Origin of the sequence: Streptosporangium subroseum, assembly GCF_900188345.1 — a bacterium.
GTDB classification, from domain to species: domain Bacteria; phylum Actinomycetota; class Actinomycetes; order Streptosporangiales; family Streptosporangiaceae; genus Streptosporangium; species Streptosporangium subroseum.
In genome coordinates this window covers 1-56,665 of the sequence record NZ_FZOD01000054.1, presented here as the reverse complement: position 1 = coordinate 56,665, position 56,665 = coordinate 1, and the positions used below count along the sequence as shown (strand labels likewise).

53 protein-coding genes (1 of these 53 cut by a window edge) are annotated in these 56,665 nt (G+C 69.9%); 23 read left to right on the top strand and 30 right to left on the bottom strand.

What is annotated here, in order from left to right:
- On the bottom strand, positions 1-327 hold the 5' end (the start) of the coding sequence (locus tag CHC08_RS35995; protein WP_089211874.1) for an HpcH/HpaI aldolase/citrate lyase family protein. Its footprint begins 615 nt before the window's first position; 327 of the gene's 942 nt are visible here — the first part of the coding sequence; the start codon lies at positions 325-327; its stop codon lies off the left edge, out of view.
- Between the two features lie 157 nt (positions 328-484).
- On the opposite strand from CHC08_RS35995, the gene CHC08_RS35990 reads away from it, so the two are divergent.
- Both CHC08_RS35990 and CHC08_RS35985 read left to right on the top strand, forming a co-directional pair.
- Positions 485-1,057, top strand: a complete 573-nt coding sequence (locus CHC08_RS35990) for a biotin transporter BioY (RefSeq protein WP_089211855.1) — start codon at positions 485-487, stop codon at positions 1,055-1,057.
- A gap of 233 nt (positions 1,058-1,290) precedes the next feature.
- Positions 1,291-1,656, top strand: coding sequence for a hypothetical protein (locus tag CHC08_RS35985; protein ID WP_089211854.1), 366 nt, complete (start codon positions 1,291-1,293; stop codon positions 1,654-1,656).
- Positions 1,657-1,768: 112 nt separating this feature from the next.
- Here CHC08_RS35985 and CHC08_RS35980 read toward each other — a convergent pair whose 3' ends face one another.
- Positions 1,769-2,707 carry an EamA family transporter gene (locus tag CHC08_RS35980; RefSeq protein ID WP_089211853.1) on the bottom strand — a complete coding sequence of 313 codons (939 nt, stop codon included), beginning with the start codon at positions 2,705-2,707 and terminating at the stop codon, positions 1,769-1,771.
- A 138-nt stretch (positions 2,708-2,845) separates the two neighbouring features.
- On the opposite strand from CHC08_RS35980, the gene CHC08_RS35975 reads away from it, so the two are divergent.
- Together CHC08_RS35975 and CHC08_RS35970 are read left to right on the top strand one after the other, a co-directional pair.
- Positions 2,846-4,087 (top strand): magnesium transporter MgtE N-terminal domain-containing protein, encoded by a 1,242-nt coding sequence (locus CHC08_RS35975; RefSeq protein WP_245878771.1) that lies wholly within the window; start codon positions 2,846-2,848, stop codon positions 4,085-4,087.
- Complete coding sequence (locus CHC08_RS35970; RefSeq protein WP_089211851.1) at positions 4,080-4,574, top strand: DUF1003 domain-containing protein; 495 nt, start codon at positions 4,080-4,082, stop codon at positions 4,572-4,574. Before CHC08_RS35975 ends, CHC08_RS35970 begins: the two co-directional genes overlap by 8 nt.
- Before the next feature lie 28 nt (positions 4,575-4,602).
- Here the strand turns inward: CHC08_RS35970 and CHC08_RS35965 are convergent, their stop codons facing one another.
- Positions 4,603-5,088 carry a MarR family winged helix-turn-helix transcriptional regulator gene (locus tag CHC08_RS35965; RefSeq protein ID WP_089211850.1) on the bottom strand — a complete coding sequence of 162 codons (486 nt, stop codon included), beginning with the start codon at positions 5,086-5,088 and terminating at the stop codon, positions 4,603-4,605.
- A gap of 276 nt (positions 5,089-5,364) precedes the next feature.
- Between CHC08_RS35965 and CHC08_RS35960 the strand changes: the two genes are divergently transcribed.
- Positions 5,365-6,507: an Mrp/NBP35 family ATP-binding protein gene (locus CHC08_RS35960; RefSeq protein ID WP_089211849.1), complete on the top strand. Its 1,143-nt coding sequence runs from the start codon at positions 5,365-5,367 to the stop codon at positions 6,505-6,507.
- Positions 6,508-6,747: 240 nt separating this feature from the next.
- On the opposite strand, the gene CHC08_RS35955 is transcribed toward CHC08_RS35960, so the two are convergent.
- The 5 genes from CHC08_RS35955 to sigE all read right to left on the bottom strand — a co-directional run bounded on the left by CHC08_RS35955 (position 6,748) and on the right by sigE (position 11,198).
- Positions 6,748-7,104, bottom strand: a complete 357-nt coding sequence (locus CHC08_RS35955; RefSeq protein WP_089211848.1) for a sec-independent translocase — start codon at positions 7,102-7,104, stop codon at positions 6,748-6,750.
- A 147-nt stretch (positions 7,105-7,251) separates the two neighbouring features.
- Positions 7,252-8,877: a S1C family serine protease gene (locus CHC08_RS35950; protein ID WP_089211847.1), complete on the bottom strand. Its 1,626-nt coding sequence runs from the start codon at positions 8,875-8,877 to the stop codon at positions 7,252-7,254.
- Between the two features lie 95 nt (positions 8,878-8,972).
- Positions 8,973-9,986, bottom strand: a complete 1,014-nt coding sequence (locus CHC08_RS35945; RefSeq protein WP_089211846.1) for a sigma-E factor regulatory protein RseB domain-containing protein — start codon at positions 9,984-9,986, stop codon at positions 8,973-8,975.
- Positions 9,983-10,513, bottom strand: a complete 531-nt coding sequence (locus tag CHC08_RS35940) for an anti-sigma factor family protein (protein ID WP_089211845.1) — start codon at positions 10,511-10,513, stop codon at positions 9,983-9,985. Before CHC08_RS35940 ends, CHC08_RS35945 begins: the two co-directional genes overlap by 4 nt.
- 52 nt (positions 10,514-10,565) lie before the next feature.
- Positions 10,566-11,198, bottom strand: a complete 633-nt coding sequence (sigE, locus tag CHC08_RS35935; RefSeq protein ID WP_089211844.1) for an RNA polymerase sigma factor SigE — start codon at positions 11,196-11,198, stop codon at positions 10,566-10,568.
- A 171-nt stretch (positions 11,199-11,369) separates the two neighbouring features.
- Between sigE and CHC08_RS35930 the strand changes: the two genes are divergently transcribed.
- Positions 11,370-12,020 carry an O-methyltransferase gene (locus CHC08_RS35930; protein WP_089211843.1) on the top strand — a complete coding sequence of 217 codons (651 nt, stop codon included), beginning with the start codon at positions 11,370-11,372 and terminating at the stop codon, positions 12,018-12,020.
- 95 nt (positions 12,021-12,115) lie between these two features.
- Here the strand turns inward: CHC08_RS35930 and CHC08_RS35925 are convergent, their stop codons facing one another.
- Complete coding sequence (locus CHC08_RS35925; RefSeq protein WP_089211842.1) at positions 12,116-13,606, bottom strand: leucyl aminopeptidase; 1,491 nt, start codon at positions 13,604-13,606, stop codon at positions 12,116-12,118.
- A 188-nt stretch (positions 13,607-13,794) separates the two neighbouring features.
- On the bottom strand, positions 13,795-13,962 hold the full coding sequence (locus CHC08_RS35920) for a DUF3117 domain-containing protein (RefSeq protein ID WP_089211841.1): 168 nt from the start codon (positions 13,960-13,962) through the stop codon (positions 13,795-13,797).
- Between the two features lie 190 nt (positions 13,963-14,152).
- Between CHC08_RS35920 and CHC08_RS35915 the strand changes: the two genes are divergently transcribed.
- Together CHC08_RS35915 and CHC08_RS35910 are read left to right on the top strand one after the other, a co-directional pair.
- Positions 14,153-14,935, top strand: a complete 783-nt coding sequence (locus CHC08_RS35915; RefSeq protein WP_089211873.1) for a PaaX family transcriptional regulator — start codon at positions 14,153-14,155, stop codon at positions 14,933-14,935.
- A 149-nt stretch (positions 14,936-15,084) separates the two neighbouring features.
- Entirely contained in the window at positions 15,085-15,867 is a 783-nt protein-coding gene (locus tag CHC08_RS35910; protein WP_089211840.1) for an enoyl-CoA hydratase-related protein, read from the top strand.
- 73 nt (positions 15,868-15,940) lie between these two features.
- On the opposite strand, the gene CHC08_RS35905 is transcribed toward CHC08_RS35910, so the two are convergent.
- Positions 15,941-16,501, bottom strand: coding sequence for a DNA-3-methyladenine glycosylase I (locus CHC08_RS35905; protein ID WP_179282404.1), 561 nt, complete (start codon positions 16,499-16,501; stop codon positions 15,941-15,943).
- Positions 16,502-16,569: 68 nt separating this feature from the next.
- The gene (locus tag CHC08_RS35900) at positions 16,570-17,271 is read right to left on the bottom strand and encodes a hypothetical protein (RefSeq protein WP_089211839.1); all 702 of its coding nucleotides are present in this window, start codon (positions 17,269-17,271) and stop codon (positions 16,570-16,572) included.
- 41 nt (positions 17,272-17,312) lie between these two features.
- Between CHC08_RS35900 and CHC08_RS35895 the strand changes: the two genes are divergently transcribed.
- Positions 17,313-17,612, top strand: coding sequence for a hypothetical protein (locus CHC08_RS35895; RefSeq protein WP_143653476.1), 300 nt, complete (start codon positions 17,313-17,315; stop codon positions 17,610-17,612).
- Here CHC08_RS35895 and CHC08_RS35890 read toward each other — a convergent pair.
- The 3 genes from CHC08_RS35890 to dapE form a co-directional block, all read right to left on the bottom strand.
- Positions 17,589-18,176 (bottom strand): LOG family protein, encoded by a 588-nt coding sequence (locus CHC08_RS35890; RefSeq protein ID WP_089211837.1) that lies wholly within the window; start codon positions 18,174-18,176, stop codon positions 17,589-17,591. The two genes, CHC08_RS35895 and CHC08_RS35890, sit on opposite strands and share 24 nt — an antisense overlap.
- Before the next feature lie 9 nt (positions 18,177-18,185).
- Complete coding sequence (locus CHC08_RS35885) at positions 18,186-18,980, bottom strand: LOG family protein (RefSeq protein WP_089211836.1); 795 nt, start codon at positions 18,978-18,980, stop codon at positions 18,186-18,188.
- Between the two features lie 247 nt (positions 18,981-19,227).
- The gene (gene dapE / locus CHC08_RS35880) at positions 19,228-20,289 is read right to left on the bottom strand and encodes a succinyl-diaminopimelate desuccinylase (protein WP_089211835.1); all 1,062 of its coding nucleotides are present in this window, start codon (positions 20,287-20,289) and stop codon (positions 19,228-19,230) included.
- Between the two features lie 240 nt (positions 20,290-20,529).
- On the opposite strand from dapE, the gene CHC08_RS35875 reads away from it, so the two are divergent.
- The gene (locus CHC08_RS35875; protein WP_089211871.1) at positions 20,530-21,414 is read left to right on the top strand and encodes a hypothetical protein; all 885 of its coding nucleotides are present in this window, start codon (positions 20,530-20,532) and stop codon (positions 21,412-21,414) included.
- Positions 21,415-21,603: 189 nt separating this feature from the next.
- Here CHC08_RS35875 and CHC08_RS35870 read toward each other — a convergent pair whose 3' ends face one another.
- From CHC08_RS35870 to fdxA, 3 genes are all read right to left on the bottom strand, one after another.
- On the bottom strand, positions 21,604-22,275 hold the full coding sequence (locus tag CHC08_RS35870; RefSeq protein ID WP_089211834.1) for a DUF4178 domain-containing protein: 672 nt from the start codon (positions 22,273-22,275) through the stop codon (positions 21,604-21,606).
- 11 nt (positions 22,276-22,286) lie between these two features.
- Positions 22,287-23,366, bottom strand: coding sequence for a succinyldiaminopimelate transaminase (dapC, locus tag CHC08_RS35865; RefSeq protein ID WP_089211833.1), 1,080 nt, complete (start codon positions 23,364-23,366; stop codon positions 22,287-22,289).
- A gap of 143 nt (positions 23,367-23,509) precedes the next feature.
- Entirely contained in the window at positions 23,510-23,836 is a 327-nt protein-coding gene (gene fdxA, locus CHC08_RS35860; protein WP_089211832.1) for a ferredoxin, read from the bottom strand.
- A gap of 160 nt (positions 23,837-23,996) precedes the next feature.
- Between fdxA and CHC08_RS35855 the strand changes: the two genes are divergently transcribed.
- From CHC08_RS35855 to CHC08_RS35820, 8 genes are all read left to right on the top strand, one after another.
- Positions 23,997-24,182 carry a putative acetyltransferase gene (locus tag CHC08_RS35855; RefSeq protein ID WP_338055715.1) on the top strand — a complete coding sequence of 62 codons (186 nt, stop codon included), beginning with the start codon at positions 23,997-23,999 and terminating at the stop codon, positions 24,180-24,182.
- 85 nt (positions 24,183-24,267) lie between these two features.
- Positions 24,268-25,338, top strand: a complete 1,071-nt coding sequence (locus tag CHC08_RS35850; RefSeq protein WP_089211830.1) for an ABC transporter substrate-binding protein — start codon at positions 24,268-24,270, stop codon at positions 25,336-25,338.
- 129 nt (positions 25,339-25,467) lie between these two features.
- The gene (locus tag CHC08_RS35845; protein WP_179282402.1) at positions 25,468-26,220 is read left to right on the top strand and encodes a class I SAM-dependent methyltransferase; all 753 of its coding nucleotides are present in this window, start codon (positions 25,468-25,470) and stop codon (positions 26,218-26,220) included.
- A gap of 111 nt (positions 26,221-26,331) precedes the next feature.
- Entirely contained in the window at positions 26,332-28,809 is a 2,478-nt protein-coding gene (locus tag CHC08_RS35840; protein ID WP_089211828.1) for a hypothetical protein, read from the top strand.
- Between the two features lie 4 nt (positions 28,810-28,813).
- Positions 28,814-30,871 carry a UvrD-helicase domain-containing protein gene (locus CHC08_RS35835; protein ID WP_089211827.1) on the top strand — a complete coding sequence of 686 codons (2,058 nt, stop codon included), beginning with the start codon at positions 28,814-28,816 and terminating at the stop codon, positions 30,869-30,871.
- A 49-nt stretch (positions 30,872-30,920) separates the two neighbouring features.
- On the top strand, positions 30,921-32,768 hold the full coding sequence (locus CHC08_RS35830; protein WP_089211826.1) for a sigma factor-like helix-turn-helix DNA-binding protein: 1,848 nt from the start codon (positions 30,921-30,923) through the stop codon (positions 32,766-32,768).
- Positions 32,769-32,882: 114 nt separating this feature from the next.
- On the top strand, positions 32,883-34,274 hold the full coding sequence (gene cysS, locus CHC08_RS35825) for a cysteine--tRNA ligase (protein ID WP_089211825.1): 1,392 nt from the start codon (positions 32,883-32,885) through the stop codon (positions 34,272-34,274).
- A gap of 275 nt (positions 34,275-34,549) precedes the next feature.
- A complete protein-coding gene (locus tag CHC08_RS35820) occupies positions 34,550-35,026 on the top strand; it encodes a GNAT family N-acetyltransferase (RefSeq protein WP_179282398.1) in 477 nt (158 codons plus the stop codon).
- 175 nt (positions 35,027-35,201) lie between these two features.
- Here CHC08_RS35820 and CHC08_RS35815 read toward each other — a convergent pair whose 3' ends face one another.
- Positions 35,202-35,774 carry a peroxiredoxin gene (locus CHC08_RS35815; protein ID WP_089211823.1) on the bottom strand — a complete coding sequence of 191 codons (573 nt, stop codon included), beginning with the start codon at positions 35,772-35,774 and terminating at the stop codon, positions 35,202-35,204.
- A 281-nt stretch (positions 35,775-36,055) separates the two neighbouring features.
- On the opposite strand from CHC08_RS35815, the gene CHC08_RS35810 reads away from it, so the two are divergent.
- A complete protein-coding gene (locus CHC08_RS35810) occupies positions 36,056-36,988 on the top strand; it encodes an aldose 1-epimerase family protein (protein WP_089211822.1) in 933 nt (310 codons plus the stop codon).
- 143 nt (positions 36,989-37,131) lie between these two features.
- Positions 37,132-39,852, top strand: coding sequence for a penicillin acylase family protein (locus tag CHC08_RS35805; RefSeq protein WP_143653475.1), 2,721 nt, complete (start codon positions 37,132-37,134; stop codon positions 39,850-39,852).
- Between the two features lie 143 nt (positions 39,853-39,995).
- Here CHC08_RS35805 and CHC08_RS35800 read toward each other — a convergent pair whose 3' ends face one another.
- The 5 genes from CHC08_RS35800 to CHC08_RS35780 form a co-directional block, all read right to left on the bottom strand.
- Positions 39,996-40,931 (bottom strand): ribonuclease Z, encoded by a 936-nt coding sequence (locus tag CHC08_RS35800; protein WP_089211870.1) that lies wholly within the window; start codon positions 40,929-40,931, stop codon positions 39,996-39,998.
- Between the two features lie 168 nt (positions 40,932-41,099).
- On the bottom strand, positions 41,100-41,531 hold the full coding sequence (locus CHC08_RS35795) for a hypothetical protein (RefSeq protein WP_089211820.1): 432 nt from the start codon (positions 41,529-41,531) through the stop codon (positions 41,100-41,102).
- 165 nt (positions 41,532-41,696) lie between these two features.
- A complete protein-coding gene (locus CHC08_RS35790) occupies positions 41,697-42,146 on the bottom strand; it encodes a DUF6113 family protein (protein WP_089211819.1) in 450 nt (149 codons plus the stop codon).
- 11 nt (positions 42,147-42,157) lie between these two features.
- Positions 42,158-43,063: an N-acetyl-1-D-myo-inositol-2-amino-2-deoxy-alpha-D-glucopyranoside deacetylase gene (gene mshB, locus CHC08_RS35785; protein ID WP_089211818.1), complete on the bottom strand. Its 906-nt coding sequence runs from the start codon at positions 43,061-43,063 to the stop codon at positions 42,158-42,160.
- A gap of 70 nt (positions 43,064-43,133) precedes the next feature.
- The gene (locus CHC08_RS35780; RefSeq protein WP_179282397.1) at positions 43,134-44,666 is read right to left on the bottom strand and encodes a glycosyltransferase family 39 protein; all 1,533 of its coding nucleotides are present in this window, start codon (positions 44,664-44,666) and stop codon (positions 43,134-43,136) included.
- A gap of 86 nt (positions 44,667-44,752) precedes the next feature.
- Between CHC08_RS35780 and CHC08_RS35775 the strand changes: the two genes are divergently transcribed.
- Positions 44,753-46,813 (top strand): S9 family peptidase, encoded by a 2,061-nt coding sequence (locus CHC08_RS35775; protein ID WP_179282396.1) that lies wholly within the window; start codon positions 44,753-44,755, stop codon positions 46,811-46,813.
- 318 nt (positions 46,814-47,131) lie between these two features.
- On the opposite strand, the gene CHC08_RS35770 is transcribed toward CHC08_RS35775, so the two are convergent.
- From CHC08_RS35770 to CHC08_RS35760, 3 genes are all read right to left on the bottom strand, one after another.
- A complete protein-coding gene (locus CHC08_RS35770; RefSeq protein ID WP_143653474.1) occupies positions 47,132-48,031 on the bottom strand; it encodes a hypothetical protein in 900 nt (299 codons plus the stop codon).
- Between the two features lie 316 nt (positions 48,032-48,347).
- Entirely contained in the window at positions 48,348-50,093 is a 1,746-nt protein-coding gene (locus tag CHC08_RS35765) for an ABC transporter ATP-binding protein (protein ID WP_089211814.1), read from the bottom strand.
- A 163-nt stretch (positions 50,094-50,256) separates the two neighbouring features.
- Positions 50,257-51,948 (bottom strand): ABC transporter transmembrane domain-containing protein, encoded by a 1,692-nt coding sequence (locus CHC08_RS35760; protein ID WP_089211813.1) that lies wholly within the window; start codon positions 51,946-51,948, stop codon positions 50,257-50,259.
- Positions 51,949-52,048: 100 nt separating this feature from the next.
- Between CHC08_RS35760 and CHC08_RS35755 the strand changes: the two genes are divergently transcribed.
- Together CHC08_RS35755 and CHC08_RS35750 are read left to right on the top strand one after the other, a co-directional pair.
- Entirely contained in the window at positions 52,049-52,282 is a 234-nt protein-coding gene (locus CHC08_RS35755; protein ID WP_089211812.1) for an RNA polymerase subunit sigma-70, read from the top strand.
- A gap of 2 nt (positions 52,283-52,284) precedes the next feature.
- Positions 52,285-52,842, top strand: a complete 558-nt coding sequence (locus CHC08_RS35750; RefSeq protein ID WP_089211811.1) for a Clp protease N-terminal domain-containing protein — start codon at positions 52,285-52,287, stop codon at positions 52,840-52,842.
- Positions 52,843-53,204: 362 nt separating this feature from the next.
- On the opposite strand, the gene CHC08_RS35745 is transcribed toward CHC08_RS35750, so the two are convergent.
- The 3 genes from CHC08_RS35745 to CHC08_RS35735 form a co-directional block, all read right to left on the bottom strand.
- Positions 53,205-53,684, bottom strand: a complete 480-nt coding sequence (locus CHC08_RS35745) for an OsmC family protein (RefSeq protein WP_089211810.1) — start codon at positions 53,682-53,684, stop codon at positions 53,205-53,207.
- A gap of 140 nt (positions 53,685-53,824) precedes the next feature.
- A complete protein-coding gene (locus tag CHC08_RS35740) occupies positions 53,825-54,562 on the bottom strand; it encodes a succinate dehydrogenase/fumarate reductase iron-sulfur subunit (RefSeq protein ID WP_089211809.1) in 738 nt (245 codons plus the stop codon).
- Positions 54,563-54,646: 84 nt separating this feature from the next.
- The gene (locus tag CHC08_RS35735; RefSeq protein ID WP_089211808.1) at positions 54,647-56,575 is read right to left on the bottom strand and encodes a fumarate reductase/succinate dehydrogenase flavoprotein subunit; all 1,929 of its coding nucleotides are present in this window, start codon (positions 56,573-56,575) and stop codon (positions 54,647-54,649) included.
- Positions 56,576-56,665: the final 90 nt, after the last annotated feature.

Here is a 56,665-nt window from a genome sequence, read left to right as displayed (position 1 = left end):
CGTGTCGAGCCAGACCACCTGGGTCGGATCCTCCACCTTGGGCAGCATCAGGCAGTCGAGAAACTCTCCCGCGCCCTCCACGACCTCGATGACGTCCCGGTAGGTCCACTGGGTGCCCAGGTCGTTGACCCGCACGACCCTGGTCTTGCCCGACCAGTCGCCCTCGCGCAGGGCGGCCACGATGTTCTTGCGCGCACCCTCCTTGGCGAGCGGCGCGACGGAGTCCTCCAGGTCGAGGAAGACCTCGTCGGCACCGATCCCCTGGGCCTTCTCGAGAAAGCGGGGGTTGCTGCCGGGCACCGCGAGACACGAACGTCGGGATCGCATGGACACACGCTAGCGGCCGATCCGGCGCCGACGGCAGCCTGGGCCGCCTATGGCGTCCATACAAAGACGGCGACCCGTTCTTGGCGGCGATCGCGTAGGCCTCTCGCCGGAGATGTCAGAACAATGGGCATCAAGCATCGGCTAAGGGAGACACAAGATGGCAAACGCTTCTTCGGTAGCCGGCAGGCCCGCCGTACTGTCCGATCTCATCCCGGGTTCCCGTGTCCGCGACCTCGCGCTCGTGGTCGGCGGCGCTGGCCTGACCGGTCTGGCCGCGCAGCTCACCTTCCCCATGTGGCCTGTTCCGTTCACCGGTCAGACCTTCGCGGTGGTGCTGGTCAGCGCGGCCCTCGGGATGAACCGTGCGGTGCTGAGCATGGTGCTCTACATGCTTGTCGGCATCGCGGGCGTCCCGTGGTTCGCGGAGGGCGCCTCGGGCTTCGGCGGTGCCACCTTCGGCTACATCATCGGCTTCATCGCCGCGGCCGCCCTGGTCGGCAAGCTCGCCGAGCACGGCGGCGACCGCACCGTCCTGCGCACGACCGGCACGATGATCCTCGGCAACCTGGTCATCTACGCCTTCGGCCTGCCGGTCCTCATCGCCGTCACCGGCCTGGACCTGGGCGGCGCGCTGGCCGCGGGCGTGACTCCCTTCCTCATCGGCGACGCGCTCAAGATCGCGGTTGCGGCCGGCCTGCTCCCGGCGGCGTGGAAGCTCTCCCGCCGTTGACCGTCCGATCCGCCTGACCTCCTTGGGCAGACGTCGCCCGGAGGCTCCCCCCGGAGGAGACGTAAAACGCCCGTGAAGATCGGGTAGGACCGGCGGGCGACCGCCGGCACCGCTCGGTGAACCGGGAACGGGGAAAGAGGATCACCGAGGTTCTCCGGACGGCATCCTCGGAAGAACGCGGCGATACGGCCTGCCCACCCTGGATCGGGAGGCGCAGGCCGTACATTCGTCCTATGGGTGTGATCGAAGAGGGTGCCAAGAAGTCGAGCGTCCTTTGGCTCTCACTGGACCGGCCCCGGCTGGCCTGGCACACGTGGCACGACGGCGCGATCTACCTGGTCACCGGCGGCGGCGAGCAGTCACTGCCGGGGCTGGCCGAGACGGACCAGGTCCAGGTGACGCTGCGCAGCAAGGACAACGGGGGGCAGCTGGTGGCCTTCGACGCCTCCGTCGAGGTGGTGAACCAGGCCGAGGCCGCCGAGGCGGTGGCCGCGCTCGCCAAGGAGCGGCTCAACGCCGCCGACGGCGCGAGGCTGGCGGAGCGCTGGGCCACCCGCTCCCAGGTGGTACGGCTCACGCCCCGCGAGGCGGCCCCCTGACCTCGGGACACGGGCCTCACGCTCCCCGCGTACAGGAACGGGTCCTCACGCCACGCGAGGCGGCTCCCCGCCGAGTGGGGGGCTCATGCCGCCATGACCTCTCCGGTACGGCTCACGCCACGCCGACCGGCTCCCTGACCTCGGGCACGGGCAGGCTCGCCGTCGCCCGCTGGGCCAGGTAGGCGCCGAACAGGACGATGAGGCCGCCCACGATCTGGAAGGGCCCGAGGGCCTCGCCCACCAGGACCCAGGCGATCACCGCTCCGGCGACGACCTCGACCGAGGCGACCGTCGAGCCGATGGCGGCCGACAGGCGGCGGACCGCGGTGACGCCGAGGATGTAGGCGGCGACCGTGGCGATCACGATCATCCAGATCACGGCCGCCAGCGCGGGCAGCAGGTAGCCGCCCTCCGGCGCCACGGTCCGGGTGAACGCCTCCCAGGGGATGTTCCACGGCTGGGAGATCGGCAGGAGCACCAGGGCCGAGCCCAGCAGGCCCCAGCCGATCAGGCCGAGCGGATCGACGTCGTCACCGAAGCCGTCGCTGAGCAGGAAGTATCCGGCGCAGCACAGTGCGGCGCAGAGGGCGAGCAGCAGTCCCACCGGGTCCAGGCTCAACCCCGACCAGATCTCCACCACGATGCCGAGCCCGATCACCGCGACCACGGCGCCGATGAAGGCCGCGCGCGGCAGCCGTACCCGCCGGACGAAACGTACCCAGAGCACGACCAGGACCGGCGAGGTGTACTCGATCAGCAGGGTGACGCCCACGGGCAGCCGGGTGATCGCCGCGAAGAACAGCGCCTGCACCCCGGCCACCGCGATCACCGCGTAGGCCGCGAAGAACAGCAGCCGCGATCGCGGGATGCGCAGGGCCCTGGGCTTGACGAACGCGAGGACGCCGACGAGCAGCAGCCCGGCCCCGGCCATCCGGACCCAGACGGACTCCAGCGGGGCCAGCCCCGCGGCGCCCAGATATTTGGCCATGGGTCCGGAAAAGGCGAAGAACCCGGCTGACGCGAAGGCGATCGGCAATCCGGCACGTCTCATAGCCACCATCCCCGTAATTACCGTCAAATGCATTTGATGCTGTCATGTCGCGATATATACGGGCAAGGGGACGTCCGAAATGTGAGCGTGGGAGCGTGGCTTGGCCGGAGCATCGGACACGCGGCCTACGCTTCGGATGTGCAGATCTTCATTGCCCGCCTCGCCGGCACCCCGGTCTTCGACCCGGCCGGTGACCAGATCGGCCGCGTGCGCGACGTCGTGGTGTCCATCGCCGGCACCACGTCCCCGCGCGTGCACGGCCTGGTCGTCGAGGTGCAGCCCCGGCGGCGGGTCTTCCTGCCGATCACCCGGGTGCGGTCGATCGAGGCCGGGTCGGTCGTCTTCAGCGGCCGGATCAACATGCGCCGGTTCGAGCAGCGGACGACGGAGACCCTGGCCATCGGCGAGATGCTCGACCTCAGCGTGGAGATCGGCGGCAAGCCGATGACGGTCCTGGACCTCGCCATGGAGGAGACCAAGCGCGCCGAGTGGCTGATCACCAAGGTGGCGCTGGTCAAGGGCGCCTCCGGTCTGGGACTGCGACGGCGTGGCACGCCCAGGATCGTGGACTGGGCCGAGGTCCGCGGCTTCGGCGCCGTGCAGCAGGACCAGGGCGCCGCGAACCTGCTGGTCACCTTCGAGGCGATGCGCGCCGCCGACCTGGCCGGCGCCCTGCACGCGCTGCCGGACAAACGGCGGGCCGAGGTGGCCGCGGCCCTCGACGACGTACGGCTCGCCGACGTGCTCGAGGAGCTCCCCGAGCGCGACCAGATCGGCATCCTGAGCTGGCTCGCCCCCGAGCGGGCCGCGGACGTGCTGGAGGAGATGGACCCCGACGACGCGGCCGACCTGCTGCAGGACCTCCCCGCCGAGCAGGCCGAGGCGCTGATGGCGCTGATGGAGCCCGAGGAGGCCGCGCCGATCCGGCGGCTGCTGATCTACCCCGAGAACACCGCGGGCGGCATGATGACCAACGAACCCGTGGTGCTCCCCCCGAACTCCACCGTCGCCGAGGCGCTGGCCCACATCCGCCAGCGGGGCATCACCCCCGCGGTGGCCGCGCAGGTCTACGTGGCCCGGCCGCCCGTCGAGACGCCCACCGGCCGCTTCCTCGGCCTGGCCCACTTCCAGCGAATGCTGCGCGAACCCCCCTCCACCCTGCTCGGCAGCATCCTGGACACCTCCCTCGACCCGATCAGGCCCGAGTTCACCCTGAACCAGGTGACCTTCTACCTGGCCACCTACAACCTGGTGGCGGTGCCCGTGGTGGACGAGGTCGGCCGCCTGGTCGGCGCCGTGACCGTGGACGACGTGCTCGACCACCTGCTCCCCGAGGACTGGCGAGAGCAGGACGACGTGTCGGGAGCCGAACGTGGCTGACCGGCTCGATCAGCCCAGGCAGCCGGGGCTGCGCCTTCGTCCGCACTACGATCCGGAGACCTTCGGGCGGCTCTCGGAGCGGATCGCCCGCTTCCTCGGCACCGCCAGGTTCCTGGTCTACATGACCGTCTTCGTCGCCGCCTGGGGCCTGTGGAACATCTTCGCGCCGGCGCCCTGGCGCTTCGACCCCTACCCGTTCATCTTCCTCACGCTGATGCTGTCGCTCCAGGCGTCCTACGCCGCGCCGCTGATCCTGCTCGCCCAGAACCGGCAGGACGACCGGGACAGGATCCAGGGTGAGTACGACCGCGGGGCCGCCGAACGGAACCAGGCCGACGTCGAGTATCTGACCCGGGAGATCGCCGCGCTGCGCATGGCGCTCGGCGAGGTGGCCACCCGCGACTACATCCGCTCGGAGCTGCAGCGCCTGCAGGAAGAGCTCCAGGGGGAGGGTCAGACGGCCCCCGGGCCCAGGGAGCCCCGCTGACCTCGGCCCCGCGTCCCCCGATCGGGGATCAGCAGGAGTCCTGGCCGGTGCAGGGGTCGGGAAAGAGTTTGTTCAGCATGGCCGCGCACTGGCGCAGTTCGTCGCCGTCGAGCACGTCCAGGAACTGGGCGCGGATGCCGCGCAGGTAGGTGGGGGCGGCCTCGGCCAGCCGCGCGGCGCCACCGTCGGTGAGAACCGCGAACAGGCCCCGCGCGTCGCTGGTGCAGGCCTCCCGCTCGACCAGGCCGTCCCGCTGGAGGCGGTCGATGAGGCGGGTCAGGCCGCTGCGCGACAGGAGCACCCGGTCGGCCAGGTCGTTCATCCTCAGTCGCCGGCCCGGCGACTCCGACAGCTGCAGGAGCACGTCGTAGGAGGCGAGGGCCAGGTCGTGCTCGACCAGCAGATCGGCCTCCAGTGCCCGGGTGATACGGACCTGGGCTCGCTGAAGCATGCGCCAGACCTCCAGCTCCTCCGAGCTGATGGCCTCCCTTGACTCGCCTGCTGTGATGGTCACGGAGTAACCTTAGAACGTTGTACGCGCATCTACACAGTGAATTGTCCGGATTTGACAGTCACAGCCGGATCCGGAATTCCTGCCAGCGCCCCTGGGTTGACATCAGTTGACACCAAGGGGACATGACATTTCTCCGCTCCTCCGGGAGCGGCTTCTCGTCAAGCAAATGGGCGTCACGACGGACAAGCCCTGCCCGTAGACCGTCTGAACGACAAAAGACAAGGAGGGACGGCATCCCCCGTCGCCTCAGGGTGGCGGTGCATTGCCGACACTTCGATGGCACCTACCCCGGAACTGGTGATGGCCGCTCTCGCGACCGTCAACGACCCTGAGATCCGTCGGCCGATCACCGAACTCGACATGGTCAAGAGCGTCGACATCTCCCCCGAGGGGGCGGTGCGCGTCGCGATCTTCCTTACGGTGTCGGGCTGCCCCATGAAGGACACCATCACCCGCGACGTCACCGGCGCGGTCTCCAAGGTCGGCGGAGTCACCGGCGTCTCGGTGGAGATGGACGTCATGAGTCAGGAGCAGCGTAAGACGCTCCAGACGAAGCTGCGCGGCAACAAGGGACCCGAGAAGGAGATCCCCTTCTCCCAGCCCGGCTCGCTGACCCGCGTCTTCGCGGTGGCTTCCGGCAAGGGCGGTGTCGGCAAGTCGTCCGTCACCGTCAACCTGGCCGCCGCGATGGCCATGAACGGGCTCAAGGTCGGCGTCGTCGACGCCGACATCTACGGCCACAGCATCCCTCGCATGCTCGGCGTCTCCGAACGCCCGGTCAAGGTCGAGGACATGATCATGCCGCCGGTGGCGCATGACATCAAGGTCATCTCGGTCGGCATGTTCAAGCCGGAGGGCAACACCCCGGTCGTGTGGCGCGGTCCGATGCTGGACCGGGCCCTGCACCAGTTTCTCGCCGACGTCTACTGGGGCGACCTCGACGTCCTGCTGATGGACCTGCCGCCCGGCACCGGCGACATCGCGATCTCCGTGGCGCAGCGCATGCCGTCGGCGGAGCTCCTCGTGGTGACCACCCCGCAGCAGGCCGCCGCCGAGGTGGCCGAGCGCGCGGGGTCGATCGCCGTGCAGACCCACCAGCAGATCGCCGGTGTCATCGAGAACATGTCATGGCTGCCCTGCCCGCACTGTGACGAGCGGATCTCGGTCTTCGGCGAGGGCGGCGGCCAGACCGTGGCCGACGCGCTCACCCGCACCCTCGGCGCCCGCGTGCCGTTGCTCGGCCAGGTGCCGATCGACATGCGCCTGCGCGAGGGGGGCGACGAGGGCAAGCCGCTCGTCATCACCGACCCGGACGCCCCGGCGGCGCTCGAACTGAACCGCATCGCCGCCGGTCTCAGCAAGAAGTCGGGCAGCCTCAAGGGCCTCCAGCTCGGCATCTCCCCCACCAGGGGTCGCTAGGCCACCCGCCCCGGCAAACAGCACAGAAAGCAACGCGGGCGCCCACCTTTGGCAAGGGGGCGCCCGCGTTGCTTTCTCATATGGGGCCGTACGGGGCGCGCAGGGCATGCACAGAGCGCCGCAGGGCACATAAAGGACAAAGGGTACGAATGGGTGCCTACGGGCCCTTACGGGCGCGTACGAGGCTCGGCGTCAGGTCACACCTGAGCGGACGGGATTCGGGCGGGCGTCTCTCCCGGCCTACGTCGCCTCCGAGTCGTACGGGGGGATCTGCCCGTAGTCCAGCCCATCGGCCGCGTCGGCGGGGGCGGGCACGGGGGCGGGCGTCGCGGTGGAGGTGGCGTTCCAGTCGTCCTCAAGGTCACCGAGCAGGTGCTTACGGACGAAGTTCTTCGGATTGAGGTCCGCCGGGTCGAAGTTGGAGAACTCCGGGCCCAGACCCGCCTGCAGATCGTCCCGCGCGTTGTTGGCCATCCGGCGCAGGTTGCGCAGCGTCTTGCCCGCCTGGGAGGCAGCCTGTGGCAGTTTCTCCGGGCCGAAGACAAGCAGGGCGATGACCACCAGCGCCACGATCTCAAGCCAACCGAGTCCGAACACGGCGATCTCCTACCGGGACAATGCCAGGGGCGTCTTCTCCGGGACATACACCAGAGAACTTTCAGACTAATACCCGCAAGCCTAAGCATGCGCCCCCGTGCGCCCCACACCGGAGCCCTCCGGTGTGGGGCGCACGGGCGACGTCACTCAAGAAGGCTGCGGTGTGGGCACGACGGGCGCGGCACCGACGGTCACGGTGGCCGTCTTCTCCTGGCCTCCGCGCTGGTACTTGACCGTCAGCTTCTCGCCCGGGGCCTTGTTCCGGATCAGCGCGATCAGTTCGTTGCCGTCCTGCAGCACGACGCCGTCGATCTCCAGGATGACGTCGCCGGGCTTGAGACCCGCCTGGGCGGCGGGGCCGTTCGGCTCGATCGGCTGGATGCCCTGCTTGGACTCGGACGCGATCTTCACGCCGGAGCCCTCGAAGGTCGAGTCGATGGTGACGCCGATCCGCGACTTCTTGGCCGAACCGGTGGCGATCAGCTCCTGGGCGACCCGGCGCGCGTGGTTCACCGGGATGGCGAATCCGAGCCCGATGCTGCCGCTCTGGCCGCCGACCGACCTGCCGAGGGTGGCGATCGCCGAGTTGACGCCGATGACCTCGCCGTTGGTGTTGACCAGCGGCCCCCCGGAGTTACCCGGGTTGATGGCCGCGTCGGTCTGGACGGCGCTGAGCCACGTGGTGTCGGAGCTGTTCTCCTCGCCCGCCTGGACGGGGCGGTTGAGCGAGCTGACGATGCCGGAGGTGACGGTGCCGGTCAGGCCGAGCGGGGATCCGATGGCGATGACCGGGTCGCCCACGACCACGTTGTCAGAGTTGCCAAGGGTGATCTCCGGGGCGCCGAAGGTCTCCTCGGGCTTGACCACGGCCAGGTCGGACTCGGGGTCGACGCCGACGACCCTGCCGGGGGTGCTCTTGCGGTTGTTGAACTGGATCTGGATCTGGCTCTGGCCGCCCGCCGTGGCCCCGGCGACCACGTGGTTGTTGGTCACCACGTAGCCCCCCTTGATCACGAAGCCGGAGCCGGTGGCCGCGCTGGTCCCGCCCTCGACCGTCAGGGAGACCACGCTGGGCAGGACCTTCGCGGCCACGCCCGCGATCGACTCGGGAGGCCGGACGTTGGAGCCGCTCGGCGCCTTTCCCAGATCGAAGGAGGGATCGTGGCTCGAACTCGCCGGGCGGGTGAGGAAGTAGGTCCCGAAGCTCCCCAGCGTCGAGGCCAGAAGTGCGATCACCAGGGCGAGGACGACCATCGTGCCCGTGCGCGGCCCGCGACGGGCGGGAGGCGCGGCGCCCCCGAAGCCTCCGGGACCGCCGGCGCCGGGAGGCGGCGCCCAGCCCGGGCCCATGCCGAACGCCTGTGACGGCGGGGGCGGAGGAACGCCGGGGGAGGTGAAGATCGTCGTTTCCTGCCGGGCTCTGCCGGACGGATCGCCCCAGCCGTCCTCGGCGGGATAGGCGCCCTGGCCGGTCTGGCCGGTCTGGCCGCCTTCACCGAACAGGGAGCCCCGGTCGTCATACCGGAGCTGCTCGGGGTAGCCCTGCTGCCCTGAATGCTGTCCGGCCTGCTGATTTTGCTGACCGTAACCCGGCGGGCCGCCCAGCTGGCTCCAGCCGTCGTCTCGGGGCGGCTCACCGTGGAAAGGCGCCTCGCCCGCGGGCAGGAACTCCGGGCGGGAGAACTCCGGGGCCGCGCCTCTGTCGTCGGTGAAGTCCGACGGCGTACGCCCCTCAGCACCATGCGCCTTGTGGGTACCAGCGTCGTCGGTCATCGAATACTCACTACTCCTTGCCTCGTATGAGGCCGCTCACCGAGTCAACCCGGCAATCTTCCCCTGAACGGCATACGAGAGATGTAAAGCGCGCTTTATCCGAAGGGATTGACCCAGGACAGCAGACGACTCGCACCTCGGCCGAGCCGTGTCCAGAGATCGGGCACGGGCTCGTGAGGCAACGCCGCGACGGCGGCGTCGACCATGTCGGCCGGAGCGTCCGCGAAGACGGTGTAGACATGACCCCCACTCGCCCAAATCGTCTCCTGCCCGGCTGAGTCCCGGATCCAGATCGTATGCCCACTGCGCTGCTCCGCATGCCACCCCTGGAGACGTTCCTCGTCAAGCACACCAGACTGGATGAAAACCGATACAACGGACAATCCATCCGAATATCCCAGATATAAGTACCCAGGAGAAGTGTTGTGCGCGGCGAACAGCTCAAGGCGGCCGGGCAGGGCACGGGGGAAATGCCAGCCTCCGGCGAACAGCCGGGGAACCTCGGTCAGGGAGAAACCGCCGGTGGTCATCACCGGAACGGCGCCCTTCCGCGCCGGATCGAGGGTCAGATCGACGAAGGCGCCGGCGTGGACGACCTTGCCGTGGCCGTCGAGGAGCTCGCGGCGGAGCACCAGCCCCCCGGCCTCGTCGAGCCAGTAGCGGGCGGCGACCGTACCGTCCCGGCGCAGGACGTTCGCGAGGCGGGCCGGGCGGCCACAGGCGTGGCCCCTGCCCGCGGCCACGACCCGGTAATTTCTGGCCAGGACCTCCAGCATGAACTCGGAGGGGCTGGTCATGCCGCCCGCGGGGGTGCCGGGATCCGCCATCTGGACGGGGTCCGACGGGCGGGAGTGCATCATCAGCCCGCGCCCCGGAACATTCCGGACCTCAAGCACCGAGGAGACGGCGCCTGAGCGGCCCCAGGTGGTGACGTACTGCGTCCCGGAGTATCCACGGGTCCGGCCCGCGATCGCCGCCTCACGGAGCAGGTGGAGGCCGGTGTCCTCGCTTTCGGCCTCGTCCGGCGGGGCGGCGTGCGCCGGAGTGCCCACCACCAGTCCCAGCAGCATGACTGCCGCCAGAAACACGGTGACGGGCAGCCGGATCACGGAGTGGGCGAGAGGGTCGGCTGCGCCGACCCGCCGAAGGGCGCGGTGTTTCCGTGCTGGTTGGCGAACATGTCGATCGGCGGCACGACGCGCGGATTGGGATTGGCCCCGCCCACGACGAACAGCGTGCCGATCGCCACGGCCGCGGAGGCGACGCCCACCGCGACGTAACCGGCCCTTCTCGAACGGCGGGGGCCTCCGGCGCGGCCGCGCGGCCGGTTGTCCGGGGGCGCGACGCTGTGCATGCTCGGGATCGGGGCCCCGGCGAAGGTCCGTGGGGCCGGAAAGGGCCGCTCACGCGGCGGTATCGGCCCCCCAGGCTCGGACATCCGCAGCAGCGACATGGTCAGGTCCGCCGGCATGGCGGGCCCGTCGAGGGACCTCAGCCGGCTCTTCAGCGCCCGTACGGCGTCGACCTCGGCCCGGCAGTCCGCGCAGAAGGTCAGATGTGACAGGGCACGGTCGCGCTCGTGGTGGTTCAGCTCACCGTCGACCAGTGCCGAAACACGCTCTCCAAGGTGACTCATGTTCACTCCTTGCCAAGTGGCTTGTCGTGACATTCGTCATGACTGTGGTTTCTCATGCGAACTCCTCCCCGTGAGCAACGTTCGGGGGGAGCCGGTCGTTGCGCGGCGCGCGGTGATCCAGCGCCTCGCGCAACTGTGCCCGGCCGCGATGGATGCGGCTGCGGACCGTGCCGAGCTTCACACCCAGCGTGGCCGCGATCTCCTCGTAGGACAGTCCCTCGATGTCGCACAGAACGACAGCCGCGCGGAACTCGGGCGCGAGCGCGTCGAGTGCCGCCTGGATGTCGGGCTCCAGGTGCGTGTCGTCATACACCTGAGCGGGGGACGGCTCTCGCCCGCGCAGCCGTTCGGCGGCGTCGTCGGCGAGTCCCTCGAACCTGATGCGCTGCTTGCGCCGGGCGGTGTCGAGGAACAGGTTGGTGGTGATGCGATGCAGCCAGCCCTCGAAAGTGCCTGGCGTGTAGTTCGACAAAGATCTGAAAACCCGGACGAAGACTTCCTGAGTGAGATCCTCGGCATCGTGCACGTTGCCGGTCAGCCGATAGGCCAGCCGATATACGCGCGCAGAATGCGTCCGGACCACCTCTTCCCACGTGGGGGGTGTCCAGTCAGACACGGGAGCATCGGCCTGGTGGTCGGACTCCTCCACCAGCACTCCTCTCTCCGGGACCACCGCTATCGCCATAGTGCCTGGTTTCGTCCCTTCGTGCGCACTCACTACCTTCAGGACCGGCAAAGGCCGCTTAAACCGTGCAACGCACCGGGCGCGACATGAGTTCCCGATCGGGCCTGCCTCCCTTAGGCTGCGACCCAGTGCCTATATGACTGTGTACGGAGAAAGCGGGAGGAGAGGCCGATGGCTGAGGCGCCGACAAGTCCGTTGGAGGCCACTCTGGCCTATGCGGAGGAGTTCCACACGGAAGACGAGATCCTGCAGGCCGCGCGGCAGCACGGTGTGCAGGTGGGGGCGCGCCCGATCCTGCCCGGAGGCGGCGCCGCCCTCTGCTTCCTCGCCACCGCCATCAACGCCCGTGCCGTCGTCGAGATCGGCACCGGCTGCGGCGTGTCCGGTCTGTGGCTGCTCCGCGGCATGCGCCAGGATGGCACGCTCACCAGCGTGGACGTGGAGCCCGAGCACCAACGCCTGGCCCGGCAGAGTTTCGCTCAGGCCGGTTTCTCCGGCGGCCGGATCCGGCTGATCACCGGCCGTGCCCTCGATGTGCTCCCCCGCCTGTCCGACGGGGGCTACGACCTGGTCTTCTGCGACGGCGCCACGCAGGAGTACGCCGACTATCTCGCGGAGTCCGTCCGGCTGCTGCGCGTCGGCGGCATCGTCGTCTTCGACAACGCCCTGTGGCACAACAGGGTCGCCGATCCGGCCCAGCGCGACCCGGACACCGTCGCCGTGAGGGAGCTGGGCAAGCTGTTCCGTTCGGACGAACGGCTCCGCCCCCTGATGATCCCCCTCGGCGACGGCATCCTGGCCGCCATCAAACTCTCGGACTAGCGCTCTCGCGGCTTACGGCGGGAAACCCGGGCCGTGGGACGCGAACCGGTAACCCATCGACCCCACGGGCCGCGCTCCGCGGCCCGTGGGGGTTCTCACCGTGCGGACAGCCATTCGAGCAGCAGGCGCACGCCGTACCCGGTGGCGCCCTTGCTGAGGATGCCCTCGTCGGCACCGCTACGGCCGACGCCCGCGATGTCCAGGTGCGCCCAGGGCCGCTTGCCGGTGAACTCGCGCAGGAACAGCGCCGCGGTGATGGAGCCCGCGCCGTAGGTCGATCCGATCTCGATGTTGGACAGGTCGGCCACGCTGGAGTCGAGACCCGGGACGTAGTCGTCGATCAGCGGCATCCGCCAGAGCCGCTCACCGCTGCTCTCGCCCGCGTCGATCAGCTCGGAGGCCAGCTCCTCGTCCGAGGCGAAGATCGCGCCGAGGCCCTGGCCCAGGGCGATGCCGATCGCTCCGGTCAGCGTGGCGATGTCGATCATGAGGTCGGGGTCCAGCTCCGCGTCGGCGTAGGCCAGCGCGTCGGCCATCACCAGGCGGCCCTCGGCGTCGGTGTTGAGCACCTCGACGGTCCGCCCGCCGTACTGCGTGATCACGTCTGAGGGGCGCTGGGCCGTGCCGGAGAAGGAGTTCTCGGCGGCGGCGATGAGACCGGTGACCCGGACCCGCACACCGAGGGAGGCCAGCGCGCCCAGAACCGCGATGACAACCGCGCCCCCGGCCATGTCGGTCTTCATGAACTTCATGCCCGCGGTCGGCTTGAGCGACAGACCGCCGGAGTCGTAGGTGATGCCCTTGCCGACCAGGACCACGTGCTCGGTCGCGCCCTCCGGCTCGTAGGAGAGCTGGATCAGCCTCGGCGGGCTCACCGAGCCCTGGCCGACGGCGACGATGCCGCCGAACCCGCCGGACCGCAGCTCCTCCTCGTCCCACACCCTCGCGGTGACGCCCTGTTCCAGGGCGCGCTCGGCGAGCCAGGCGGGGTTCTTCACCGAGGAGGGCGTGTTGGCCAGGTCCCTGGCGAGCGCGACGGCCTCGGCGATCAGCTTGCCCTTGGCCACCTCCGCCTCGGCTCCCTCGCCGACGAACTCGATCATCGCCACCGAGGTGGACTTCTTCTCGCCCATCCGGAAGGCGTAGGTGGCCAGCAGCGCGCCCTCCACGAACGCGGCCACCGGCCCCTCGGGCAGCACGATCCTGATCGTGTCCTTGCCCTTGCCGCGCCGGGCCACCGCCGCACCGGCCTTGCGCAGGTCCGCGGCCGAGCCGTCCCCGACCCCGTAGAGCAGCACCCGGCCCACGGCGTCGCCGTTGGCGACGGGAACCTCGATGATCTCTCCGGCCTCGCCCTTGGCCTGGTAATGGTCCAGCAGAGCCGCCGAGGGCACCGGCAGCTCGACGGCGGGAGCGGCGTCCGCCGCGAAGGGGACCGCGAACAGCTCCGCGTCCTTCGCGATCGAGGTCTCCGTGACCTCTCCGCTCGACGAGGGGGCCGGATCGCCGCCCTCCGCAGGGGTCGCGGCGGACAGTCCGTGTCCGTAGATCGTGTGAGGTAGTAGCTGGTAGGGCGAGAGGGGCATGGGTTGACTCCAGTCATCGGCTCATGGGCCGGGGAAACGCCGCGGCCCTGGCGCGAGCCACCGTGAGGTAGTCCGACGGCCAGGGCCGTGTTGATCATCGGTTGCGGTCACGCGGGTCATCGCAGGTGTCATGCTCCCCGAGCAAGCTCAAATAGGACCCGGCTTCACCGCTTGTTCTCAGATCGGGATCAGCCGACGATCTTCTTCAGTTCCTCACCAAGGGCATTGGCCTCGTCTGCCGAGAGCTCGACGACAAGGCGGCCGCCACCCTCCAGAGGAACCCGCATGACGATACCCCTGCCTTCTTTGACGACCTCCAGCGGACCATCACCGGTCCTCGGCTTCATAGCCGCCATGCGTGTATCCCTTCCTGCATCGGTCTACGGATCTCCGACTGACCCGAGGGTGGCCGACGCATTCACGTCTTCTGTGATGTCCTATTATCCCGCCTCCGCGCGGAGAATGGGAACGATCAGTCTCAGCATCGGCTCATCCGGCAATCAAGACCGTTGTCCGGGACCCCTTCCGGCGACCAAACTTGTCATCGTGAACGCCCGCGCCGCTCTGTTCGATCTGTACGGGGACCACTTGCGGTCCCGAGGCGGCCGCGCGTCCGTGGCCGCCCTCGTCCGTCTGCTCGCACCGTTGGGTATCGCCGCCCCCGCCGTACGCACCGCCGTCTCGCGGATGGTGCGGCAGGGCTGGCTGGTCCCGGCCCGACTGTCCCAGGGGCCCGGCTACGAGGCCACCTCCAAATGCGTGCGCCGCCTCGACGAGGCGGCGCTGAGAATTTACCGAGTTGGGACGATCACCTGGACCGGCCGGTGGCACATGCTCGTGGTGGAACCTGTGCGCGAACGGTCCAAGCGGGAGCGGCTCAGAGCCGACCTGTCGTTTCTCGGGTACGCCCCGCTCTCGGAGACCACGTGGATCGGCCCGCGTCCGTCCGCCGAGCTCGACCCGATCCTCAACGGCGAGAGCATCCGCGCCGATCGGTTCGAGGCGGTGCTCGACGGCGATCCCCGGACGCTCGTCGCCAGAACCTGGGATCTGGACGGCATCGGGTCGGCCTACGAGGAGTGGCTGGTCCAGGCGACGAACCTGGTCGACGGGCTGCCGCGGGACGCCGCCGCCGCCCAGGTGTTCGCCGCCCGGAGCAGGTTGCTGCACGGCTGGCGCAACTTCCTGTTCCGCGATCCCGGGCTCCCCTCCGAGCTCCTGCCGCCGGGCTGGCCGGGGGAGAAGGCCAGGCTCTACTTCGAGCGGGAGGCCGCCCGTCTGCTCCCCGCCGCCGCCGCGTTCGTCGACCGCAACCTGACCAAACCGTAGTCGCGCCAATAACCCGGAAAAACCAGGAAAACCCGAAAAATTGGGCAAGCCAGAGACCAGGAAACCCGGCAACCGGGAAGACAGGCGGCCAGGCAACCCGCCGGCCACAGCCGCAACCGTAGAAGCCATAGCCGCAGAAGGAGCTTCCGTTGGACGACGTTCTCTACTCGGTCGACGACGCCGTCGCCACCGTCACCCTCAACCGGCCCGAGGCGATGAACTCGCTGACCACGCAGGCCAAGGCCGATCTGCTGGAGGCGCTGACCACGGCCTCACAGGCCTACGCCGTACGGGCGGTGCTGCTGACCGGATCGGGGCGGGCGTTCTGCGCCGGCCAGGACCTGAACGAGCACGCGGCCAACCTGGAGGCGGGCCGAGGTCTGAACGACACCGTACGTGAGCACTACAACCCGATCGTCCGCACGATCACCGAGATGGGCAAGCCGGTCGTCGCGGCGGTGAACGGCGTCGCCGCGGGCGCGGGCGCCGCCCTGGCCTTCGCCTGCGACCTGCGGGTCGCGTCGGAGAAGGCCAAGTTCGCGATGGCCTTCGGCTCCATCGGGCTGGCCCCCGACTCCGGCTCGTCCTGGACCCTCCAGCGCCTGGTCGGCCTGGCGCGCGCGAGCGAGCTCCTGCTGCTCGGCGAGCCCCTCGACGCGGCGCGCGCGCTGGAGCTCGGGATCGTCTCCAGGGTCGTCCCCGCCGGCGAGCTGGGCGCCGCGGCACGCGAGCTGGCCGTACGGCTGGCACGGGGCCCGACAGGCGCCTACGCGGCGACCAAGCGGGCCCTGAACCACGCCGCGAGCAGCTCCCTGGCCGACGCCCTGGCCCTGGAGGCGGACCTCCAGGACGCCTGCGCCAAGACCGACGACCATCTGAACGCCACGCGCGCCTTCCTCGGCAAGGAGCGCCCCGTCTTCGAAGGTCGCTGACAGGCGTCATCGGCGCGGGCGAAGGCGGGGTTGCGAAGGCGAAGTCAGGTCACCCGCGCGGGCGGAAGCGGGGCTAGAGGGCCTCGCGCGTCCAGCAGTCCGCCAGGTGATCGTTGACCAGGCCGATGGCCTGCATCAGCGAGTAGACGGTGATCGGGCCGACAAAACGGAAGCCGTGGGACTTGAGCTCCTTGGCGAGCGCCTTGGAGGCCGGGGTCTGCGCGGGCATGTCCGCGAGGGTCTTGGGCGCGGGAGAGCTCGGATCCGCGTAGCGCCAGACGAGATCGGACAGCTCGACGTCGAGGGCCGCCCTCGCGTTGGCCACCGCGGCCTCGATCTTGGCGCGGTTGCGGATGATGCCGGCGTCGCCGAGCAGGCGGTCCACGTCGGCCTGACCGAACGCGGCGACGGCCGGGATGGAAAAGCCCGCGAAGGCCGCCCGGAAGTTCTCCCGCTTGCGCAGGATCGTGATCCACGAGAGACCCGACTGGAAGGCCTCCAGGGTGAGCCGCTCGAACACCCGGTCGTCGCCCGTGACCGGACGGCCCCACTCCTCGTCGTGGTAGGCGATGTAGTCGGGCGCGGTGGTCGGCCAGCAGCGGACCCGCTCGGAAAGAATCAGCGCGGAAAGAATCGGCGCGGAAAGAATCGGCGCGGAAGAGATCGGCTCGGGCGAGATCGACGGGGAGACAGCCGGTTCGCTCACCGCGACTCCTCCTTTCCGAGGCGCTCGCCTGCCGTCCACGCGCCGAAGGAGCCCGCCGGCGCCTCGGACGGCGTCTCGGACGGCTCAGACGGCTCGGACGGCTCGGACGCGGATCCGTACGGCGACTCGGCCGGGGAAGGAGCCTCGGGCAAGGATCCGTACGACGACTCGGACGAAGAGGCCGGCTCGGAGCCGGACCGCGATTCGGACGAGGAAGACGACTCGGGCAACGACCCGTACGACGATTCGGGCGAGGAGGACGACTCGGGAGAGGACCCGTACCGCGACCCGGGCGGTTCGGGAAGCTCCTTCAGCTCGGCGAGCTCCTTGGGCTCCTCCGGCTCGTGCTCGGTGCGCGGGCCGTTCAGGGGGCTCGCGTGGACCTCCTGACGGGCCTGGAGCCTGCTGGAGAGCAGCTCCGACACCCGCTGCTCCAGCACGGCGATCCTGGTGTCACGCTCGCTCAGGGCGTTCGCGACCCGGTTCAGCGTCTCGTCCACACTCTGCGTGTGATAGCCGACGATGCTTACCGGGAGCTGAAGGGCCATGAAGTCGACGGCGCTGAGCTGCCCGGCGGCGGGCAGGTCAAGCGGCGGGACGTCCGGGGCGAACTCTGTCAGTTCACCGCCCCGGCCCATGGCGACCACCGTGACACCGGCGATGACGGTTACGGCAGCGAGAACGAGTACGACCAGCACATACGAATCGTGCCACAACTCCTCTGATCTAGGATCGTGTCATGGCTGCTGCCGTGATACTCGGACCCGACGACCACGATGAATCCGGCTGGGTCGAGGCCCATTCGATCGCCGAAATCGAGGAATTCGTCCGCGCCGGGCGCACCGTCGCCGTCACGCCCGCCGCACTGGCCGGAGACGACGACGAGGCCGCGGAGCTCACCGCGGCCTCGATCTGCGCCTGGGCGGGCGCGCGCGTCTTCCGGACGAACCGCCCCGGCCAGGTACGGCTCGCGGTCGAGATGACCGACTCCCTGGCGGGGCGGCGCCCGCCCGCGTTAACCCGCCGTGGCCTCGCCTAGCTCCTCGGGGCTCGGCGTCAAGTGCCCGGCCGTCTTCTCCAGAAGCTGGAACGCCTCCCCGACCGTGGTGGTCCAGGAAATGGCGTCGAAGACGTTCGGGCGGGTGAACCCCGCCTCGTGCATCCCCTCGACCAGCTCCCTCAGCGGCGCGTAGAGGCCCCACGGGTCCAGCAGCACCAGCGGCTTGTCGTGCAGGCCGAGCGTCCGGGTGGTCCAGATCTCGAACAGCTCCTCCAGCGTCCCGATACCGCCCGGCAGGACCAGGAAGGCATCGGAGCGGGCATCCATGACGCCCTTGCGCTCGCGCATGTCGGTGGTCACCACGAGCTCGTCGGAGTCGCGGTCCGCGACCTCGATGTCCACGAGAGCCTGCGGGATCACTCCCACGGTACGGGCGCCGCCGGCGCGGGCGGCCCGAGCCACCGCGCCCATGCACGAGACCTTCGCACCGCCGCTGACCAGGGTGTGCCCACGCCTGGCAAGCTCGGTGCCCACTTCCTCAGCCAGCGCCAGATACTTCTGATCGATCTTCTGACTTGATGCCAGGAATACGCATATAAACACGCTTAGACCTTATTGGGCGTCGCCGACGGTGTTCAGTGCCGCCCTCTCCTCATCCCTGAGCCGCTCCCCCCGGTTCTGGTCGGCCTTGGTGATGATCCGGACGGCCTCGTCCACGTCGTCGGTGACCTGGATGAGGTCCACGTCCGCCGGGGAGATCTTGCCGGTTCCCACGAGGGTCGACTTGATCCAGTCGAGCAGCCCACCCCAGAACTCCGTTCCCATCAGCACGACGGGGAAGGAGGTGACCTTGCGCGTCTGGACCAGGGTCAGAGCCTCGAACAGCTCGTCCATCGTGCCGAACCCGCCCGGCAGCGTGACGAAGCCGCAGGAGTACTTCACGAACATGGTCTTGCGGACGAAGAAGTAGCGGAACTCGACGCCCAGGTCCACGTACTCGTTCATGCTCTGCTCGAAGGGGAGTTCGATGCCCAGGCCGACGGAGACGCCGCCCGCCTCCCTGGCGCCCCTGTTGGCCGCCTCCATGCAGCCGGGCCCGCCGCCGGTGATCACGGCGTAGCCGGCCCTGGACAGTTTCCGGCCGAGCTCGACGCCCATCTCGTACTCCGGCGAGCCGGGAGGGGTCCGTGCGGACCCGAAGACGGTCACCGCCTCGGGCAGTTCCGCGAGCTGGCCGAAGCCCTCCACGAACTCCGACTGGATGCGCATCACCCGCCACGGGTCCATGTGCAACCAGTCCGCCGGCCCTCTTTTGTCGAGAAGCCGCTGGTCGTGGGTCGAATCGGAGACGAGGTCGCCGCGGACCACGGCGCCTCCCTGACGGCGCTCCGGACGTGTTTTCTTCATGCGGGTCACGGTAGCGCCGTCTTCGGAAAAATCTTGAAAAATCTCCCCGAAAACGGGGAACCGGATTTCGAGGAGGGCGCGTCTAATTGCCGAGGGTGCTGCTCGGGACTGAAAGTGGCTTTCCCCGCCAAATGGCCGGCGAGGAAAGCCACTTTCATTTGTGTCCGGCCGCCCGGAGCGGGGATCCGCAGGTCAGAACCCGCCCTCCGAGCCTCTCCCCCCGCGAGCCACCGAGATCACGAACCCCTCAGGTGAGCCAGTCGAGCATTCCGCGCTCGCAGTCGGCGATCTTTTCGAGCGACACGAACTCTCCTTGCTGATGTGCCAGATTCGGGTCGCCCGGACCGTAGTTGACCGCGGGGACGCCGAGGCTCGAGAAGAGCGAGACGTCCGTCCAGCCCAGTTTGGCCCTCGGCTCGCCCCCGACGGCGTCCACGAAGGCCGCCGCCACCGGATGGTTCAGGCCGGGCCGCGCCGCGGGGGCGCCGTCGGTGAAGCGGACCTCGAAGCCCCCGAACACCTCGCTCACGTGTGCCTGCGCGTCCTCCAGCGACAGGTCGGGGGCGAAACGGTAGTTCACGGTCACCACGCACTCGTCGGGGATCACGTTGCCCGCGACGCCCCCGGTGATCGCCACCGCGTTCAGGCCCTCGTGATACTCCAGCCCGTCCACGATCGGGAGCCTGGCCTCGTAGGCGTTGAGGATCTCGAGCACGGGCTGTGCGGCGTGGACGGCGTTGACCCCGAACCAGGATCTGGCGCTGTGCGAGCGCTTGCCCCGGGTGATGATCTGGGCCCGGAGCGTGCCCTGGCAGCCGCCCTCGATCATGCCGTCGGTGGGCTCCATGAGCACCGCGAAGTCCCCGGCGAGCCAGTCGGGATGGCTGCGGCTGAGCCGGAGCAGGCCGTTGCGCTCGGCCTCGATCTCCTCACAGTCGTAGAAGACGTAGGTCACGTCCCGGCTGGGCGCCTGGAGCGCGGCGGCCAGCTTCAGGGCGACCGCGACGCCGGCCTTCATGTCCGAGGTGCCGCAGCCGTACAGCAGGTCGCCCTCGACCCGGCTGGGCAGGTTGCCGGCGAGCGGGACGGTGTCGAGGTGCCCCGCGATCACCACCCGCTCTTCCCGGCCGAGGCCGGTGCGGGCCACGATCGAATCGCCGTCGCGGTCCACGGTCAGATGCGGAAGCGTTCTGAGCGCCTCCTCGACCGCATCGGCCAGTGCTTTCTCGTGACCACTCACCGATTCGACGTCCACGATCAGCGCGGTGAGCGCCCCGACGTCCTGCGTGAGATCCAGACGCGTACTCATGCTCGCGACCCTATCTGTGCCCGCGGGCCTCGCCGGGAGCGGCGTCATCCGTGTCGGACGGGCCTCGCCGGGAGCCGCGTCGCGCGTCGGCGTCCGTGCCCGCCGGTCTCACCCGGAGCCGCGTCGAGGCCGGCGTCCGAAGCCCTGGAACGGCGTCACACTGCGTACCATGATGGAGGCCCAGCGTCCGTGGACTTCCGCCGCGCCGCGCATTCGCCGCGGACCGATAGGTTCTTCAACGTGCGAAGTTTCTCCAAAGGAGTCATCGCGATCATCGCGATCGTGACCGTGCTCGCGGTGGCCGTGGCCGTGGGTCTCTTCACACTGTTCAACCGGGTCACGCCACTGCCCACCCTCGGTGAGGGATGTACGGTCACCACCCCCGTGGGCTCGCTGGACCTGGAGATCGAGCAGGCTCAGGTGGCCGCGACCATCGCGACCGTGGCAGCCCGCAGGAACCTGCCCGAGCGGGCCGTCGTGATCGCCTACGCCACCGCCATCCAGGAGTCCAAGCTGCTCAACCTGGAGTCCGGCGACGGCGACCGTGACTCGGTCGGGGTGTTCCAGCAGCGGCCCTCGCAGGGCTGGGGCAAGATCGAGCAGCTGATCGACCCGGTCTACGCCTCGGGCAAGTTCTTCTCCGCGCTGGTGAAGGTGAAGAACTACCGGAAGCGACCGCTCTACGAGGCGGCGCAGGAGGTGCAGCGCTCAGCCGACGGGTCGGCCTACGCGCAGCACGAGGAAGACGGGAAGCTCCTGGCCGCGGCGTTCACCGGACGTGTCCCCAAGGCCGTGCGCTGCTGGTTCTCGGCCCCCACGGACAAGGCGACGGCTCCCGCGGGCACGGCTACTCCCGCGGGCAAGAAGCGGGCCACGGACGGGGCGCCGCTCTCCGCCGCGGAGAAGGCCAGGCGCAAGCTCGTCAGGACGCTCGGTCCGGGGAGCACGCTCGAGGCCTCCTCGCAGAAGCGCGGCTGGCTGATGGCCAGCTGGTCGGTCGCCCACGCCCAGGAGTTCGGCCTGCGCCAGGTCCGTTACGACGGCCAGGCCTGGAGCTCCGCGACGGGCGACAAGGGCTGGAAGGCCGACGCGGCGGCCCCCGCCGGCCGGGTCGAGATCTCCTGACCCGATCTCATCCGGATCAAGGAGACGACGGCGTCGACGAGCGCCCGAGACCGCCCGAGACCATCGTCAGCCCGTAATTGGGCCCGCGACCGCTGTCAGCCCGTAACCGGGCACGCAACCGCCGTCAGCCCGTAACCGAAACGTCCGCGCGAAGGGCGGGAAGCAGCCCTTCGCTCCCGGTCCCGGGCATTAGACCTTCTTCTCCTGGATCCTGATGGTGCCCGGGGGCAGGGGCTGCGCGTAGGAGGAGCTCCAGCGCTGGCCCTGGAGCCGTTCGAAGCTGAGCAGGCGGCCGTCGGCGGCCCGGTAGTCGGCGAAGTCGAGCAGGCCCCGCTCGGGCATCGAGGTGACGCCCTCCGCGCGGAACGCCGCGGTGCCCCGGTCCCCGGGAAAGAAGTCGACGCCCTCGACGCTCAGCGTGGTCTTGGCGGGGACCATGCCCTGCGTGGGCACCGAGGTCCACAGCAGCACCTCAAGGTGGGGCAGGTCCCCGAGGGCCAGGCCGGGACGCGCCTCGATCGACAGCCACTGGTAACGGCGGGTGCCGTCGTCGAGGAGGTATTCGGTCCACTGGCTGCCCTGCCACGACAGGTACATGGCACCCAGGACACGGCTGCGCACGCCCTGGCAGTCGATCGTGTCGCCCACCTTGATCATGCGGGGGTCGGGATAGTCGATACCGACCTGGCCCGCACTCGGCTGAGGCGGCTGCTCGACGTCAACCGGCTGGGGAGGACTCTCGCCGGACGGCTCGGGTTCGCGGGGCTCCCTGCCCTGACGCGTGGTCGCGAAGAACGCGCCAAGCAACAGAACGAGTGTGATCGCGCTCAATCCGAGTATCACGGCGATCACGGGCGTCATGTCGCGCGATCCTACTGGAGGCGGCGCACCGCCGCACTGATCCGTTCGTCACTGGCCGTCACGGCAATTCGGATATGCGCCTCGCCGGCTTTTCCGTAGAAGTCACCCGGCGCGACCAAAATCCCCTTATCGGCTAGCGCGCGTACCTGCTCCCAGCAGTCCGTCCCGTTGGACGCCCAGAGGTACAGGCCCGCGGTGGAGTGCTCGATCTTCCAACCGGCCGCCTCCAGGGCGGGGCGGAGCACCGCGCGGCGGGCGGCGTAACGGGCCCACTGCTCCTCCGCGTGCTCGTCGTCGTCCAGCGCCACGGCCATCGCCGACTGGACCGGCGCCGGCATGATCATCCCCGCGTGCTTGCGGACCTCCAGCAACCGCTGGATCAGCGCGGGGTCGCCCGCCATGAATCCGGCGCGGTAGCCCGCCAGGTTGGAACGCTTGGACAGCGAGTGCACCGCGAGCAGGCCCTCGTGCGAGTCACCGCACACGTCCGGGTGCAGGATCGAGATCGGCTGCTCTTCCCAGCCCAGCTCGATGTAGCACTCGTCGGAGGCCACGATCGCACCGCGCTCGCGCGCCCACGCGACGATCTTGCGCAGGTGGTCGACGGGCAGGACCCTGCCCGTCGGGTTGGACGGGGAGTTCACCCAGACCAGCGGCACCGCCTCCGGCCCGAGCGCGAGCAGCCCGTCCGTGGCGTACGGCTCGGCGCCCGCGAGACGGGCTCCCACGTCGTAGGTGGGATAGGCCAGCTCAGGAAGGATCACTCGCTGGCCGGGACCGATGCCGAGCAGCGTCGGCAGCCAGGCGACCAGCTCCTTGGAGCCGATCAGCGGCAGCACGTTCGCCGGATCGAGGGCCACACCGTGTCTGCGCCGTAGCCAGCCCGCGGCGGCGGCGCGAAGCCGCTCGGTGCCGTAGGTCAGCGGGTATCCGGGACTGTCCGAGGCCTCCGCCAGCGCCTGCCGTACGACGGCCGGCACCGGGTCGACGGGGGTGCCCACCGACAGGTCGACGATCCCGTCGGGATGCTCCTGCGCCCGCTCCTTCAGCGGCGTCAGTCGATCCCATGGAAAGTCAGGCAGCCCGATCACAGCTCTCCCGTAAATGCATGTCCCCGCCCTGGCGGGCCGGGAAAAGGCTTGGTGGGGGCCGGGCTCAAAGGTGAGCCCGGCCCCTCCGGGAACCCGGACGGGCAGGGGCGGCCATCGTGCGCCGCCCCTGCCCGCAGAGGCTCTTAGTTGCCCTCGGCCTGCGGGGGCAGTGCCGCGACGACCGGGTGGTCCTTCTCGATCTTGCCGACCTTGGAGGCGCCGCCGGGCGACCCCAGGTCCTCGAAGAAGTCCACGTTGGCCTTGTAGAAGTCCTTCCACTGTTCCGGAAGATCATCTTCATAGAAGATCGCCTCGACGGGACACACAGGTTCGCACGCACCGCAGTCCACACACTCGTCAGGGTGGATGTAGAGCATGCGTTCGCCCTCGTAGATGCAATCGACGGGGCACTCCTCGATGCACGCCTTGTCCAGGACGTCCACGCAAGGCTGCGCGATGACGTAGGTCACCTCGGGCTCCTTCTTCTTTACGCACCTAGGCACGACTTCGACCGCGGGTTGCTACGCCCTAGTATTGCCGTGCCCGCCAGATGTCGGAAACGGGAGGGGGCAAAAGGCGATGACCCGTGGTTTCAGTGCTCGCCTGAATGTCACTCTAACCCCATCTGACGTGGGCAAAAGAGTTACCACGCGGCGACGGGTCCCCGAGGGGTTCCGCGACGCGGTGGGCACGCTCGAATTCTGGCGGGACGGCATGCTGGGCGTGCGCAAGCGCGACGGCACCCTCGTCGAGATCGCCGAAGACACGCTCGCGGCGGCGAAGGTCGTTCCGGAATCACCGCGACCCCGCGGATAGCCGGAACCCGCTCGCGCGTAAGCCATTCACCAAAAAACGCCGCGCCTCCTCGACCTGCCACATGGTCACCGGGAGTATTCGACCGGTGACCGTACGCACCAGCGCCACCGCCGCCGCCGTGATACTCACCGCCACGATCGCGGGATGTAGCGCCCCGACCACCGAGAACAACGACGTCAAACTTCCGCCGGTCAACCCCCAGGCCGCCTCCCTCAAGGCCGGATTCTCGACGATGGAACGCCTCGTCGAAGCGGCCAGGAAGGAGGGCTCGCTCACCGTGATCGCGCTGCCACGCGACTGGGTGAACTACGGCGAGATCATCGACGCCTTCTCCGACGAATACGGAATCAAGGTCAACCAGCTTGAGCCCGGGGCGAACAGTCAGCGGGAGATCGAGGCCGCGGCCTCGCTCAAGCCCGACGTGTTCGACCTGAGCATGGACGTCGCCGTGGCCAACTCCGCCGCCTTCGCGCCCTACAAGGTCCAGAGCTGGCAGGACATCCCCGACACCCTCAAGGACTACCGCGGGGGCTGGTACGCCGGATACGGCGGCTACATGTCCATCGGCTACGACCCCCGCAAGATCCCGGCCCCGGCCTCCTTCGCCGACCTGCTCAAGCCCGGCCACAGCGTCGCCCTGCCCGGCGACCCCCGGCAGGCCGCCGCCGCCTTCAACGCGGTGATGGCGACCTCGCTCAAGGGCGGCGAGGCCAGGGCGGAGCGGGGCGTGGAGTTCTTCGAACGCCTGAAGGGCTCGGGGAACCTCGCCGCCAAGGGACAGGTGGCCACGGCCGTCATCGACTGGGACTACCAGAACGCCGAGCGGGCGGCCGAGAACGGCGAGTGGAAGGTCACGATCCCGGGCGACGCCGTGCTCGGCTCGTACTACGTCCAGGCCATCAACAAGAAGGCCCCGCACCCCGCCGCGGCCCGGCTGTGGCAGGAGTTCCTCTTCTCCGACAGGGGCCAGAACCTGTTCCTCAAGGGCTACGCCCGTCCCGCCAGGATGGAGGCCCTCCAGATGCGCGGCACACTGGACGGAGAGCTCGCGGCCAAGCTCCCCGCCACCTCCGCCAAACCCGTCTTCCTCACCATTCCCGAGACCGATACCGCCAAGGCGTACGTCCAGCGCGAGTGGGCGAAAAAGGTCGGATAAGCCTGAGGCTGAGGGGACTGATATGTCGCGACTTCTCTAAGGCTCTAAAGTGTCTGGAGAGTAGCGATAAGAGGCCCTGGCGTCTCAGAATGTGAGCTGATCGTCTTGCGATACGACACCCCGAGCTCGATGAGGTGGAGCGCTCGCGCCTATGACAGCAGCTTTGGGTACGTTTCAGCACATGGCGCCCCTCTGGTCGAATTGCTCGACCCCCAACCCGGGGAGCGCATCGTGGATCTCGGCTGCGGCACCGGGGTACTGACAGCCGAGATCACCTCCCGGGGCGCCCGCGTCCTGGGGATCGACGGATCGCAGGCGATGATCGAGAAGGCCCTGGCGCAGTATCCGGGGCTGGACTTCATCGCCGGCGACGGCCGCAACTTCACGGTCGCCCAGCCGTACGACGCGGTCTTCTCCAATGCGGCCCTGCACTGGATGGGCGAGGAGCCCGACGCGGTGATAGCCAGCGTTCGCGAGGCGCTGACCCCCGGCGGGCGGTTCGTGGCCGAGATGGGCGGCGCGGGCAACTGCGCGGCGCTCACGGCGGCACTTTTCACGGCGTGGCGGGAGCACGGGCTACGAGAGCCCGGCCTGCCCTGGTACTTCCCCACTCCCGCCGAATACGCCACGCGCCTGGAGAAGGGCGGGTTCACCGTTCGGCTGCTGGAGTACTTCGACCGGCCGACCCCGCTCGACGAATGCCCCAACGGAGCGGCCGACTGGGTGCGGATGTTCGCCGGGTCGCTGCTCCGGGGCGTGCCCGCCGACCTGGTCGAATCGCTGCTCCATCGGGTGAACGAACTGGCCGCCCCCGCCCTGCGGCGGGAGACCGGTTGGATGGCTGACTACGTACGGCTCCGGTTCGCGGCCGTACGCCGCTGACCAGACCCGATGCGCCAGGGCGATTTGCCAGACTATGGTCTGTTCCATGAGTCTCGTTCCTCGGCGATGTGGAGTGACTCGGGCGGCTTGAGGGGCTGGTGAAGGGAACGGATGAACTTCAGTCTGAGTGACCTCGTGCCGCCGCTACGCTGGAGCGACGCGGCCACGATCTCACTTCTGCGTGACCAGCCGGATCTCCCGGACGCCTGGTGGCGGAGCCTGCCGATGTCCCGGGTGCTCGCCGTGCTGGGCCCCGAGAGGCTCGCGGAGATCCTCTCCGAGATCGCCCTGCGGCACTGGCCGGCGGCCTCGGTGGGCGACATCCTTCCCGCCCTGTACGTCCTGGATCCCGAAGAGGCCGACGAGCCCTGCACGGCCATCGCCCTGGACCGCACCGGATCCTGGCCCGGCCTGCTCGCCCTGACCGGCCACGAACTGCGCGACCAGCCCTTCATCCAGCCGCTCCCCGTTCTGAACGCCCTGTTCACGGCGGCGTTCGCCCGCCTGGTCGCCCCCGCCCCCGCATCGTCGCCGATGTCCGCCGGCGCCTCCGGCCGGAGAGCCGAGGCCCCGGAGGCCGCGGAGTTCGAGGGTTCGCTCTTCGGAGCCCGCGCGGCCGCCGGACCCGCGACCCGCGGGGTGGCGGCGGAGAACGGCGCAGAACTCCACGAGGCCGCACCCGCGCGGGAGCCGTGGACCGCGGACGCCGGAGCCGGTTCCCCATCGGCGGAGAGCGCCGCGGAGCACCCCGAGGCCGCCCCCGAGGCGAGGCCGAGCGCCGCGCCGGAGACCGTCTTCGTGGCCAAGGGCAAGGCCGGGCCCCTGCCCGGAGCGGCCCTCGGGTCCGCGGCGAAGGCCCCCAAGCCCGAACCCGCGCCGGAACCCGAAGCCGTACCCGTGCCCGTCCTCGACGCCGCACCCGCGCCGATCCTCGGAGCCGCGTCGGCATCCGACGCCGGGTCCACCGCGAACAAGCCCGCGGGCAAGGTCAGGGACAAGGCCGCGGGCAAGGCCACCGCCGAGCCCGAGCCGGAGGCCGGGGCGCTCGACGTTCCAGAGTCGGAATCGGCCGCCGAGGCTCCCCCGCAGCCGGTGCGGAAACGACAGGCCGAGGTGAGCGCGGTCTCGGCGGGGGACGTGCCCAAGGCCCGGCGGCCCGTGGAGAACCTTCACGCGCTGGTGGACGGCATCTTCGCGAACATCGAGGACAAGCGCTGGGCCGTCGCGCAGAACAGGCTGTTCAGCGATGCCCCGGCGGCCCCGGAGGCGCTGGCCAATCTCTTCGCGGTGCAGCCCGAGGTCATCCAGGAGCTGGAGGCCGACCTGCGCAGGGAGCTGAAGGAGTGGCTCGCCTCGGACGAGGCCGCGCCCTACCGGGACCATCTGGACAGGGTCAAGAAGGTCATCGGCAAGGCCGCCCCCAGGGAGCGGCTGATCAACGCGGCCGACTGGCACAGCCGTGAGCTCCACTCCCTCGACGTGCCGGCCTGGCAGTTCGTGCTGGCCACCCTCCCGGACTACCACCTGGTCGACGAGTGGCTGGTGGAGGGCGACATCGCCGAGCTCCGCCACCGCACCCGCGACATGATCAGTAGCGCCAAATCCCCGCTGACCATCAACAAGGCCCTCGACATGGTCTCCTCCCTGGGCATTCACCCCGAGGTGTCCAAGGAGTGGCTGGAGAACGTCCCCCAGCTCCGGATCCTCGGCGCCGGCGAGCGGCCGCCCCAGCGTTCGAACGGCTCCGCCGCCCCGGCCACGGGCAGGCCCGCGCCCAAGGGGGCCAGGCAACCCCCAGCCCTGCCCGCGGGGAAGCCGGCGCCCAAGGCCACCGAGCGCCTCTCGAACGGACCCGCCGGACGACCCCCGGCCGCGGCGGCCGAACACGTTCCGAGCGAACCCGACGCACGACCTCCGGCCGTGGCCGAGCACGTTGCGAGCGAACCCGACGCACGACCTCCGGCCGTGGCCGAGCACCTTCCGAGCGGGCCCGCCGAGCAGCCGGAGCCCGTAGCCGCCCAGGAGCCCGTGGCGCCCCCGGGGCCGGAGGAGAGACCGGCCAAGGAGCCGTTTCGCCCGCTCAAGGACGTCTCACTGACCCGGCGCTGCTTCCGGCAGCCGGACGGCCGGTGGTGGCTCAGGATCGACGTCACGCCCGAGCACATCCAGGGCGCCGAGTGCCCGCTGCCCAGCGGGTTCGCCGCCTACCTCGGGATGTCGCCCGGCGTCGGCCGTACGGTCAACAGCGCGGTGGGCGAGCTCGTCCTGAGCTGGCAGGACAGGCCCGTCCTCGAATCGCTCAGGACGCTCCTGGACGATGTGGGCGCCAAGGAGGGGAGCCACCTCTTCCTGACGCTGTCCGACGAGGGGGTCCTCCGGGCCAGGCATCTGCCGGCCGCGGCGAAGGACGCGGATCCGACCGCGCACGCGTTACGGCTGGTCGGTTACACCGCGGCGGGCGGCACCCACGAACAGGCCTGCCGGGTCATCGCCACCCGGGTCGGCATGACGGGGCCCGTGGGCCTGCCCGACCTTCTCATCCGGCTGCGAGAACGCGGGGACCGCGATCTACTGTCCCTCCTGGCCTGACCTCATGCCCCGACTCGCGATCTCCCCGGAGTTCCCCGTAGAACTCAGCGCCCTGGCTCAGCCGGTGCGCCGGGACGTCGTGGTCGCGGCGCGGCGGTTCCTGCAGAACGTGGCGGGCGCGCCGCACCCCGAGCGGGTCAGGGGGGCCAGGGACCCCCGGGTCGCCACGCTGAGGCTGGCCGACCGGCACCGGGGGGTCGTGGTCAAGCAGCGGGACGTCTACTGGCTGCTGACCGTGCTTCCCGACGCCGAGGCGTGGGCCTACGCCCAGCGCCACCGGTTCGGGGTCAACTCCGCGCTGGGCGTGGTCGAGATGTGGGACGCCGTGGCGCTGGACCGGGTACGGCCCGCGGTCCGCAGGTCGGCCGAGGCGTCCCGGACGCGGCTGTTCGCGGACATCTGCGACACCGACCTGGCCGAGCTGGGCGTCGACAGCAGGTTCCTGCCGCTGGTGCGGCAGATCACCGACCAGCTCACCCTGGAGGCGCTCGAACCGCTGCTGCCTCCGACGCAGTACGAACCGCTGGCCGCGCTGGCCAGGGGCGAATCGATGACCGGGGCCTGGCGAGAGCTGGAGAACTGCCGCCCCCTCGCCGCGGACCCGGAACCGATCAACCTCGAGGACTTCGGCGCCGCCCTCCAGCGCAGCCCGGATCGCGCCGTCTTCACCGACTCCCCTCGCGAGCTGAACCGCGTGCTCGACGCGCCGGGTTGGTGCGTGTTCCTGCACCCGCCGCAGTACCGGATGGCCTACTGGGAGTCCTACCAGCAGCCGACGCTGGTCACCGGCGGCGCGGGCACCGGCAAGACGCTCGTCGCCCTGCACAGGTCCGCCTACCTCGCCAGGCGCGGCACCGGGCAGATCCTGCTGGTCACCTTCTCCCAGGGGCTGAGCTCCGAACTCGCGGCCAGGCTCGATCTGCTGGTCGAGGACGAGGTGACCCGCAAACGGATCGAGGTCGGCAACGTGGACCGGCTGGCCCACCGCATCGTCTCCGAGGCCGAGGGGCGGCCGCCCTCGCTGGTCGGCGCCACCGAGCTGACCGCGCTCTGGGAGGAGACCGAGACCGGTCACAGCCCGGCGTTCCTGCTGCGGGAGTGGGAACAGGTGGTGCTGGCCCAGAACCTCCAGACCCTGGACGAGTATCTGAGCGCGCCCCGCCCGGGCCGCAGCGTCGAGCTCACGGGCGAGGAGCGGACCGCCGTCTGGCACGCCATCGAGCACGTCACCGAGCAGCTGAGAGAACGCGGCAAGCGGACCCTGCTCCAGCTGGCCTCGGAGGCGTCCGTGCTGCTCGGTCAGACGACCGGCGACCTGCTTGAGGAGGCGGAGCCGAAGCGGGAACCGTACCGGCACATCGTGGTGGACGAGGCGCAGGACCTGCACCCCGCGCAGTGGCGGCTGCTCCGCGCGGCGGTGCCGTACGCCCGCGACGACCTGTTCATCGTGGGCGACCCGCACCAGCGCATCTTCGACACGCGGGTGACCCTGAGCGCGGTCGGGATCGACGCGATTCAGCAACGGCTTCAAGTGTCGTACCGCCTTCCGCAGGAGATCCTGTCCTGGGGGGTACGACTACGCGGAGGCGGACCCGCGGACGGGCTCGTGAGCGGCGTGCAGGAGCTGTACGGCCTGCGCGCCACGCGGCACGGGCCCCGTCCGATGGTCCGCGCCTACGATTCACCGGAGGGCGAACTGACGGGTCTGATCGCACAAGTGGGACAGTGGGTGCGGGACGGCGTGCCGCCCCAGGAGATAGCGGTCGCCGCAAGGACCGCCGGCCTCGTGCGCAATGCCCGAGCCGCTCTTCGCGAGCTGGGAGTACGGGTGACGACGTTGCACGGTATGAAGGGCCTGGAGTTCCGGCGTGTCGCCGTCATCGGCGTGACGGACGGGATCGTGCCCGACCCCGACGCGCTCACCCCCGTCGGGGAGGACCCGGCGGCGAGGGCACACGACCTCCAGCGCGAGCGTGGGCTGCTCTATGTGGCCTGCACCCGAGCCACAGAACTACTTTATGTGTCCCACTCCGGGCGAGCCAGTCCCTTCCTTCCCACCTGATCACATACTCTGAACTGCGGATATATTCCCCTTTGCCGGTTGGACCTCAATGAACCTCAGCCTGAGCGACATCGCGCCACCCCTGCGCTGGACCTCCCCCGGCCAGGTAGCGCCGATCGCAACCGACCCCCGTCTCCCTGAGGCGTGGTGGCAGGCGCTTCCGCTCGACCGGGCCTGCACCACCATCGGGACCTCCGAGGTCGCGGGACGTCTGACCGATCTTGCCCTGACATGTTGGGGACATCTGATGCTCGGCGACGTCCTTCCCGTACTCAGGTTCGCCGACCCGGCTTCGAGCGTCCGCACGCCCGAGGGGCTCGGCCGCGAGATGGTGCACAAACTGTTCACCGGCGTACTGGAACGACTCCTTGAACCGGTCACCGAGGAGAGCGTCGCCAAGGTGCGCCCCTCCCGTCCCGACCGGCCGTTGCCCGAGTTGATCGACGAGCTCTTCGGCACGTTGGACGAACGGCAGCGGGCGATCGCCAGGGACCGGCTCTACGCCTCCCAGCGGGCCACGCTCGACGACCTGGCACAGCGGTTCTCGGTCACCAGGGAGCGCATCCGGCAGATCGAGCGCGACCTGCGCGACCACGTCGAGGCCTGGCTGGCGGGTGAGGACGCGGCGCCGCTGATCGCCCACGTCTCCTGGCTGCGGGGCCGGCTGGGCTCCGCCGTACCGGCCGACGACCTGGCCGCGGCGGTGCCGTGGCACCGCACCGAGCTGGCCACGCTGGGCATCCCCTCCTGGCGGTTCGTACGGACCCTGCTGAGCGGCTACGACCAGGTGGACGGCTGGCTGGTCGCCGGCGGCGCCGACGAGCTCAGGGAGAAGACCCGGCAGCTGTTCACCGACGGGCCGCGTCCCCTGGACGAGGCCGTCACGATGGTCAGCCAGCTCGGCATCCGCGAGGACGTGGCCGAGCGGTGGCTGATCGCCGTACCCCAGCTGAGGGTGCTGGAGGACCACGTGGTGCCGTGGCCCCGCAGCGTCAACGACAAGGCCCAGGCCGTGCTCGCGGTGGCCGGGAGCCCGCTGACCCCCGAGGAGATCCAGGAGCGCATCGGCGAGGACTACAGCCTCGTCGGCATCCGCAACCAGCTCACCGCCGACGACCGGTTCCTGCGGGTCGACCGGAACAAGTACGGGCTGTCGCGCTGGGGCGGCGAGCAGTACCTGGGCATCCGGGAGATGATCGTCCGGGAGATCGAACGGTCCAGCGGCGAGGCGTCGGTCAACACGATCGTCACGAACCTGACCGCCCGCTACGACGTGAGCGAGAGCTCGGTCCGCGCCTACGCGGGCGGACCCGGCTTCGAGCGCACCCAGCGCGGATGGATCCGGGTGGCCGGCGCCGAGCAGACCGACTACCACCCGCGCCGCGACGTCGCGTCGACCCGCCGCTGCTTCCGCAGTCGCGACGGGCGCTGGTGGCACCGGGTGGACGTCAACGCCGAGCACCTGCGCGGCTCGGGCTCTCCCCTGCCGACCGGCTTCGCGGCGCATCTCGGCATGGCCCCCGGCGGGCAGCTGACCGCCTCCACCCCCTCCGGCGACGTGGTGATCAGCTGGCACAACCAGCCGACCATGGGTTCCATCCGCCCGGTCCTGATCGCCGCCAACGCCGCCGAGGGGGATCACGTCTTCCTGACCGTGTCCGACGGCGGCGAGCTGCTGACCCGCTACCTTCCCGCCGCGTCCCCGGCCATCCCCGCCCTGAACCGGGCCCTGCACCTGATCGGGTACACCGCCCCCGTCGCCTCGGAGGCCGAGGGCGTCCGCCTGATCGGCGCCCGGATCGGCCTGTCCGACGGCTGCACCCGCGAGGAGGTCATCGCCCGCCTCCGCGATCGCGGCGACCGGGAGATCCTCGTCTTCCTGGAGGGTCCCGCCTGAAGAGAAGCGCCCACGGGAGAGCCGGAGGGCGCCGCTCCGGGAAAGTCCGGGGCGCGCCCGAAAGAACCGGAGCATCGCCCGAGAAGAACCGCCCTGGGCGAATAGGCTCGGGACATGCTGCGCCTGTATGACACGCGGAATCGCCAGGTTCAACAGATCGTCCCCGACGGGGCCCGGTCGCTGCGGATGTATACCTGCGGCCCGACCGTCTACAGGTACGCCCACGTGGGCAACCTCCGGTCGTACCTGCTGTCGGATCTGATCAGACGGGTCAGTGAGCGGCAGCGGGTCCGGGTGGTCGTCTGCCGCAACATCACCGATGTCGGGCACCTGGTGGACGACACCGAGCTCGACCCGGCCGGTGAGGACAAGGTCCAGGCCCAGGCGCGGGCCGAGGGGCGCACGGCGCTGGAGATCGCGCGGTTCTACGAGGACGCCTTCCTCGCGGACGCGGCCGCGCTCAACATGCGCCCGCCCGAGCACTCCCCCCGGGCCAGCGAGACGATGGACACGACGATCGAGCTGATCGCCAAGTTGATCGGGAAGGGACACGCCTACGCGGTCCCCGACGGATCGGTCTTCTTCGACGCCGCCTCCTTCCCGACCTACGGCGAGATCTCGGGCAACCGGCTCGACCAGCTGAGGCCCGGCCACCGCACCGAGGGTGTCGACCCCCGCAAGCGGTTCCACGCCGACTGGGCCCTGTGGAAGCCCTCGGACCGGGAGCTGACCTGGGAGACCCCGTGGGGCCGGGGCTTCCCCGGCTGGCACATCGAGTGCTCGGCGATGGCGCTGAAGTTCCTCGGCGAGCACATCGACCTGCACACCGGCGGGATCGACCTGCGCTTCCCGCACCACGAGGACGAGCGCGCCCAGTCCGACTCCGCCGCCGGACACGAGGTGGTGAAGCACTGGGTCCACGGCGAGCACCTGCTCTTCGACGGGCGCAAGATGTCCAAGTCCACCGGCAACGTGGTCCTGCTCCGGGACGTGGTGGACGAGGGCCTGGATCCGCTGGCCGTACGGCTGGCGTTCATGGAGCATCGCTACCGCCAGCAGATGAACCTCACCTGGGACACCCTGCGGGCCGCCGACAAGACCCTGCGACGCTGGCGCTCCCGCGTCGCCGAGTGGTCGGAGTTCCCCAGCCGTCCGATGCCCGCCGACCAGGTCTCCCTGATCGAGGCCGCCTTCGACGACGACCTCGACACCCCCCTGGCCCTTCGCCTCCTCCGCGAGCTGGAACGCGACGACTCGATCGCCCCCGGATCCCGGCTTGAGGCCTTCCTCCATCTCGACCAGATCCTCGGCCTGGACCTCTCCCTCGACATCGGCAGGTCCAGGAGCCTTCCCGCGGGCGCCGCCGAACTGCTGGAACAGCGCGAGCGGGCGCGCGAGGCCAGGGACTGGCCCGCCGCCGACCGCCTCCGCGACGAGCTGGCCGCCCTCGGCGTGAAGGTCGCCGACACCCCCGAGGGCCAGACCTGGTCGGCCTTCTGGGACTGACCCGGACGGCGGGCCGGACCCGGCCGAGCTTCCGGAGCCGCCCCAGACGAGAACCAGACCCGGTCGGCCTTCCGGGACCAACCCGGCTGATCTTCCGAAGCCGGCTCAAGGGGAGGGTCGTCCCAGGGCCGGATTCGACCGAGTTTCCGTTGCCGGCAACGGAGAGGCGGACGGGCGGCGGCGACCTTGTCGATCCAGCATGGAATGGTCATGTTTCCGCAGGTCGTAGGAGCAGATCGCGTCTAATGTCGGTGGCGGCCGATAGCGTCCCGATCATGAGCGAGAGCGGTGTTGTCGTACGGCCTGCCACGGTTGCGGACCTGGGAGGAGTAGTGGCCTGCAGTTCCGCGCTGTTCATCGAGGACGCCGGAGCCCACGACCTCACCCTGAACCTGGGCTGGCCTGCGGAGCACGGTCTGGCCCGGTTCACGAAGGCGCTGAGCGACCCGGACCGCCTGATGATGGTCGCCGAGGACGGCGACCAGATCATCGGTCACCTGACCGGCTCGCTGTCCGGCCCCAGCCTGATGCGGCCGCTCCTGGTGGCGACGCTGGGCAGCATCTATGTGCAGCCCGCCTATCGCGGCCAGAAGATCGGCGTCAATCTGGTGGAGGAGTTCAAGGCGTGGGCCCGCCGCCACGGGGCGCAGTACGCCGGAGTGACGGCATACGCCGGCAACGAGGGGGCCGTGCGCTTCTACGAGCGCAACGGCTTCGCCATGCGGTCAGTGGTCCTGGAGACCTCCCTTTGAGGTCTTCCCCGCCTTGAAGGGCAGAGCCCCCGCCCTGGACGTCCGGTCATCGCGACGCCGACCGGCCGGGAGCCGGAAAGCACATGCATCGGTTGACCTCGCTCGCGCTCATAGCGGTCAGCGCTCATAGCGGTCAGCGGTCAGCGGTCAGCGGTCAGCGGTCAGCGGTCAGCGGTCAGCGGTCAGCCGGATTCTCCCGCAGCCAGGCCAGGACCTGCTGGGCGTGCTCGTTCGGCGGGAAGACCGGGTAGAAGACGTGCTCGATCACACCGTTGCGGATGATCAGTGTGAGCCTTCTGTAGAGCGTCATCCCGTCCGCCTCGAACGTCGGCAGGTTCAGCTCGTCGGCCAGGCGCAGTCCGAGGTCGGAGAGCATCGCGAACGGCAGGTGGAGGCGCTCGACGACCTCTCGCTGGTATTCGTCGTCCTGACTGGACAGACCGAACACCCGAACCGCGCCGGCGGCGACCAGCTCCCCGTGGTGGTCACGGAAGTCGCAGGCCTCGGTGGTGCAGCCGCGGGCTCCGGGGATGTCGTTCCATCCTTGCGGCAGGTCGCCGTCCGGACGGCCGGTCAGCGGATAGATGTAGATAACTGAACGGCCCGAGCCCAGCGCGTCGAGGGCGACCGACTCGCCCGCCGTACCGAGCAGCTCGACATGGGGCGCCCGGCGGCCCGGGAGGTGGTCCGCCGCTCCGTCGTCCTCGGGGACGGGCAGATCCGCGGGGAGTTCGTACAGGTTGCTCATAAGACTGCCTCTTCCGTCAGTGATCCTCTCCAGGTCTATCCGATTTTCCGGGCCTGCCCAATTCGACGGCGAGCCGTTCCCGGATGTCCGAGACTCCCGGATGTCCGAGACTCCCGGATGCCCGAGACTCCCGGATGCCCGAGACTCCCGGATGCCCGAGACTCCCGGATGTCCGAGATTCCCGAGAGGCCCATCCCGGGTCGCCGAGGCGGAGTCCCAAGATGAGCACCGCACGGCCTGAAGACGGAGACCACAGATGTTCACAGGTGTTCAATGACCCAATGAAGAACATCGCCCCCACCGGGGCTCAGCACACCATCGCCGCCGACGGTTTCCAGGCGATCCTCACCGAGCTCGGGGCCGGTCTCAGGAGCCTCACCGTGAACGGCCGGCCGCTCGTCGTCGACTATCCCGAGGACCTGTCCCCGGTCGGCGGGGCGGGGCTGCCGCTGCTTCCCTGGCCGAACCGGATCGAGGACGGCCGCTACACGTTCGACGGCGAGGACAGGCAGCTCGCGCTGACCGAGCCCAAGACCGGCAACGCGATCCACGGCTTCTCCCGGTCTCATTCCTGGCAGGTCCTCTCCCACGACGCCGCCTCCATCAGGCTCGGCCTGCGGCTGTTCCCCCAGACCGGTTACCCGCACATCCTCGACCTCTCCATCCTGTACACGTTGAGCGGCTCCGGCCTGGAGGTCGAGGTGGCCGCGGAGAACGTCGGCGACACCGTCGCGCCGTACGGTTTCGGCGCCCACCCCTATCTCACCCTCGGCACCCTCGATGACGCCGTTCTGGAGCTTCCCGCCGCCCAGTGGCTCGCGGTGAACGACCGGAAGATTCCCACCGGCCGCCGGGATGTCGAGGGGACCGAGTACGACTTCCGAACCGCCCGCCCGATCGGTGAGCTGGAGCTCGACACCGCGTTCACCGGGCTGGAGCGCGGCGCCGACGGGCTGCTGCGGGTCAGCCTCCGCACCGCGGACGGAACCCGCGGGGTCGAGCTGTGGGCGGGCGACGGGATCGACTGGCTCCAGCTCTACACCGGCGACACCCTCCCCGACGGGTATCGCCGCAGGGGGCTCGCGGTGGAGCCGATGAGCTGCCCGCCGAACGCCTTCCGCACCGGCGAGGACGTCATCCGGCTGGCCCCCGGGGACCGCGTCGCTCACCGCTGGGGAATCGGCCCGATCCCGTCGGCGGAAGAGATCATCTGAGTCAGGCGCGCGCCGTGCCCAGCGGCATCGACCAGGTCAGCGACAGGGAGCCCCATACGTCGTATTTCGGCGAATGCCAGTACGGTGTCGGGGCCCCGGAGGTGCTGCCAAACTTGCTGGGACATGTCGTGTAGGAGGTTTTTGTGAGGTTCCGTCCGTATGCCTGGATGCCCCGACCGCTCAAGTGGCTCTCTCGAATGGTCACCGTCCTGGTGGTATTCGGACTGATCCTCGCGGGAGCCGGCATCTGGACCGTACGGGCATCCTTTCCCCAGCTCGAGGGCGAGCTCAAGGTGGCCGGCCTGACGGGAAAAGTAACCGTCTACCGCGACAAAACAGGAATCCCACATATCTATGCGGACTCCCCCAACGACCTGTTCATCGCCCAGGGCTACGTGCACGCGCAGGACCGGTTCTTTGAGATGGACTTCCGCCGCCATGTGACGGCCGGCCGGTTGTCGGAGATGTTCGGCTCGGCGACGCTGCCCGAGGACAAGGTCATCCGTACCATGGGCTGGCGGAAGGTGGCCGAGGAAGAGCTGCCTCTGCTCAGCGAGCAGACCCGGCTCTACCTGGACGCCTACGCCAAGGGCGTCAACGCGTGGATGGGGCAGAACAAGGGCTTCGCCGGCAAGAGTCTCGAATACGCGATCCTGCAGTTCACCGCCGCCGGCTACGAGCCCGAGCCGTGGACCCCGGTCGACTCGATCGCCTGGCTCAAGGCCATGGCCTGGGACCTGCGTTCCAACATGGAGGACGAGATCGGCAGGGCGCTCGCGGCGAGCAAGCTGCCGCGCGGCCGGGTGGAGCAGCTCTGGCCCGGCTACCCCTTCGACACCCGCCAGCCGATCGTCACCCGAGGTTCGGTCACCGAGCGTGGATTCGACCAGTCCGAGGAGCCGGTGAAGACCGTCGCGAACACGGGAACGGGAACCGGCACAGGAACGAGACTCGGAACGGGAACGAACACGGGCACGGGCACGGGTACGGGCACGGGAACCGGCACGGGCAGGGATACGGGAACAGGTACGGGAACCGACACGGGCACGGGCACGGGTACAGGTACGAATGCGAGCACGGAGACGAACACCGGCGTGACCGTGGGCGCGTTGACCAGGGCGGCCGAGGCCATGCGCGTGGTGCCGAGCCTGATGGGCGACTCCGAGGACGGCAGCGGCATCGGCTCGAACTCGTGGGTGGTCAGCGGAAAGCACACCACGTCGGGCAAGCCCCTGCTCGCCAACGACCCTCACCTGTCGGGCGGCATGCCCTCGGTCTGGTACCAGACCGGGCTGCACTGCCGTACGAAGAGCGCCAAGTGCCCGTTCGACGTCACCGGGTTCACCTTCTCCGGTGTGCCGGGCGTGATCATCGGCCACAACGACAAGATCTCCTGGGGTTTCACCAACCTCGCCCCCGACGTCACCGACCTGTATCTGGAGCGGTTGAGGGACGACTCCTTCCTGTTCATGGGCAACTGGAAGCCGCTCGTCACCAGGATCGAGACCATCAAGGTGGCCGGGCATGAGCCGGTCGAGCTCAAGGTCCGCGAGACCATGCACGGGCCGATCATCTCCGACGTCATGTCGGACGTGAAGGACACGTTGCCGGGCACGGCCAAGATCTTCAACGCGGAGGCCGACGCGGTGGCGCTCAAGTGGACGGCGCTGGACCCGGGCAGCACCGTTGACGCGATCTTCGCGCTCGACACCGCGCAGGACTGGCAGCAGTTCCGGGCGGCGGCGAGCAAGTTCGACGTGCCCGCGCAGAACCTGATCTACGCCGACACCGAGGGCAACATCGGCTACCAGGCCCCCGGCAAGATCCCGGTCCGGACCCGGGGCGACGGCACCTGGCCGGTGCCGGGCTGGACCGGCGAGTACTCCTGGCAGTCCACGATCCCCTTCGACGAACTGCCCAGCGTCTACAACCCGCCGGAGGGCTACATCGTGACCGCCAACAACGCGGTCATCGACCCCGAGCGCTACCCGCACATGCTCACCAAGGACTGGTCGTACGGCTACCGCTCCCAGCGCATCCTGGACCGTCTCCAGGAGGCGCTGAAGAAGGGCAAGGTGGACGCCACGACGATGAGCGACGTGCAGCAGGACACCCGGAACGACTTCGCCCCCTTCCTGGTGCCCAAGCTGATGGACGTCAAGGTGGCCGGGCCCTCCGAGGACGCCCGCAGGCTTCTGGACGGCTGGGACTACTCCCAGGACGCGGATTCGGGTCCGGCGGCGTACTTCAACGCCGTCTGGCGGCACCTGCTCATCGAGACGTTCAACGACGACCTGCCGGAAAACGCCTGGCCCGGCGGCGGCGGCCGCTGGTTCGAGGTGGTCCGCGTCATGCTGGACAGAAGCGACGACGCGTTCTGGGACGACACGCGGACCTCGATCAAGGAGACCCGCGACGACATGCTGCGGCGGGCCATGGCCGCGGCCTACGACGAGCTGAGCGCTCGTCTCGGCCCGGACGTCAAGGCCTGGCGCTGGGGCGACCTGCACTCGCTGAAGCTCGTCAACCAGAGTTTCGGCACCTCGGGGATCGCCCCGGTCGAGTGGCTGTTCAACCGGGGTCCGTTCCCGGTGGGGGGCGGCAAGGACGCGGTCAACGCCACGAGCTGGGACCCCCAGCAGGACTACACGGTGACCTCGCTGCCGTCCATGCGCATGATCGTGGACCTCGCGGACCTGGACAAGTCCCAGTGGATCAACCTGACCGGCGCCTCCGGCCATGCCTTCCACGACAACTACTGGGACCAGGCACCGCTCTGGGCGAGCGGGAAGACCACCCCGATGCTCGCCCGCGAGGAGTCGATCAAAAAGGCGGCCGCCCACACCCTGACCCTCACCCCGTGAGAGCACGGGTCGCACCGCCACGGTGAGCGAGGGTCACGGAGACGCTCGTTCACGCGGTGACGGTGCGGGAGGGCCGACGCTCGTTCGCGACACGGTGACGGTGCGGGAGGGCCGACGCTCGTTCGCGACGTGGCGGTGGGAGGTCACGCGCCCTGGTCGGACCGCCGCCGGGGAACGGGGACCCGGGTGAGGTCACGGGCGACGACGACCTCCCCCGGGAAGTGGGAGTGGGCCTCGTCGAGGAACCTCTGCTCGTCGTCGGCGTCGTAGCGCTCGGAGAAGTGGGTGAGCACCAGGCGGCGCACCCCCGACTCGGCTGCGACCCGGGCGGCCTGGCCGGCGGTGAGGTGACCGTACTCCTCGGCGAGCCTGGCCTCGGCGGACAGGAACGTCGACTCGATGACGAGCAGGTCGACGCCTTCGGCGAGGGCGAAGGCGTTGTCGCACAGCCGGGTGTCCATGACAAACGCGGCGCTCTGCCCGGGGCGCGGGCGGCTGCACTCCTCCAGGGTGACGGTGGCGCCTTCGACGGTGACCGTTCCTTCGCGCTGGAGTTCACTGATGAGCGGCCCGTGGACGCCGCGGGCGCGCAGTCGCTCGGGGATCATCTGGCGCCCGTCCGGTTCGTCGAGGCGGTAACCGTACGCGGGGACGGGGTGGGAGAGCGGGCGCGCGGTGAGGGTGACGGGCCCGGCGGGCAGGCGCACGACCTCGCCGTCGAGCGGGTGCTCGACGATGTCCGCGGTGTCGTGGAAGACGGTGGCGTGGCGCAGCCGCCGCCAGTAGGCCTGCCCGCTCAGTGGATAGGCGGCCCCGACCCGGTGCCCGACGCCGTCGCGAGAGATCCGCTGGACGATTCCCGGCACGCCGAGACAGTGGTCCCCGTGCAGGTGCGTGACGCAGATCCAGGTGATGTCGCCGGCGCTGACCCTCGCGTGGGTCATCTGCCGCTGCGTGCCCTCCCCCGGGTCGAACAGGAAACCGGCTCCGTCCCAGAGCAGCAGATATCCGTTCTGGTTGCGGTGGCGAGTGGGCACCGCGCTCGATGTGCCGAGGATGACGAGTTCGCGAGAAGACACGGTCGCCATGTTAGGAGTGGTGACCTTCGGCGTGCTGCCGGCTCCGCCGGAGGGCTCGGTCATGTGGACGCCATGTTAGGAGTGGTGACCTTCGGCGTGGCGCCGGCCCCGCCGGAGGGCTCGGTCGAGGTGGACGACCACCGGGCGGGACCGGTGATCGTCGCCTCCCTACCGGGAGGCTCTTCTCGCCCGGCGCCACCACGGCGACTTCCGGGAGTAGTTTCCGTCCTCCAGGTTCGCCAGCCGCTCGAAGAGGTTCCATGCGGCCCGGTCCCAGCAGATCAGCATGGAGACGGCCATCGCGACGAGATAGAGAATCAGCATCGGCAGGCCCACGCAGAGCATGTACTGGGAGGCGTGCCGATCCTCGTGCCTGAGCAGGCTCCCGGTGAGAAAGCCCTCCTCGTACTTGGTCAGCACCACGTTGCCGACGGTGAACGCCCTGGCGATTGGGAACCGGAAGCGGTAACCGTACGCCAGGATCAACCCCTCGGGTCCCGCCGTCACCCGGGCGTGGCCGAGGCGTGCCACCAGCAGCCCCAGTGGCGTGGACAGGTTCGCGTAGTTGAGGGCCCGCCGCACCCGATGCACCCGCCGCATACCGCAAATTGTGCGCTCATCCGGTCACCGTGCGCCAGCGGTCCGGCCCACCCGCTCCGACTTCACACGGACCGGGCCCGCTCCACGCGACTACGGACCGGGGCACTCCACCCGACCACGGGCCGGGCCGCTCCATGCGACTACGGACGGGGTCACTCCGCCCGGCTACGGCGAATGCGGTTCGGCTGAGCGACGACCGTACGAGTGCCTGGTGAGCAGCCATGACTCGCCGCCCGCGGAGGGCGAGAGCAGCACGCCCGCCAGGATCCCGGCCAGACCGCCGTAGAGGTAGACGTAGCCGGAGAGGTCATTGGCGATGATCACATCGCCCTCCGGGCGGTTGGCGAGCCAGATCATCGTGATCACCATCCACCCCGCCGCGGGCGCCAGGGCGGCCAGCTTTCCGCCCATCATCCGGCCCGCGCCGTAACAGACCGCGAACAGCGCGGCGACCCAGCCGATGGCCGAGACCGGGACGGGCCAGATGTACCACGAGTGCTGGAACCCGCCGAGGACGCCCATCAGGAGTCCGAGCAGGACAAGCACGGCGTACGCCGCGACGGTGATCGCCGTCGTCACTGAAGGTTTCTCCGCCACCGGGACCTGCTCCGTCACAAGCACCGAGGCTAGTCGATCCCCGCGAAGAGGTCGTCTTCACGGTCATAGGGCTCGCCGAGGCCTCCCACCTCGATCGACGCTCCCGGACCGGCGGGCCCCCGGACCCCGGCGCGGAGGATGAAGTGCTCCACCCCGAACGCCCGCTGGCCGGCGTTGTTGGACAGGGCGAACCACGGCGGATCCACCGTGATCTGGGTGGCGTGCGCCCGCATCGCGCCGAACTTCTCACCGATGTGGGCTCGGCCGTCGATCTCGGTGGTGACGTCCTGGTCCGCGCAGCCGAACGGCAGGTCGCCGACCTCCTCGACGAAGAAGCCGGCCCCTCTCTCGCGCAGCGCCTTCTCGTCCCCGCGCATCACCGACATGGGCACGGCCGTGAAGTAGAACTTGGCGATCCGCCACGGCTCACCCTCGCCGAACTCCGGGTCGGCGGCCAGCTCGAAGGCCCGCCAGGAGACGCGGTGAGCCTGGATGTGGTCGGGGTGGCCGTAGAAGCCGTTCTTGTCATAGGTGATGAGAACCTGGGGCCGCACCTCACGGATGATCTTCACCAGCTCCCCCGCGGCCTCGTCCAGGTCGGCCTGCCAGAAGGCGGTGTCGCGGTCGTTGGAGGCGACGCCCATCATCCCGGAGTCGCGCCAGCGGCCGGGACCGCCCAGGAAACGATGGTCGGCGACGCCGAGCGCCTCGCAGGCGGCGGTGAGCTCGCCGATGCGGTGCTTGCCCAGGGTGTCGTCCCGGTCGGCGGTCAGATGCGCCAGCTCCGGGGGGATGACCTCGCCCTCCTCGCCGAGCGTGCAGGTGACGAGCACGACGTGGGCCCCCTCCGCGGCGTATTTGGCCATGGTGGCCCCGCTGCCGATCGTCTCGTCGTCGGGGTGCGCGTGCACGAGCATCAGGCGCCGATCGGTCATCGAGTTCCTTCTGTGTGGAGACCCGGGTTTCGACCCCGGGGAACCCCAGGCTCCGGCCGTGGGGAGGGTGTCAGGCGTTTGAGGATATCCGTGACCTGGTGTACAGCGTGAGACGGACCGCCCCGAACGCCCGGGTGCGTCCCCCGCGAAACTCCTTTTTCAGCTCCTTGAGCCTCGGGTCGTTCTCCCACGTGGTGCCGCGCAGGCGGGGCGAGACCAGCCACACCCGGGTGGAGCGGGCGCCGGGCTCCACCAGCTTGCCGTACGGCTCGCCGTACACGGCGACGAACAACCGGTATTTCACCGGCACGTAGAGCACCGCGTCTCCCGGCCGCTGCTCGGCGCTCAGCACCGCCGCCAGGGTCCGCAGGTCGTCGGGGCGGGCGTCGGGTGCGCGGACGGCCAGGTGGGCGCTCGCCGAGAGTACGGCCAGGGCCGTGAAGACGGCCAGGCCCACGGGAGTACGGCGCGCCGCGGCCAGGCCCGCTCCGGCCAGGAGGGCGAGGGCGGGGATCACGAATAAGACGTAACGCGCGTTGTAGATCGGGTAGACCTGGGAGATCGCGAACGACAGCGCCACCGGGAGGATCAGCCACGGGAGCGCCACCGAGGCCAGGAGCGCTCCTCCGGCCCCCGTTCCCGGCGGCGCCCCAGCGCCAGCGTTTGGATCCGGCTCCGGCAGCACATCCACACCGGTCCTCGGTCCCGCCCCCGGCAACGCGTCCACACCGACGCTCGGACCCGTTCCCGGCGGCGCCCCAGCGCCGGTGCTCGCGCTCGTGCGGGGACGCGCACCGGCCCGGAGCGCCCACCAGGTTCCGAGCAGGGCGAGGACAAGCAGCAGGCCGAGGAACAGCATCGGCAGGGACGTGGCGTCCCACGCCTTCGGGCCACCCGCGAGCTCCACCCCGAAGGTTCCCAGATCGGCCAGGCCGGGGACCTTGAGCCAGAAGAGCTGCTCGTCGCGCTGCCCCGACGCGATGAGCGCGAGGGGCACGAGCAGCACTCCCGCCCCGACCATCGAGGCCAGCCACGGGATGATCTCCGAGCGCCTGCGCAGGAGGATCGTGACGGCGTGGGCGGGCACCAGGAGCAGCGCGTAGAGGTGGAACCAGCCGAGCAGCGCGATCAGCAGGCCGTACCCGAGATACCGTGACCGCCGCTCACCGAGCAGGACCCAGGTGGCCGCGACCGCCACCGCGCTGACCAGGGCGTAGCTCCGCGCCTCCTGGCCGTAGCGACTGACCATGGGCAGCACCGCGTAGACCAGCCCGGCGAACATGCCCACCTGCGGCGTGGCCACCCTCCGCCCGATGGCCACGATCCCGAACGTCGCCCCGGCGACCGCGAGCGCCGAGGGCAGCCGGGCCGCGAGCTCCCCGCCGAAGGCCGCGAACGGCCGGAGCAGCAGATAGTAGAGCGCGTGCACGGCGTCGATCTTGTCGAGCAGCTTCCACAGCTCGTCAAACGACATGGTCGCCGCCATCACGCTCACCGACTCGTCCCGCCAGAAGGACGGGATGCCGATCCTCCAGAGGACGAACACGAACGCCAGTGCGGCGAGCGCTCCCGGGGAGCGGGCAATTCGCGCGATAAGGGTCACTTGCCCAAGCTTCCCCCATGTTTTGACCATCCGAGCGCCACCCCCGGAAAATCCGGGACGCGGCCCGGGCTGGCAAGATGGCTGGTATGAGTGACAGCTTTCCTCGTCTGCACGCCAGGACCCGCCGATTCACCCTGGGGGTACCGCGTGGTTTCACCATCGCCCCCGCCGGCGACCGCATCGTCTTCCTCCGGACGAAGGGCGGCTCCGACCCGGTCACCTGCCTGTGGGAGTTCGACGTTCTCAGCGGCCAGGAGCGGCTGATCGTCGACCCGCGGGCCCTGTCCGCGGACGAGGAGGACCTGCCGGCCGAGGAGCGGGCCCGCCGCGAGCGCAGCAGGGAACAGGCCGGCGGCATCGTCGGCTACAGCACCGACGCCGGGGTGACCGCGGCGGTCTTCGCGCTCTCCGGCAGCCTCTACACCGTCGACCTGAAGACCAAGTACGTGCGGCTGCTGAAGACGCCGGGGTCGGTGATCGACCCGCGGATGTCCCCCACCGGCGTCCACGTCGGCTACGTGAGCGGCGGAGCGTTCCACATCCAGGATCTTGAGGACGAGGTGGACCACGTGCTGGCCCGCCCCGAGGCGCCCGGGGTCACCTACGGCCTGGCGGAGTTCATCGCCGCCGAGGAGATGGACCGCATGCGGGGCTACTGGTGGTCCCCGTCCGGCGACGCGGTGCTGGTCGAGCGGGCCGACGAGTCGCCGGTCCAGCAGTGGTACATCGCCGACCCGGCCAACCCCTCCCGCCCCGCCGTCGAACAGCGCTACCCCGCCGCGGGCACGGCGAACGCCACGGTCGAGCTGTTCGTCCTGACCCTGAGCGGCTCCCGCATCCCCGTTCCCTTCGAGGACGAATACCTGGTCAACGCCACCTGGGACGCCCACGGCCTGTCGATCGTCACCATGTCACGCGACCAGAAGAGCCTGCGGCTGCTCACCGTCGACCCGGCCACCGGGAGTTCCACCGTCGTCCGCCAGGACACCGACGCCGCGTGGGTCGACATCGCCACCGGCGTGCCCGGCCACCTGTCCGACGGCACCCTGGTCTGGGTGGCCGCCGTCGACGGCGGCCACCGCCTGATCATCGGCGACCAGCCCGTCACGCCGCCCACCCTCCAGGTCCGCGAGGTTCTCGACGTCGACGGCGACGCCGTGCTCTTCCGCGCCAGCGGCGAGCCCACCGAGATCGCCCTGTGGGCCTACAGGAACGGCCGGATCACCCTGGTCAGCCCGGCCGAGGGCGGCGTCTACAACGGCCACACGGCGGGCGGCACCCTCGTGGTCACCGGCCAGACCCTCCACAGCGAGGGCTCGACCGCGCATGTCTCCCACAACGGCACGCCCCGGGGCAACATCGTCTCCCACGCCGAACGGCCCGGCCTGGACCTGAGGGTCTCCCTGATCCGCGCGGGCGAGCGCGACCTGTCCACCGCCGTGCTCTTCCCCTCGGGACACGTGCCCGGCTCCGCGAAACTGCCGGTCCTCATGGACCCGTACGGCGGGCCGCACGCCCAGCGCGTCCTGTCCGCCTCGGGCGCCTACCTGACCAGCCAGTGGTTCGCCGACCAGGGCTTCGCGGTGATCGTGGCCGACGGTCGCGGCACCCCTGGCCGCGGTCCCGAGTTCGAGCGGGCCGTCCTGCACGACCTGGCCTCCCCGGTCCTGGAGGACCAGGTGGACGCCCTCCACGGTGCCGCCGCGCAGTTCCCCGACGACCTGGACCTGTCCCGGGTCGGCATCCGGGGCTGGTCCTTCGGCGGATTCCTGGCCGCGCTGGCCGTCTTCCGCCGTCCCGACGTGTTCCACGCGGCCGTCGCGGGGGCCCCGGTGACCGACTGGCGCCTTTACGACACCTGCTACACCGAGCGCTACCTCGGCCACCCCGACGAGGGCCACTACGACTCCTCGTCGCTCTTCGCCGACGCCGAGAAACTGGACCGCCCCCTCCTGCTGATCCACGGCCTGGCCGACGACAACGTGGTCGCCGCGCACACCCTGCGTCTGTCCTCGACCCTGCTGGCGGCGGGCCGTCCGCACAACGTCCTGCCGCTGTCCGGCGTCACCCACATGACCCCTCAGGAGGTCGTGGCCGAGAACCTGCTCCTGCTCCAGGTCGACTTCCTCAAGAAGTCCCTGGCCTGAACCGACGGGGCCCGGTGCCGGCGGCTTGAGAGGCGGTCCCCGATCTCAAGGCGCCGGAGACCCGGCCGGAAGAACCTCCGGCCTGAAACGGCGGGGGGACGGCTCCGGAGGTCCGGCGCCGTCCTCCCGGCACAGTGGTTCCCGCCCCACCTCGACGTCCTGGGCCGGCACGGGGCTTTCCCACGCGTATCGCCTCTCAGCTCACCGGCTCGACATCCGGGCCGGTACGAGGCTTTCCACGCGTATCGCCCCTCAGCTCACCGGCTCGACGTTCTCGGCCGGTACGGGGCTTTCCCGCGTGGATCGCCCCTCAGCTCACTATCTCGGGCCCGACTTCAGCCTCTTCATCATCCTGTGGCCGAGCCTGTCGCTGTGCTTTCCGTCCTTGCCTCCGCGCTTCTCCTCGCCTGCCCTGCCCTCGTGCTTCCTGTCGCCCGGCTTGTCCGCGCCGGCCAGAGGCGCGTGCTTCCCGCCTGGCCGAGCCTCGCCTGCTCTGCCCTCGTGGCGGCCCTCGTGCTTCCTGTCACCCGGCTTGTCCACGCGGCCCAGAGGGGCGTGCTTCCTGCCCGAACGGTCCTGGCCTGCCCTACCCTCGTGCTTCTTGTTGCCCGCCCTGTCCGCACCGGCCTGAGCCGCATGCTTCCTGCCCGAACGGTCCTGGCCTGCTCTGCCCTCGTGCTTCTTGTTGTCCGCCCTGTTGGCGCCGGCCGGACCCGCGTCCTCCTTCCTGCCCGCCGCGTTCGCGCCGGACGGACCCGCCTTCCCCTGCTTGCCCGCCGCGTCGGCGCCGCCCGGAGCCGGGGAGGACTCCCCGGCGACGCCACCCTCTCCGCCTGGAGCCGCGTTCTGGCCTCCCGGATCCGCGTCCTTCCTGTCGCCGGCCGCGTCCTTGCCCGCCGCGCCCGTATTCCCCGGCTTCCCAGGCCGGCCATCCCGGTGACCTCGGCGATCCCCGTCATCCTGGTGACCTTGATGGCCCCTTCCCGGGCCGGGTGCCGCCGCGACCGCGGAGAAGGACACGCCGGCGGACGGGAGCGAGCACAAGCAGGTGACACCGGAGGTCGCGTGGGCCAGCGGTCCCGCGGTGGAGGCCACGGCGACGCCCCCGTAGGACATGACGGGGACGACGACAAAAGCACCCATCAGAAGCTTGCCCAGCGCCGCACGTCGGCGGGGACCCGCGCGGTCCACGACGGGCTCGATCAATTCAGGTGACATGAGAAGTGACACCCCTTTCGATTCAGTCTCGTGACTACATGCATTTGACTGACTACTGTCAGCAATGGCCACTGTAGCCGTCGAAGACCGTTTCGAGCCGCAAGGGGAGCCGTCGTCACCGGCGGCGCGTGAACATGCCACGGCGCGGCGCCGTCCCCCGTGAACGCGCCACGCCGTGCCCTGGGCACCGCCCTCACCCGTCCGCGCGGCGCCGCGCCACGCCGTGCCACGGGTCCCGCTTCACCACCCCGCACCACGCGGTGCCATGCCCCGTCTCAACCGCCCGCGCGGCGCCGTGCCACCGGCGAGCGCCGCCTTACTTGGAGGTGCCGTGCCAGCTGCTCCACAGGGCGGCGTAGGACCCTCCGGCGGCGACGAGCTCGTCGTGGGAGCCGAGCTCGCTGATCCGGCCGTCCTCGACCACCGCGACCCGGTCGGCGTCGTGTGCCGTGTAGAGGCGGTGGGCGATGGCGATCACCGTACGGCCTTCGAGGACGGCCGCCAGGGATCGCTCCAGGTGGCGGGCGGCCCGGGGGTCGATCAGCGAGGTGGCCTCGTCGAGGACGAGGGTGTGCGGGTCCGCCAGGACCAGCCGGGCCAGGGCGGCCTGCTGCGCCTGGGCGGCGGAGATCGACTCACCGCCGGAGCCGACGACCGTGTCCAGCCCCTCGGGCAGTGCCTCGACCCATCCCCAGGCGTCCACGGCCTCCAGCGCCGCACGGATCTGGGCCTCGTCCGCCTCGGGACGGGCGATCAGCAGGTTTTCGCGCAGGGTGCCCCGGAAGATGTGGTGCTCCTGGGTCACCAGGGCGACGTGACCTCGCAGGTCGTCCAGCGGGAGCTCGACCAGCGAGGTGCCGCCGACCGTGACCGAGCCGGTGCGCGGGCCGTGGATGCCCGCGAGCAGGCGGCCCAGCGTGGACTTGCCCGCGCCGGACGGGCCCACCATGGCCAGCCGCTCCCCCGGCTTGACCACAAGATCGATGCCGTGCAGCACGTCATGGCCCTCCCGGTAGGCGTAGCGGACGCCGTCGGCCTCCAGCTCCTCGCCGTCGGGGACGCCGGAGCCGGCCTCGCGGTCGTCAGGCACCTCGGCGACGCCCAGCAGACGGGCCATGGAGGCCCCGCCGACCTGGAGCTCGTCGATCCACATGAGCAGCCGGTCGAGCGGGTCGATGAGCTGCTGCACGTACAGCGTGGCCGTGGTGACCTGGGCGATCGTGACCCAGCCCTCGATGTAGAACATGCCACCGATGACCAGCGTCGCCACGATCGGGATCACGTAGCCGAGCTCGACCGTGGGAAACCAGATCGTGCGGAGCCCGAGGGTGTAGCGTTCGGCCGCCCAGGACCGGGAGATGTCGGTGTCGGTACGGCGGTGCCGCCGCTCCTGCAGGCCCAGGGCCTCCACGGCGCGAGCGCCGCTGACCGTCTCGGCCAGCCCGTCCGTCATGTCCGCGTAGGCGGCGCTCTCCCGCAGATACCCGTCCCTGGCCCGCTTGAGGTACCACCGGGTGGAGATCCACAGGATCGGAACGGCCAGCAGCGAGGGCAGGGCGAGCAACGGTCCCACGATCAGCAGTGCCCCGACGGTGATCACACAGGTGACCAACGCGATCATCGTCTCCGGTACGGCGTGCCGTACGGTGCGCGACAGCGAGTCCACGTCCCGCGAGGTCCGGGTGATCAGGTCACCGGATCCGGCGCGCTCGACCGTGGACAGCGGCAGGCCGAGCACCCGGCCGACAAATTCCTGGCGCAGCTCGGCGAGGACCTTCTCGCCCAGCTTGGAGGAGGCGTAGACGGCGAACCTGACCAGCACCGCCTGGGCGGCCAGGAAGCCGCCGATGCCCAGCGACACCCCGGTGACGTCGACCCCGGTGCCCGCCTGGACTCCCTCGACGAGCCCGCCCAGCAGCCACGGAGCGGCCAGGCCCGCGACGGCGGCCAGGCCGTGCAGGCCCAGCGCGATCGACAGGTCCCGGGGATACTTCAGTGTGAGCCTGCGTGCATAGGCTCGGACCTGCGCCTGGTCGGCGACCGGCAGAATCTGCTTGCTCATGCGATCACCTCTCCTGGCGACTCGGTCTTCGATGTGTTCCCCGACCCGGTTCCAGGGCCGGTCTGCGGCTTTGTTCCGGGACCGACTCTCAGCCCGGTCCGTGGCTTGGTTCGTGGCCCGGGCCCCGCGTTCACGCGTTCGCGGGGCCCGTTGGCTCGCCCGCTCACGCGTCGGCGCCGCGGGTGACGACGGCGGTGTAGGCCGGCTCGGTGGCCAGCAGCTCCCTGTGCGTGCCCTGAGCCTGCACGACGCCGTCCCTGACGTAGATCACGTAGTCGGTCCGGTCGAGCACCAGCGGGCTGGTCGTGCAGACCAGCGTGGTCCTGCCCGCGCGGGCCTTGACCAGCCGGTCCGCGATGCGCGCCTCGCTGTGGGCGTCCACCGCGCTGGTGGGCTCGATGAGGATGAGCACCTCCGGGTCGGCGGTCAGCGCCCTGGCGAGCCGGAGCCGCTGCTGCTGGCCGCCGGAGAACTCCCGGCCCGCCTCGGCGACGTGCCCGTCGAGGCCGTCGGGCAGCGCGTCGACGATGTCCTCCGCGCACGCGATGTACAGCGCGTCGGCGATGTCCTGGGCGGAGGCCTCACCGGTGACGTCCAGCTCGTCCCTGAGCACTCCGGCGAACAGCTTGGCGTCGTTGTCGGCCACCAGGATCCGGCGGCGGACCTCGGCGATCGGCAGGGTGTCCAGCGGCACGTCGCCGAAGTCCACGTCGCCGTCGCTGTAGCGGCCGAGCCGGTCGGCGATCGCGATGCCCTCCTCGGGCACGGCCGCCACGACGGCGGTGAACACGCCGGGGCGGACCGCCACCCCGGAGGCCACGTCGCGCAGCAGACCGCCGCCGGATTCGCCGGAGCCGCCCTGCACCTCGGGCTCCAGCTCGAGGATCCGGATCACCCGGCGGGCGGCGACATGTCCCTTGGTCATCTTGTCGGCCGCCTCGGTGAGCGTCCGCAGAGGGGCGATCAGGAAGGCCGCGTAGCCGTAGAAGGAGACGAGCTGGCCGATGGTGATCTGGTCCCGTATCGCGAAGGTCGCGGCGAGCCAGGTCACCCCCGCGATCAGCAGGCCCGGCAGCAGGATCTGCGCGCCCTCCAGCGTCGACTCGGCCGAGGCCACCCGCACGCCCGCGTGCCGCACTTTCTGGGACTCCGCGGTGTAGCGGTCGGCGAAGACCTGCTCGCCGCCGATGCCGCGCAGCACGCGCAGGCCCGCGACGATGTCGGCGGCTCGGGTGGAGAGGTCGCCCTGCAGGTCGCGGTAGGCGTGCTGGCGCCTGTGCAGCGGCCTGAGCAGGGGCGCGACGGCGACGGTCATGAGCGGCACGCCGATCAGCACCGTCAGGCCCAGCGGCAGCGAGGTCCTGATCATGATGACGGTCACCACGACGATGGCGACGATCGCCCCGATGCCCCGGAGCAGGATGTCCATCGCGTTGCCGATGTGGGCGATGTCGGAGTTGCCGATGCTGACCACCTCGCCGGTGGACATGCGCTTGGGCAGGGTCGCGCCCAGGCGGGTCGACTGCCTGACGGTGACCTGGACGGTCCTGTAGGCGGCGTTCAGCCAGTTGTAGACGGCCATCCGATGCCGGAGGGTGCCGGTGACCGCCTGCACGATTCCCAGGCCGAACAGCGCCGCGCCCCAGGTGATCAGAGCTGACATGTCCTCGGCCTTGATGGCGTCGATGCCCTTGCCCATGGTGACGGGGACGAGTGCCATCGCGAGCCACCACACGATGGCGTAGGTGATACCGACAAGCAGGGAGCCCGCCTGCTTGCGGGCCACCCAGCGCAGGTACCGGAACGGACTTCGGGCGTCTGGAGTGCCGGGATCCGCGGCAGGTAGGGAGCGCATAGCTTTACCAGGCTGACAAACCCTGCCCTGATCAAGCAAACCATTTTCGGTGGTGACGGCGGGATTGACAGCCTCGCCGTGTCAACCTATGTTGACATCTATGAGCGATACGGCACAGCTGGCCTCCGACGCCGGCAGCCGCGATCCGGCCGTCGGCCTGCGGGCCGTACGGGCGTTGCGGATGCTGGTCGACCGGCTCGAGGCCCTTCAGGTGGAGAACGCCAGGGACCAGGGCTGGTCCTGGCAGGAGATCGCCAACTGTTTGGAAGTCACCCGGCAAGCGGTGCACAAGAAGTACGCGGGCGGCCGGGGCCTGCTGCGACGGGAGAGATAGCCATGTTCGAACGGTTCCATCACGATGCCCGGCAGGCGGTCGTTCTCGCCCAGGAGAACGCCCGGGAGCTCCATCACGACTTCATCGGCACCGAGCACATCCTCCTCGGCCTGCTCGCCCAGCCGGAAGCTCTCTCGGCCCGCGTGCTGGGCCGGCACGGCCTCGACCACGACCGGGCCCGCCAGAGCGTCGTCCGCCTCGTCGGGCAGAAGCCGGAGGACGCCCTCGACGCCGACGCCCTCGAATCGATCGGCATCGACCTGTCGGCGATCCGCGAGAAGGTCGAGGCCGCCTTCGGCCCCGGCGCCCTGGACCGCAAACCCCGGACCAACCGGCGGGGCCACCTGCTCAGCGGCCACGTTCCCTTCAGCTCGCGGGCCAAGAAAGTTCTGGAACTGTCCCTGCGCGAGGCGATCAACCTCAAGCACAAGCACATCGCCGACGGCCACCTTCTGCTCGGCATCCTCCGCGAGGGCGAGGGCCTGGCCTCCCGCGTCATCGCCGACGCGGGCATCGACTCCGCGGCCCTCCGCCGGGAGACCGTCTCCGAACTCGGCTGATCCCGGCTCCGCCCGCCGGAGCCGGGATCAGCCCCTCACCCACCGGAGCCGGTGCCCGCCCGTCAGTCACCGGCCAGAGCCTCGGCCTCCGCGTGCAGTGCCTCGACGAGAACCAACTCCAACAGGAGGTCCTTGTCCCCCAAGGCCTCGGGTGCTTCCATGACCCCTCCTCGCGGAGAAGACGCCCTGTCCGCATCCCGGGGCTACGGCCATATCAAAAAGGGCTCAAACAACAAAGACCCTCCGCCCGAACTGGACGGAGACCCCTCGACATGTCTCAGGTCCTGCCAGGACGCAGGACATCCTTCAGGCGGGCAGCCGACACGTCCCGCTCCTGGATCCTCGGGGTCCGGCGGCCCCGCTCAGCCCTCCTGGACACGGAGTACGGGCACGTGGGTGATGGGAAAGTTCACCGAGCGGGCGATGAAACACACCGCGTGCACATCGCCGTGCAGCGCGCGGGCCTTCTCCACCATCGACGCGTCGGCGACCGTCACCTCGGGGCGCAGGACGACCTCGGTGATCTGGCCTCCTCCGCCGCTCTCGTCCATCGCCATGACCCCGTGGGCGTGGTCCTCGTACTCGGTGACGACGACCCCGCCGACGGCACAGAGGTGGAGGTACCAGAGCATGTGGCACTGGGCGACGGAGGCCACGAGCAGTTCCTCGGGATTCCAGCGCGCGGGGTCGCCGCGGAAGGCGGGGTCCGAGGAGGCGGCGATCGCGGCCTTGCCGTCCGCCAGCACCTCGTGGTCACGGCTGAAGGACCGGTAGCCGTCCGTGCCCGATCCGAGGTTGCCCGTCCACTCGACCGTGACGTCGTAGGCGTGCGTTGTCGTCATGGATCAGAGCGTAGAGCGCTCCGAAGATCGGTACTGCGAGGCATGTCACGATGCCGCTCCGCGGACCGCGGGGAGGTCCGTCCTCGCTCCGGCAGGCCGCGGGCCGTGCCTCCTGGATGGAGGTACGGCCCGCGCGGCGGTTACCTGGAGGCTCTGAGGTAGTCGCGGTTCATCTGGGCGATGGTGTCCAGCGAGATGCCCTTGGGGCAGACCGCGGTGCACTCCCCGGTGTTGGTGCAGCCGCCGAAACCCTCGGCGTCCATCTGCTCGACCATGGCCTTGGCACGCGAGTCGCGCTCGGGCTGGCCCTGCGGGAGGAGGCTGAGATGGGTGATCTTGGCTGCGGTGAAGAGGGAGGCCGAGCCGTTCGGGCAGGCGGCGACGCAGGCTCCGCAGCCGATGCAGGTGGCCGCGTCGAACGCCGAGTCCGCGTCGTCCTTCTTCACGGGGATGCTGTGGGCGTCGGGGGCCGATCCGGCCGGGACGGAGACGAAGCCGCCGGCCTGGATGATCCGGTCGAACGAGGAGCGGTCCACGACCAGGTCCTTCACCACCGGGAAGGGCGCGGCGCGCCACGGCTCGATGGTGATGACCGCGTTGTCCTCGAAGTGCCGCATGTGCAGCTGGCAGGTGGTGGTCGCCACCTGCTCACCGTGGGCGACGCCGTTGATGACCATGCCGCACATGCCGCAGATGCCCTCGCGGCAGTCGTGGTCGAACGCGATCGGGTCGTCGCCCTCCAGGATGAGCCGCTCGTTGAGCACGTCGAGCATCTCCAGGAAGGACATGTCGGGAGACACGTTCTCGACCCCGTAGGTGACCATACGGCCCTTGTCCTGGGGACTGCTCTGACGCCAGACCTTGAGGGTGAGGTTCATACCCATGGTTCGCTTACCACTCCTCATTCGCTGCACGGATCGCTCGTTCCTCGCGAGCCGTTCCGCTCACTGCGTCGGGCGCACTCACTTATAACTCCGCTGGCTCATCTTGACGTACTCGTAGTCGAGGTCTTCCTTGTGCAGGACCGGGCCCTGCTCGCCGTACTCCCAGGCCGCGACGTAGGCGAAGTGCTCGTCGTCACGCAGGGCCTCGCCGTCCGCGTCCTGCGACTCGGCGCGGAAGTGGCCGCCGCACGACTCGGTGCGGTGCAGCGCGTCGATGCACATGAGCTCGGCCAGGTCGAAGAAGTCGGCCACCCGGCCGGCCCGCTCCAGCGCCTGGTTGAGCTCGTCGGCCTCGCCGGACACCTTCACGTTCTTCCAGAACTCCTCGCGAAGCTCCGGAATCCGCTCCAGCGCCTTGCGCAGCGACTCCTCGGTGCGTTCCATGCCACAGTAGTCCCACATGAGCTTGCCCAGCTCGCGGTGGTAGGAGTCGGCGGTGCGGTTGCCGTTGGTCGCCAGCAGCCTGGCGATCTTGTCTCGGACCGCGATCTCGGCCTCGGCCACGGCCTCCTCGTCGACCTCCCCGTAGGGGCCGTTCGCGAGGTAGTCCCCGATCGTGGTCGGGAGCACGAAGTAGCCGTCGGCGAGTCCCTGCATCAGCGCGGACGCGCCGAGGCGGTTGGCCCCGTGGTCGGAGAAGTTGGCCTCGCCGATCACGAACAGGCCGGGGATCGTGGACTGCAGGTCGTAGTCCACCCACAGGCCGCCCATCGTGTAGTGCACGGCCGGGTAGATGCGCATCGGCTGGGTGTAGGGGTCCTCGCCGGTGATGCGCTCGTACATCTCGAAGAGGTTGCCGTACTTCTCCTCCACCGCGGCGCGGCCCAGACGCTTGATCGCGTCGGCGAAGTCGAGGTAGACGCCCAGGCCGCCGGGGCCGACGCCGCGGCCCTCGTCGCAGACGTTCTTGGCGGCGCGGGAGGCGATGTCACGCGGGACCAGGTTGCCGAACGCCGGGTAGATGCGCTCCAGATAGTAGTCGCGCTCCTCCTCGGGGATCTCCGAGGAGGGCCGGGCGTCGCCCCTCTCGACCGGCACCCACACCCGGCCGTCGTTGCGCAGCGACTCCGACATGAGGGTCAGCTTCGACTGGTAGTCGCCGCTGACCGGGATGCAGGTCGGGTGGATCTGGGTGTAGCAGGGGTTGGCGAACATCGCGCCGCGCCGGTGCGCCCGCCAGATCGCCGTGGTGTTGCAGCCCTTGGCGTTGGTGGACAGGAAAAACACGTTGCCGTAGCCGCCGCTGGCCATCACGACCGCGTCGGCCAGATGCCGCTCGATCTCGCCGGTGACCATGTCACGGACGATCACGCCGCGCGCCCGGCCGTCGGAGATGATCAGGTCGAGCATCTCGTGGCGGGTGTGCATCTTCACGGTCCCGGCCGCGATCTGCCGCTCCAGCGCCTGGTAGGCGCCGAGCAGCAGCTGCTGGCCCGTCTGACCTCGGGCGTAGAAGGTCCTGGAGACCTGCGCGCCGCCGAAGGAGCGCGTGTCGAGCAGGCCGCCGTACTCACGGGCGAACGGCACGCCCTGGGCCACGGCCTGGTCGATGATGTTCGCGCTGACCTGGGCGAGCCGGTAGACGTTGGACTCCCGGGCGCGGAAGTCGCCCCCCTTGACGGTGTCGTAGAACAACCGGTGGACCGAGTCGCCGTCGCCGCGGTAGTTCTTGGCCGCGTTGATGCCGCCCTGGGCCGCGATGGAGTGGGCGCGGCGGGGCGAGTCCTGGTAGCAGAACGACGTGACGTTGTAGCCGAGCTCGCCGAGGGTCGCGGCGGCCGAGCCGCCGGCCAGGCCGGTGCCGATGACGATGACGTTGAGCTTGCGCTTGTTGGCGGGGTTGACCAGCTTGGCGCCGAACTTGCGCTTCTCCCAGCGGTCCTCGATCGGACCGTCGGGAGCCTTGGTGTCGCGGATCGGTTCGCCTTCGGTGTACTGCGTAATCATCGTTCGCTCACCACTCCTCATTCGCTACGCGGAAGGCTTGCTTCGCCGCGCCTGCCACTGCGCTCACTGCGTCGGGCTCACTCACAGTGA

Bases quoted from the DNA above. Each gene is read 5' to 3' on its own strand.
- CHC08_RS35990 (WP_089211855.1), top strand. From the start codon at position 485: ATGGCAAACGCTTCTTCGGTAGCCGGCAGGCCCGCCGTACTGTCCGAT.
- CHC08_RS35985 (WP_089211854.1), top strand. From the start codon at position 1,291: ATGGGTGTGATCGAAGAGGGTGCCAAGAAGTCGAGCGTCCTTTGGCTC.
- CHC08_RS35980 (WP_089211853.1), bottom strand. From the start codon at position 2,707: ATGAGACGTGCCGGATTGCCGATCGCCTTCGCGTCAGCCGGGTTCTTC.
- CHC08_RS35960 (WP_089211849.1), top strand. From the start codon at position 5,365: ATGGCACCTACCCCGGAACTGGTGATGGCCGCTCTCGCGACCGTCAAC.
- CHC08_RS35950 (WP_089211847.1), bottom strand. From the start codon at position 8,877: ATGACCGACGACGCTGGTACCCACAAGGCGCATGGTGCTGAGGGGCGT.
- CHC08_RS35940 (WP_089211845.1), bottom strand. From the start codon at position 10,513: ATGAGTCACCTTGGAGAGCGTGTTTCGGCACTGGTCGACGGTGAGCTG.
- sigE (WP_089211844.1), bottom strand. From the start codon at position 11,198: ATGGCGATAGCGGTGGTCCCGGAGAGAGGAGTGCTGGTGGAGGAGTCC.
- CHC08_RS35930 (WP_089211843.1), top strand. From the start codon at position 11,370: ATGGCTGAGGCGCCGACAAGTCCGTTGGAGGCCACTCTGGCCTATGCG.
- CHC08_RS35925 (WP_089211842.1), bottom strand. From the start codon at position 13,606: ATGCCCCTCTCGCCCTACCAGCTACTACCTCACACGATCTACGGACAC.
- CHC08_RS35920 (WP_089211841.1), bottom strand. From the start codon at position 13,962: ATGGCGGCTATGAAGCCGAGGACCGGTGATGGTCCGCTGGAGGTCGTC.
- CHC08_RS35895 (WP_143653476.1), top strand. From the start codon at position 17,313: ATGGCTGCTGCCGTGATACTCGGACCCGACGACCACGATGAATCCGGC.
- CHC08_RS35885 (WP_089211836.1), bottom strand. From the start codon at position 18,980: ATGAAGAAAACACGTCCGGAGCGCCGTCAGGGAGGCGCCGTGGTCCGC.
- dapE (WP_089211835.1), bottom strand. From the start codon at position 20,289: ATGAGTACGCGTCTGGATCTCACGCAGGACGTCGGGGCGCTCACCGCG.
- CHC08_RS35870 (WP_089211834.1), bottom strand. From the start codon at position 22,275: ATGACGCCCGTGATCGCCGTGATACTCGGATTGAGCGCGATCACACTC.
- CHC08_RS35845 (WP_179282402.1), top strand. From the start codon at position 25,468: ATGAGGTGGAGCGCTCGCGCCTATGACAGCAGCTTTGGGTACGTTTCA.
- CHC08_RS35840 (WP_089211828.1), top strand. From the start codon at position 26,332: ATGAACTTCAGTCTGAGTGACCTCGTGCCGCCGCTACGCTGGAGCGAC.
- CHC08_RS35835 (WP_089211827.1), top strand. From the start codon at position 28,814: ATGCCCCGACTCGCGATCTCCCCGGAGTTCCCCGTAGAACTCAGCGCC.
- CHC08_RS35830 (WP_089211826.1), top strand. From the start codon at position 30,921: ATGAACCTCAGCCTGAGCGACATCGCGCCACCCCTGCGCTGGACCTCC.
- cysS (WP_089211825.1), top strand. From the start codon at position 32,883: ATGCTGCGCCTGTATGACACGCGGAATCGCCAGGTTCAACAGATCGTC.
- CHC08_RS35820 (WP_179282398.1), top strand. From the start codon at position 34,550: ATGAGCGAGAGCGGTGTTGTCGTACGGCCTGCCACGGTTGCGGACCTG.
- CHC08_RS35815 (WP_089211823.1), bottom strand. From the start codon at position 35,774: ATGAGCAACCTGTACGAACTCCCCGCGGATCTGCCCGTCCCCGAGGAC.
- CHC08_RS35810 (WP_089211822.1), top strand. From the start codon at position 36,056: ATGAAGAACATCGCCCCCACCGGGGCTCAGCACACCATCGCCGCCGAC.
- CHC08_RS35795 (WP_089211820.1), bottom strand. From the start codon at position 41,531: ATGCGGCGGGTGCATCGGGTGCGGCGGGCCCTCAACTACGCGAACCTG.
- mshB (WP_089211818.1), bottom strand. From the start codon at position 43,063: ATGACCGATCGGCGCCTGATGCTCGTGCACGCGCACCCCGACGACGAG.
- CHC08_RS35775 (WP_179282396.1), top strand. From the start codon at position 44,753: ATGAGTGACAGCTTTCCTCGTCTGCACGCCAGGACCCGCCGATTCACC.
- CHC08_RS35770 (WP_143653474.1), bottom strand. From the start codon at position 48,031: ATGTCACCTGAATTGATCGAGCCCGTCGTGGACCGCGCGGGTCCCCGC.
- CHC08_RS35765 (WP_089211814.1), bottom strand. From the start codon at position 50,093: ATGAGCAAGCAGATTCTGCCGGTCGCCGACCAGGCGCAGGTCCGAGCC.
- CHC08_RS35760 (WP_089211813.1), bottom strand. From the start codon at position 51,948: ATGCGCTCCCTACCTGCCGCGGATCCCGGCACTCCAGACGCCCGAAGT.
- CHC08_RS35755 (WP_089211812.1), top strand. From the start codon at position 52,049: ATGAGCGATACGGCACAGCTGGCCTCCGACGCCGGCAGCCGCGATCCG.
- CHC08_RS35750 (WP_089211811.1), top strand. From the start codon at position 52,285: ATGTTCGAACGGTTCCATCACGATGCCCGGCAGGCGGTCGTTCTCGCC.
- CHC08_RS35745 (WP_089211810.1), bottom strand. From the start codon at position 53,684: ATGACGACAACGCACGCCTACGACGTCACGGTCGAGTGGACGGGCAAC.
- CHC08_RS35740 (WP_089211809.1), bottom strand. From the start codon at position 54,562: ATGAACCTCACCCTCAAGGTCTGGCGTCAGAGCAGTCCCCAGGACAAG.
- CHC08_RS35735 (WP_089211808.1), bottom strand. From the start codon at position 56,575: ATGATTACGCAGTACACCGAAGGCGAACCGATCCGCGACACCAAGGCT.